This is a genomic window from Natrinema limicola JCM 13563 (genome assembly GCF_000337475.1).
GTDB classification, from domain to species: domain Archaea; phylum Halobacteriota; class Halobacteria; order Halobacteriales; family Natrialbaceae; genus Natrinema; species Natrinema limicola.
This window is the reverse complement of the sequence record NZ_AOIT01000029.1, coordinates 168,007-225,256: the sequence shown is the minus strand read 5'-3', so window position 1 is coordinate 225,256 and position 57,250 is coordinate 168,007. Positions and strand designations below refer to the sequence as shown.

Sequence of the window (57,250 nt, the reverse complement as noted above, 5' to 3'; positions counted from 1 at the left end):
TCGAGGTGTGCGCGGAAGTCCTCGATTTCGACGTCGTACTCCTGATCCTCGAAGCGGTCACGCACCGAGATGTTCCCGTCTTCTTCCTCGTTGTCGCCGACGATGATCTGGTAGGGCACGCGGTCGTCGTGGGCCGCGCGGATCTTGCGCTCTAAGGTCGAGTCGCGGTCGTCGACCTCGACGCGGAAGTCGTCGAACTCGTTTGCGACCTGGTAGGCGTAGCCGAGGTTCGCGTCGGAGATCGGCAGCACGCGGACCTGTTCGGGCGCGAGCCACAGCGGGAACCGGCCCTCGTAGTGCTCGATGAGCATCATGAAGAACCGCTCGTAGCTGCCATACAGCGCGCGGTGGATCATGACCGGCCGGTGTTCCTCGTTGTCCTCGCCGACGTAGTTCAGATCGAAGCGCTCGGGCATGTTGAAGTCCAGTTGCACCGTGGGGCCGTCCCACGAGCGGCCGATGGCGTCCTCGAACGCGAAGTCGATCTTCGGCCCGTAGAACGCGCCGTCGCCCTCCTCGATCTCGTACTCGTGGCCGTGGGCCTCGAGGACGCTCTCGAGTTGTTCCTCTGCCCGCTCCCAGATCTCGTCGCTTCCGACGGACTTCTCGGGGCGGGTCGCCAGCGCCATCTCGTACTCTAAGTCGAACGTCTCGAGGACGTCCGTGATCATCTCCATGATCTCCTCGACCTCCTGTTTGATCTGGTCGGGGCGGACGAAGAGGTGGCCGTCGTCGATCGTGAAGGCCCAGACCCGCGAGAGGCCCGAGAGTTCGCCGCGTTGCTCCTTGCGGTAGACTTTGCCGTTCTCGGCGTACCGAATCGGCAGGTCGCGGTAGCTCCAGGAGTGGTCCTGGAAGATGGCGGCGTGGCCGGGACAGTTCATCGGCTTCAGACCGAACTCGTCGTCGCCGACGTCAAAGATGAACATGTCATCCTGGTAGTTCTCATAGTGGCCCGACCGGTGCCAGAGATCCGTCTTGAAGACGTGGGGCGTCTCGACGTAGTCGTAGCCCGCCTCCTTGTTCAGCGTCTCGACGAAGTCCTCGAGTTCCTTCAGGACGGTCTTCCCGGCGGGGTGATACAGCGGCAGCCCGGGGCCGGTGACGTCCTGGATCGAGAACAGATCCATCTCGTTGCCGATCCGGCGGTGGTCGCGTTTTTCGGCCTCCTGCTTGCGCTGTAAGAAGTCCTCGAGGTCGCTCTCGTCCTCGAAGGCCGTCCCGTAGATGCGCGTCTGCATCGTGTTGTCCTCGTCGCCGCGCCAGTACGCGCCGGCAATCTCGAGGAGTTTCACCGCGCCGATCTCGCCCGTCGAGTCGACGTGTGGGCCGGCACAGAGGTCCTCCCACTCACCCTGGCTGTAGAACGAGACGTGGTCGTTCTCGTCGGCGAACTCCTCGAGTAACTCGAGTTTGTACGGTTCGTCGGCGAGGCGTTCTTCGGCCTCCTCGATCGAGACGTCCTCGCGTTCGATCTCGTAATCTTCCTCGATGATGTCCTCGATTTCGTCCTCGAGGACGGCAAGGTCCTCCTCGTCGACGTCGAGGTTGTCGAAGTCGTAGTAGAAGCCCTCGTCGGTCGGCGGGCCGATGGCCAGATCGACGTCGTCGTAGTGGCGCTCGACGGCCTGGGCGAGACAGTGCGATGCGGAGTGTCGCATCACGCGGAGATACTCGTCGGACTGGTCCGTGACGATCTCGAGTTCTGCGCCGTCATAGACCGGCTCTTCTTTGGCGACGAGGTCGCCGTCGAGCTTGCCGGCGACCGTGTCGCTACCGAGGCCGGGGCCGATCTCGTAGGCACAGTCCTCGACCGTCGCGTCGGCGTCGACCTCGAGTTCCGATCCGTCGGGCAGTACGACCGCTATTCCCTGCTGTGAATCTGATTCTGACATGGCTGTGGATGTGGTGAAAATCCCGGTGGCGTGTCCGCGCCGTCTCCCGCACACTGGTCGACCGGAGCCGACACAATACACGGTAGGTGGGAGTTAGAAACGGGCAAACGCCCCTGTAAAGCGGACACCTACCATCGTGGCTACGCGTAGTCTCGAGCGGGATAAAAGCATTGTGATGGGGCGGCACCGGCCGAACGGTTTTCGCCCTGGGTCGGCTACGTCACGTCGTGGGCTCCGATCCACCGGCGGACGACGATCCGCTCGAGGACCCGTTTGCGGATGATCCACTCGAAGATCCGTTCGGGGGCGATCCGTTCGAAGACCCGATCGGAGGCGAGGACAGTGGCGACGACGAGCTCGAGCGGACGTTCAGCGAGATTTCGCGATCGACGCTGCTCGCGTTCGTCGTCGTCGCGGTGCTCGTTCATGCCGGCCTCTTCGGCGCGAGCCTCGGCGTGATGCTGATCGGGTTCCGGGGCCAGTGGGTCGGCGGCAGCGCGCTCGCGATCGGCGGTGGGCTCGCGCTGGTCGTCGCTGTCGTGGTGTACCGCCGGTACAGTGCCCGCACGTGAGTCACGACGCGGTGACTCATACGGTTTGCTGTAACTGTTTACCGGAGGGACCGCAGGACGGCTCGCGGTCCCTCCGGAAATGACTTACAGCAGACCGTATCAGTCGTTAGTCCCGATCGGCCAGCAGCTCCTCAGCGGTGACGAGCGCCTCCATCTCGACGTCCGCGTCCTCGACGTTCTCGCGGCCGCCTTCCTGTCGGTCGACGACGACCAGCGCGCGCTCGACGGTCGCGCCGGCGTCCCGAAGGGCCTCGATCGCGTCGACGAGACTCGTCCCCGTCGTCACGATATCCTCGAGGACGACGACTTCCTCGCCCTCCTCGAGGCGACCCTCGACCAAGTTCGCGGTGCCGTAGTCCTTGCGCTGCTTGCGCGCGATGACGTAGGGAACGTCGGCCGCGACGCTCGTCGCGGCAGCAAGCGGGACCCCACCCAGCGCGACGCCGCCGAGTTTGTCGTCATCGGCGAGCCGCTCGGCGAAGGCCTCGGCGATCAACTCGAGACAGCCCGGATCGGTCTCGAAGAGGTACTTGTCGACGTAGTACTCGCTGGTGCCGCCGTGAGAGAGTTCGAATTCGCCGAACTGGACGGCGTCGGCCGCACGCAAGGCGTCGATGAGCGCTTGGTTCGTCATTACTCGAGAAGGCGGCCCGAACTGAAATAAGCGGTGTGAAACGGGACGCCGAACGCGCGCGTAGAATTCTACCAGGGTTCGTTCTTCAGCCCGAGCTTGTACGCGATCACGTTCGTCGTCACGTGGAGAATCGGCGTCAGGACGACGACGACGAGGATGACCTCGAGCGTAAACCACGTTTGGAACCACTCGGTCGCCAGCAGCGCAGTCAGTGGCAGGGAGACGACGACGAAATCCAGCTGGTCGAGCCCGGGAAACATCGCGCCGCGCTGGCGGCCGCTCCGGCGCTTGAGAAACGAGGCGAGGATGTCGCCGAGCATCGCGCCGCCAGCCAGACCGAGCGCCGCGAGGGGCTCGAACGCCGGAACGGCAAAGCCGAGAGCGTCGCTTGCGGTCGGCTCGATAACGGTTAGAACGGCCGCGAGTGCAACGCCTGCGAGGGTCCCCATCGCCGTCCCGCGCCACGTCTTCCCGTCGCCCAGCACGCGCCTGTCGCCCCACGTTCGACCGCCATCGATGGGCCGACCGCCGCCGGCCAACACCGCGGCGTTGTTGGGGACGTAGGCGGGCAACATCGCCCAGAACGCGATCACGATAGTCTCGAGTATTGCCATATCCGCCGGGACGAACCGACGTGTCTTAACCGCCGGTGGTTCGACGGGACGAGAGCCGGGTCGGGAAAGCGAACGATGTGACTGCTGCGTGCCCGTTTACGATGGCCGTCGTTACCCTGTAAACAGCATCTATTCCTATCGTACACGAAAAATCAGGAGGGTCGGATCGGCTACTCGATGGGACTTGGCTACCCGCCGGACTGGGGCGAGCACACCGCGAGCCTGCGCTCGGGCGACGACACGGTGCTCGAGGAGGACATGACGTTCCACCTGCTTCCGGGCATCTGGACCGACGAATTCGGCGTCGAGATCAGCGAGACGCTGGCCGAATTTCCGCGACAACTGTTTACGACGTAACGTCGTCAGTTATCACGCCCATGAGCACGACCACATCCGCGGACGAGGCGGAATCGGACGCGCGCGACTCGGCGCTGGTCACCGCGCGCCGGCAGTTAGAGCGCGCGGCGACCCACGTCGACGTCGATCCCGGCGTCGTCGAGCGGCTGAAACACCCCACACGGGTCCAGCAGGTGTCGGTGCCCTTGGAGCGCGAGGACGGTTCCGTCGAGGTGTTTACCGGCTATCGGGCCCAACACGACGACGTTCGCGGGCCCTACAAGGGCGGGCTTCGGTACCATCCGGAAGTGACCGCCGACGAGTGTATCGGTCTCTCGATGTGGATGACCTGGAAGTGTGCCGTGTTGGATCTCCCCTTCGGCGGCGGAAAAGGCGGCGTCGCCGTCGATCCTAAGTCGTTGAGCGACGACGAGACCGAACGGCTCACCCGCCGGTTTGCCGAGGAACTGCGCAATATGGTCGGGCCGACGAAGGACGTCCCGGCCCCGGATATGGGCACCGATGCCCAGACGATGGCCTGGTTCATGGACGCCTACTCGATGCAACAGGGCGAGACCATCCCCGGTGTCGTCACCGGCAAACCGCCGGTCATCGGCGGCTCCTACGGCCGCGAGGAAGCCCCCGGTCGGTCGACCGCGATCATCGCCCGTGAAGCCGTCGACCACTACGGCCGTGACCTCTCGAGCACCACCGTCGCCGTCCAGGGCTTCGGCAGTGTTGGGGCCAACGCAGCCCGTCTGCTCGAGGACTGGGGCGCAACTGTCGTTGCTGTCAGCGACGTCAACGGCGCGATCTACGACCCCGGCGGCCTCGAGACGCATGCGATCCCGACCCACGAGGAAGAACCCGAGGCGGTGCTCGAGCAGGACGTGCCGGAGACACTCACCAACGCCGAACTGCTCGAGCTCGACGTCGACGTGTTGATCCCCGCGGCCGTCGGCAACGTCATCACCGCTGACAACGCCGACGCTATCGCGGCCGACATCGTCGTCGAGGGTGCGAACGGCCCGACGACGTTCGCCGCCGACGCCATCTTAGAGGAACGCGACATCCCGGTGATTCCCGACATCCTCGCGAACGCGGGCGGCGTGACGGTGAGCTACTTCGAGTGGCTCCAGGATATCAACCGCCGCCAGTGGTCGCTCGAGCGCGTCAACAGGGAACTCGAGGAACACATGCTCGATGCCTGGACCGACGTCCGTGCGGAGGTCGAGGACGGCGGGCTGACGTGGCGCGATGCCGCGTACGTGGTGGCGCTGTCCCGCGTAGCTGAGGCAAAGGAGACCCGCGGGCTCTGGCCGTAGCCGGCCGCGACACTCGCCCCGCGCAGGTCCCTGTCACGAACTGTTAGAAAGGAAAGGGCTCATGTCCCACCGGAGGTATGATCGGATAATGGCGTCATGGAAACGAGTATTCGCGAGCGGGCTGATCCTCATCGGGCCGGTACTCGTTACGCTGTACGTCGTGTATCGGGCCTACGCGATCGTGGCGGGGATCACGCCGACGGCCGTAGTCGATGCACAGGCCCTACAGGGCGTCATCGACAACGAGCCGACTCGGTTGGCTATCGCTCACGTCCTTCGGCTTGCGATCTCGCTGACCGTCTTCGTGCTGGTGACGATCGGAATCGGCACCCTGACCCGGACGACGGTCGGTGACCTCTTCGCCCGCGGTGTCGACAGCGTCGCGAACCGCCTCCCGGGGCTCCGGGTCGTCTACAACGCGTCGAAGATCGCCGCCGAAACCACGATCGGCGAGGAACAGTCCCTCCAAGAACCCGTCAGAGTCGAGAGTTGGGACGGGAAGGAGCTACCAGCGTTCAAGACCGGACACACGACCAGCGACGGCCGAACGGTGCTTTTCATTCCGACGGCACCGAACATCTCTTCCGGATTCGTCGTCGAAGCCGAGGACGACCGCATCACTGAAACGGACGAGCGCGTCGACGAGGTGCTCGCGCGAGTCCTGAGCGGCGGGTTCGGTGAGTCGACACATCCACAACTGGCTACCCAGTCGGACCGATCCGAGATGACCGACGAGGAGTGATCGGCCACACCGACCTCAGCTCGAGTCGGGCCTCGGTCGGGAAATCGACCGTGTAAACGAACTTGTCGGCCTGCTCGTTGACGGCCTCGAGCACGTAGAGGTTCGAGTGACCGACGTCCAACACGCCGATCCCCGCGAAGAGGTCGATGTAGGTATTGCCGTCGGCGTCCCGAACCGTCACACCCGTACCTTCCTCGAAGGCGATCGGGATGTCTTCCGGAGAGGCGACTGTGCTACTGTCGATCTCCCGTTGTTTCTCGAGCAACGCCTGCGTCTGTGGACCCAGAACGGGGTCGACGGACGGGACGTCCGCGAAGTGGAGTTCGTCGATCGGTTGTCCTGTCGTCATAGGTGAGAAGGTGGAATGATGATAAATAGATTGTAAACAGGATTAATATGAGTTATATACACACATAGAAGTTACAAGGCTAAATCCTCGCCCTTCAGGGCGGGGAGGGTGTCAATGAGTACAGAGGCCGGCGCACCACCGAGTATTGAGGGCGGCGACACCGGAATCGGGAGCCGGATGACCGATACGGTCTGCTATCACTGTGTCCCGGCGCACTCGCGACACGTCATGCGAGTGCGCCGGAACCGACCGACAGGAGTCCGTATGAGTAGTGACCAGCGGAAAACGAGCGCAGACGAACCATCGACCGTCGTCCAACTCGAGCCGGCGGCCTATGCGCGCTCGGCGTCGCGAAACGCCTCGAGCATCGCATCGTCGATGCCGTCGCGTGAGAAGACGGTAACGATGTCGTCGGCCCGGATTTCGGTGTCACCGTGTGGCGTCAGGACGGTGTCGTCGCGTTCGATCGCGATCACGAGCGCGTCGTCGTCGAGGACGTCCTGCCCGACGGCGCGTTGGAGGGTCGTCCCGGCGATCGGTGCGCCGGGATCGACGGTTACCTCGGCGACTTCCGCATCGCCCGAGAGACTGACGAAATCGGTGATCGACTCACACCGGGCGCTCTCGTCGGCGCCGTAGGGTGCATACGGCTGCCAGACTTCGTTTTGGACGAGGACCTCGTCTTCGATCTCGACGCCGAGGTCCGACAGTGAACGGGAGATTCGCCGGAGATCGGCCGTGTCCTCGCCGACGGCCAGCACGTGGAGGTTTCGACGGCCGGTCATCAGTTCGCGGACGTTGATGACGCCGGAAATGGTTTGCGCTCGGCGAGCGATCACTTCCCGCTCGGAGACCGGCGCGTTACACATAAACAGGTTCGTCAACCGGCCGTCCGCGCGCTCGAAGTCGATAGTCGCATGGTAGCCAGTGAGAACGCCGTGGTCTTCCAGTCGTGCAATCCGGTTTCGAATCGTGCCGGGTGACACGTTCGTTTCTTCAGCGATCGTCGGTGCCGAGACGTTCCGTGCATCGTCCATCAGCGCATTGATGATCCGCCGATCGATCTCGTCGAGCCGATGCTCCATGTCTCATGGTCTCGAACCCCCCATCATACAGTGTTCCGATCTCGGCCGAACACAGGTAAGACATATGATTGTTTTTGCGGAACGTCAATATACTCTCACGATTATACGGATTCGACAATATAATCACGGGATTTATCATCGGTTCCGCTACAATCCCGACTCAATGACTGCTCGACATCGGGTACGCGGTCCACCGGCCCGGTCGGTAGCGAACGCGACCCGTCCGCCACGGTTGCCGACTAAGCGGGTGTGTCGACGGGGTGACGCCACATGAGCGCCGACGAGGAACTCGCGAAGGACCTCGGACTCCTCTCGGCGATCACGATCGGGATCGGGACGATGATCGGCGCGGGGATCTTCGTGCTTCCGGGGACGGCCGTGGCTCGAGCGGGGCCGCTCGCGGCCGCGACCTTCGTGATTGGCGGCGTGACCGCGCTGTTTACGGCCCTGTCGGCCTCTGAATTGGGGACGGCAATGCCAAAATCGGGTGGCGCGTACTTCTACGTCAATCGCGCGCTCGGGCCGCTGTTCGGGTCGATCAGCGGGTGGGCCAACTGGCTCGGACTGGCATTTGCCTCTGCGTTCTACATGTATGGCTTCGGCGAGTACGTCAACCAACTCGTCGGCGTGCCAGCGCTCGCGCTTGGCCCCATCACGATCTCGGCGGCCCAGACGATCGGCCTCGTCGGCGCAGCGCTGTTTATCGCCATCAACTACGTCGGTGCCAAGGAGACCGGCGGGCTCCAGATCGCCATTGTGTTGACGCTACTCGGTATTCTCGGCCTGTTCACCGTTGTCGGCCTGTTCAACGCCGAGCTCGAGTCGCTGCGACCGATCGCGCCCGAGGGAACGCCGGGTGAGGTGCTTCCGGTGACGGCTATCGTCTTCGTCTCCTATCTCGGCTTCGTCCAAATCACGTCCGTCGCCGAGGAGATCAAAGACCCCGGCCGGAACCTCCCGCTTGCAGTCATCGGCTCGGTCCTCATCGTCACGGTCGTCTACGCGCTGTTCCTCGTCGTCTTGCTGGCGGCAGTGCCGAACGAACTGGTGGCGAACAACGAAACCGCCGTCGTCGACGCCGCCGAGTTGCTGTTCGGTCAGTACAGCGTCTTCGGCATCGGGCTGGGCAGGCTCGGCTGGGGGCTGTTGTTGCTCGGGGGACTCTTGGCGACGGCCTCGAGCGCGAACGCGTCGATCCTCTCGTCGTCGCGGATCAACTTCGCGATGGGCCGCGAGAAGATCCTCTCGCCGTCGGTCAACGACATCCACGAACGCTTTGGCACGCCGTTTAAATCGATCCTGATCACGGGCGGACTCATCATCGGCTTTCTGTTGTTTGGCAACCTCAAGTTGCTGTCGACGGCTGGCTCGGTGTTGCACCTGATCGTCTATGGGCTGTTGAACATCGCGCTCATCGTCATGCGAGAGGCCGAACCTGCCGAGTACGATCCCGACTTCGAGGTGCCGCTGTATCCGTTCGTCCCGATCATCGGGGCGATTTCCTCGTTCGCGCTGATCGCGTACATCGAGCCGTTCGTCATCCTGCTGTCGGCGGCACTCGTCGTCTTCGCGGGCATCTGGTACCTGCTTTATGCTCGCCAGCGCGTCGAAAGCGCCGGCGTGTTCGTCAACTGGATCCTCGAGCGCTCCGAGGAGATGCCCGACGCTGCGGTGGCCGCGGCGGACTCGGTTCGACCCGACGCCGCCAGAGTTGCGGGCACGGACGGCGGTGACTTCCGCGTGATGGTGCCGCTTGCGAACCCTCGGACCGAGACCGAGCTCATCACGCTCGCCGGTGCCATCGCAAAACAACGAGCGGGGACGGTTCACGCGGTCCACATCGTGCAGGTGCCCGACCAGACGCCACTCGAGCGCGGTGCCGAGCAAACCGATCGAATCGACGCCGAGTCGCAGAAATTACTCGAGCAGGCGCGGGAAGACGCCGAGACGTTCGGTGCCGATGTCGAGACCCACACGGTGCTCTCACACCGCTCGTTCGAGGAGATCTTCGACGCCGCGCGCACCTTCGAGGCCGATCAGGTCGTCATGGGCTGGGGGCCGACCACCCACGGGCGCGCCGAGTCGCGTCTCGACGAGCTGACCCACGACCTTCCCTGTGACTTCCTGGTGCTCAAAGACCGTGGGTTCGATCCCGAACACATCCTGCTGCCGACCGCCGGCGGTCCCGATTCGGTCCTCGGCGCAGAGACCGTTCGCTTGCTCCGCACGGAGTTCGGCTCCCGCGTGACGCTGTTACACGCCGTCGGCGAGGACGAGTCCCGCGAGGAGGGCGAGCAGTTCCTCGAGGAGTGGGCCGCCGAGAACGGCCTGGCAGACGCCGACCTGCTCATCGACGACCGCGACGTCGAGACCGCGATCGCCGACGCGGCCACGGACGCGACGCTGCTGGTGATCGGCGCGACCGAGCGAGGGCTGCTCTCGCGACTTGTTCGCGGCTCGCTGGTGCTTGACGTCCTCGATGACGTCGAGTGTTCGGTGTTGCTCGCCGAACGGGCCCGCAAGCGGACGCTACGCGAGCGTCTGCTGGGGCTCAAAAAAGACGAGTAATCCCCGTTTCCCTTCTTTCTGTCTCTCGATGCAGACGCGACTAGCTGTGCGAGAAACTGAGGAACAATCTTACGCGTGGCGACCGCTGTACGTGATATGATCCCGCCGATCGCTGACCGGTTCGTCGCGGGTGAGTCTCCGGCAACAGCGCTCGAGCACGTCCGTCGACTGAACGAGCAGAACGTGAAGGGGATCGTCAACTTGCTGGGCGAGCACTACGAGGATCGCGACGCCGTCGCCGCCGACGTCGCAGAGTACCGCCACCTCGTCACCGACATCGCAGGGTCGGGACTCGAGGCCTGCATCTCGGTCAAACCCTCACAGCTGGGTCTGGATCTCGGCGAGGACGTCTTTCGGGCCGAACTGGCGACGATCGTCGACACGGCGGTCGAACACGGCGTTTTCGTCTGGATCGACATGGAAGATCATACGACGACCGACGCGACGCTTGAGGCCTTCGAGACCGTCGCTCGCGAGCACGGCGGTAGCGTCGGGGTCTGCATGCAGGCGAACCTCCGCCGCACGCGGGCGGACATCAAACGGCTCGCGGACGTCCCCGGCAAGGTCCGCTTCGTCAAGGGGGCCTACGATCCGCCAGCCGATGTCGCCTACACGGACAGCACACGGGTCGATCAGGAGTATCGAACCCTGCTCGAGTACGCGTTCGAACGCTACGACGGCGGCATCGCGGTGGGCAGTCACGATCCGGCGATGATCGAACACGCGAGGGCCCTCCACGACCGACATGGCACCGACTTCGAGATTCAAATGCTCATGGGCGTCCGCGAAGACGCCCAGTACGACCTGGCTGAGGAGTACGAGGTCTGGCAGTACGTCCCCTACGGCGACCGCTGGCTGTCGTACTTCTATCGGCGAGTCGCAGAACGGAAAGCGAACCTTCGGTTTGCGTTGCGGGCCGTTTTGAGCGGCTAATACTGCTGGACAGAACGACGTGAAGCCGGCCGCACGTATGCGGCCGTCACCTATGGGGACGGCCGCGAATTCGCGACTTGCTTCGTATTGACTGCTGTCCAGTGTATAAGGTGTCCGCGTTGGAGACGCGGTCCCAATCCTGCCGACGACGGCCCCGTATTTCGATTCGACGGTCGTACCGCCGCGAGAACAACAGATAGTATAAAGGCCAACGGGTTCAACGTCTGGGACATATGACGACGACGCTCGGAACGGCGAGCGCAGGGCCCGGCGAGATGGACACGGGCCGTCTCGAGGTCGGCGAGACCAGAGACGGGAGTCCGGTTGGACTGCCCGTTGCAGTGGTAAACGGTGCCACCTCTGGGAAGACACTCTACATGCAGGCGGCCAGCGACGGCGACGAACTCAACGGCGTCGGCGTCATCCAGCGCGTCGTGCCGCGACTGGATCCCGCCGAGCTTTCGGGGACGATCCTGATCGTCGGGATCGTCAACTACCACGCGTTTCAGGTCGCCGAACACCGCAACCCGATCGACGATACGAAAATGAACCGCGCCTACCCGGGCAACGAAAACGGCACCTCGAGCGAGCGGATCGCGGCCGCGACGTTCGATGCCGCAACCCGAGCGGATCTGATCCTCGACCTCCACCAGGGGTCGACCAGCCAGATGGTAGACGAGGTTCGCGTCCGCTGTGGGAAACGCCACCGCCTCCACGACCAGTGTCTCGAGCTGGCGAAAGCCTTCGGCTGTGGCTACGTCTTGGATCAGAAGGGACCGGACGGCCAGCTCGCCCGGACAGGCCCCGACGAGGGTATCCCGACCGTCGACCCCGAACTCGGTGGGGCCGTCGGCTGGGACGAAGAGAGCATTCGGAAGGGCGTCGAGGGCGTCTTCAACGTCCTCCGGTATTACGGCTTCCTCGAGGGGAACCAGCCACTCGAGACCCAGACCCGTGCCAGTGGCTTCGAACAGTACGGCGCGCCCGCAGGCGGGCTAGTCACGCTGGAAAAAGACCTCGGCGACCGGGTGAGTCCCGGCGAGACGATCTTTACGGTGACGACTCCCTTCGGCGAACCGAAAGCCGAAGTGACGGCCGACAGCGGCGGGATCTTCTGGCGTGCACGACGCCTCCCGCAGGTCGCGACCGGCGAGTACGTCTGCTCGGTCGGCACCGACATCGGCCAGTACTGAGATGGCCTCCGATCTGACCTGTCCTGACTGCGGGGCCGTCTACGCGGCCGGGCCGGACGAGCCGTGGCGCTGTGGCTGTGGCCACGCGCTGGAGCTTACCGAACGACCCCATCCGCAGGGTGAGCCGCTGCCGTTGCACAACCTCGACACCAGCGAGGGGCTGTGGACGTTCTTCGAGTTCCTCCCGATCGAACAGCACGTCACCTTCTACGAGGGGTTTACGCCGCTGGTCGATGCCCCCGACTGGGGCGCGCAGTTTAAACTCGAGTACGTGTTCCCGACCGGCTCGTTCAAAGATCGCGGCGCGACGACGACGCTCTCGCGGGCCGTCGAACTCGGCGTCGAGAAAGTCATCGAGGACTCCTCGGGCAACGCCGGCGCGTCGATCGCGACCTACGCGGCCCGCGCCGGCCTCGAGGCTGACATCTACGTTCCGGCCGACATCAACCAGTCGAAACTGATGGCGATCCAGCGGGCCGACGCCCGGCCAGTTCGCATCGAGGGGACCAGAGAAGACGTGACGGCGGCCTGTCTCGAGGCCGTCGAAGGCGACGCGAGCGACACCGAGGCCGATGGCGACGAGCGCGACGCCCCCTACCAGACCGGCGCGGGCTGGTACGCCAGCCACGCCTGGAACCCAGCCTTCTACGCCGGGACGATGACCTTCGCGTTCGAGGTGGCAGCCCAGCGAGACTGGACTGTCCCCGACGCCGTCGTTCTGCCGATCGGCCACGGGACACTCTTCCTGGGCGCGTACCGTGGCTTTTCGCTGCTCAACGAGGCTGGCATCGTCGACGGAATGCCCCGCCTGCTTGGCGCACAGGCCGCCGGCTACGCACCGATCGTCGCCGCCCTCGGCGGCGAGCCAACCGACGACGGTGACCGGGTGACCATCGCGGACGGCATCCAGATCACCGAACCCGCACGCGGCACCCAAATTCTCGAGGCCATCGAGGCGACCGACGGCGACGCGGTCGCACTCGGTGACGACCCGATCGAGAGCGCGCTGGATCGCCTCCACCGCAACGGGTTCTACGTCGAGCCGACCTGTGCGGTCGCGCCGGCGGCCCTCGAACAGTACCGCGAACGCGGCATCCTCGCCGAAGACGCTGACGTCGTCGTCCCGCTGACCGGCAGCGGATTGAAAACCCTATGATCCGTCAGTGCTGACGAGTTCATAGATGGTCAGCCGACCGCCGACGTTCTGTCCCGACTGTGGGAGCCGCCTCGAGTCGACAGTAGCCGACGACCGCGAGCGCATGCGCTGTCCGCGTTGTGAGGCGGTCGTCTGGCACAATCCCGTGCCGTGTGCCGGCGTCGCGGTCGTCGACCGCGACCGGCCCGACCCGGCCGTGCTCTGTGTCGAACGCGGGATTCCGCCGGGCGTCGGCGAGTGGACGATTCCGGGCGGTCACATCGAAACCGGCGAAGAACCGCCCGAAGCGGCCGCCCGCGAACTCGCAGAGGAGACCGGCGTCGTTGTCGATCCCGGCGACCTCGAGATCTTGGCCGCGTCGGCGATGCCGCCCCGATCTGGCAAGCACGTCGTAACGGTCCACTACGTGGCCGACTGGGCCGACGCCGACGGCGAACCGATCGCTGGCAGCGACGCGACGGACGCCCGGTTCTGGACGCCGGCTGACTTCGACGCCTCCGACGAGACCTTTCGGCCGGTCCATTACGAGCGGTTTCGGGAGGCCGCGGCGTTGCTCGACTAAAAAATGGTTCCGTCGACCACCTCGAGAGACTCGAGGCCGGTACGTGCATATGCGAATACACCGACTGAGTGTGGCTCACAAAACACTTATTGACACAGGCAAACATCTAGATGATGACACCTAATAGGCGAAATTTCATTAGTAGTTTCTCGCTTGCAGTACTCGGTCTGTCTGGGTGTTTAGGCGTAAATGCTGGTGGGACAACGGATATCACTATTTCAAATGAGGCATCAAATACAGTAACCGTACATATTCAGGTCACTCAACTCTCCAACGAGGAGCTGTTGCTTGACGAAACAGCCACTATTGATGTTGATACCACTGAGGAGTACGAGGAAGTTGTTAGTGGCTCCCAAGTCGAGGTAATCCTTAGTACAGAAGACGGCCTAGAGAACACGTATGAATGGTCTGATGGAGAGAGCGACGCAGAAGGACTTCACATCACCGTCAATGATGAATCGATAACGTTCTCATCATTCGTTGACTAGAGTATCCGTACTGACCGGTAACTACGTGTGCCAACGTTTTGCTCTGCGCTCCCTCGCTACCGCTCGGTCGCTCGGCAAAACGTTGATGAAAAGCACTCCTCCCTCCCCTACGGGTCGGTCGTCGGNTTTTGCTCTGCGCTCCCTCGCTACCGCTCGGTCGCTCGGCAAAACGTTGATGAAAAGCACTCCTCCCTCCCCTACGGGTCGGTCGTCGGCCCGCTCGCTCACTCCGCTCGCTCGCGGTCACAGCGGTAACACCTCCGCCTGTACTGAACGCGGGTTTTGTGGGCTGGCGTAGAACGAAGTGTGCACCACACCGGTTCGGCTCGTCGTCTCCGTTCGAGAGACGAAACCCGACATTCCTTTACTCGAGCCCTGAATACGGGCGGGTATGTTCCTCTCCCTACGCGCGGAGGTCGAGGACGCCCTCGAGGGGGCGCTTTCCGCACTCGACTTCCCGACGGACGATCTGGGTCTCGAAGAACCGCCGGACGACGTTGCGAGCGTCCTCGCCTCGAGCGTGGCGTTCCGGCTGGCCGGCGAGGCCGGTGCAGCGCCGCCGCAGGTCGCCGGCCAGATCGCCGACGAGATCGACGCTGATGACCTGACCTACGTGTCCGAGATCCAGACGCAGGGGCCGTATCTCAACTTCCTGCCGAGTGACGCGTATCTCGCCGAGACGCTCGCGGACGCGACCGACGACTCGTATGGCCACCTGCCGGACCGCGAGGAGTCAGTCGTCGTCGAGCACACGAGCGCGAACCCGACTGGGCCGGTCCACGTCGGCCGCGCACGGAACCCGATCATCGGCGATGCCGTCTCGAATCTGCTGGATTTCGCCGGCTACGACGTCGATCGTCACTACTACGTCAACGATGCCGGTCGGCAGATGGCCGTCTTCACCTGGGCCTACGAGACCTTCGACGAGGAGGACTTAGAGAGCGAGCCCGAACGCGACCGCATCGAGTACGACCTCGTCCGGTACTACCGCAAGGGTAACGCCTACCTCGAGAACGCGTCCGAAAGCGAGGTCGAGCAGGCTGAAGCCGAGATCGAGTCGATCATGCAGGGACTCGAGGCCGGCGACGAGGAGGCCTACGAGCGCGTCAGCGAGGTCGTCGATCAGGTTCTGGGCGGTATGACGGAGTGTCTCGCGCGCCTGCCCGCCGAATTCGACGAGTTCGTCAAGGAAACCCGGTTCATGCGCAACGGCGACACTGACGATCTCGTCGCCCGCCTGAAAGAACTCGACGAGTCCGTTTACGAGGAAGACGCCTGGCAGCTCGAACTCGACGACCACGGGATCGACAAGAACCTTGTCTTCCTGCGCTCGGACGGCACCTCGCTGTATGCCACCCGCGACCTGGCCCACCACGAGTGGAAGTTTGACAACTACGATCACGCAGTGACGGTCCTCGGCGAGGACCACAAACTGCAGGCGAACCAGCTCCGGACGACGCTCGAGTTACTGGGCAACGACACCGACCAGCTTCAGCAAGTCCTGTACTCCTATGTTAACCTCCCCGAAGGGAAAATGAGCACGCGACGGGGCACCGGCGTCGATCTCGACGACCTGCTCGACGAGGCGATCGACCGCGCCAGACAGGAGGTCGAAGACCGGCTCGACGATCGTATCCGCGACGACGACTTAGACGAGGACGACATCGAGCGCATCGCCCACCAGGTCGGGATCGGTGCGGTCCGCTATGATATCGTCTCCAAACAGCCGACGAAGGCGATCACCTTCGAGTGGGACCGCGCGCTCGATTTCGAGGCCCAGTCGGCCCCCTACGTCCAGTACGTCCACGCACGCTGCTGTGGCATCCTCGAGGAAGCGGGAATCGACCCCGAAACCGGCATGGACGCCGTCGAGACTGCCGTCGACGCCGACCGCCTCGAGACTGAAGCCGAACGGGACCTCCTCGAGACGATCGCGCGGTTCCCGGCGGTCGTCGACGAGGCAGCCGACGACTTAGAGCCCCACGGGATCGCGACCTACACCCGAGAGTTCGCCGACCGGTTCAATGGCTTCTACCGGGAGTGTCCGGTACTCGCCGACGACGTCGACCCCGACGTCCGCGAGGCGCGGCTGGCACTGGTTGCAGCCTCGAAACACGTGGTCGCGAACGCCCTCTCGATCCTGGGCGTGGCCGCACCGCGGTCGATGTAACCGCGGCGGGATCTCGCGGGGTTCGACGCCGTTGCTACGGCTGCTCGACGGTCTCGAGGACGCGATCGGTAAACGCCTCGCGGCTCATCGCCCCGGTGCTGTATTTGCGCACCCACTGCGTGTCGACGTAGAACGACAGTATCATAGTGCCGTCGTGTTTGAGCACCCAGGAGACCCTGTCGATGGCGTCCGCAAACGCCTCGGGATCGGTGACCGCATCGGACATGTCGCTGGCGATCGACTCGAGTTTGTCCCGCAGCGCGTCGGAATTGGTCGTTGTCGTTGTCGCGACAACGGTGAGTTCGTCGCCGTCCCGGCTGATGTCCGTGACCGAGATCATCCAACTGTCGATCGTCAGCTCGTCGTCGAGCCCCGGGACGTCGCCGTTGCTGTCGTCAGTCTTGTCTTTGTCGTCGTGCGTGCCGTCGGTCTTGTCCTTGTCTTTCTTGGTGCCGTCAGTGCCGGTGGCACCGTCACCGGTGTCGGCAGTGTCATCGTCAGCGGGTGGCTCGTCGTCGGTCCCATCCGAGTTCGAGCCGTTGCCGGTCTCGTCGCTCGAACAACCGGCGAGGACGGTCACGAGTGCAGCGCCACTGCCGAGGAGTATCTGTCGTCGCTCCATACGCGAGGGCATCGATACCCGACGTGATTAGTAATCAGCGCGTGAACGACGTCGGTACCGATCAGTCAGCTGGTGAGACGGTCGGCTCGAGGGTGGGCAGTGGCCACTGACCCTCGAGTCGCGGAGGACACGGAATACCCACGTGAGCGGTTACCAGTGGCGATGACGAGGGGGTAGGCGTCACCTACCGGCGGATAGCAACTCTGCTGGCGGCTTTCGCACTATCGGTTGTCTGTCGTCTCCGATCCACCCGAGATCGTCGTCTGTCCGTGCCGAGACAGCGCTGTGAGAGCACTCTCATACGGTCTGCTGTCCCGATGTCCCGGCGTATCCGCAGGACGGGTCGCGGAGACGCCGGAACTGACTGACAGGAGTCCGTATCAGGTGTCCGATTCGGCTTCCGTGATCGCGCTCGAGACCTCGTCGGGTGCTGCCTCCCGCCCGTCGTCACTGTCGTTCTCGTTCGACGCCGTGTCGCTCGAGACGGTCTCGACGACGGTCTGTGTGGCAGATTTCTCGCCGGCCGGTTCGCCACCATCGCTGGTGTCCGGGCCCAGAATCTCGACGCCGGTCAGCTCCGCCGCGAGCCGGCGGTAGGCGACCGACGCTGGGCCGTCGGGGTTGAAAACGACCAGCGGCGTGCCGGCATAGACGCTCTCGCGGGTCGCGGGATCTTCGGGGATCGTCCCGAGGAGCGGGACCTCGAGGCGGTCGGCGAGGTCGTCATGGGAGATGTCGCTCCCCGAACGGGTACGGGTTAGAACCAGGCCGGCGACGTCACCGCCGGAGCGCTCGGTCAGTTCGATCGTCTTTTTTGTGTCGTTGACGGCAGCGGGTTCGGGCGTCGAGACGAGAACGACGGCATCGGCTAGGCCCAGTGGCAAGACGGTCTCGTGACTGATGCCCGCTCCGACGTCGAGGAAGACGTAGTCGAACTGGTCTCGGAGGTCGTCGACGACCTCGCGCAGCCCCTCGGGCGACGTTTCGGCGTACTCGTCGAGGCTCGTGCCACTCGGGATGGCGACGATGTTATCCGCCAGTCGGTAGGTGGCGTCGTCGGTCGATGCAGCTCCGGCTAACACGTCGTGAAGGGTGGTCGAGTCGGGAGCGAGGCTGACGAACCCGGCGAGGTTCGCCATGCCGAGATCGGTGTCGACGATGGCGACGCGCTCGCCGGCCTCCGCGAGGGCCGTCCCGAGGTTCACCGTCGTCGTCGTTTTCCCGACGCCGCCCTTTCCGCTCGCGATGGCGTAGACCGTCTCATCAGACATACTCGGATACTGTTCGGTTCCTAGAACGGCACCACCTTAAATCGTGACCACACTTCCTCCGTCGGGTTATGCAGTCAACATGTCGGGAGCGATGGCAGCGAACGGCACTCCGTGTCAGTCGGCAGGTGTGTCAAAGGATTCTTACCCACAGCACTGTTTTATACGGCTAATGAGCCAGGAGGGCGAGCAGGAGCAATCCGACCGGAAGAAATACGAGTTCCGGAAGGTTCTCGAGGATCTCAAGGATTACGACGGCTCCGGAACGCAGCTCGTAACGATCTACGTTCCAGAGGACAGACAGATCAGTGACGTCGTCCAGCACGTCACGCAAGAACACAGCGAAGCGGCCAACATCAAGTCAAAGCAGACCCGGACGGCCGTCCAGGACGCGCTGACGAGCATCAAAGACCGTCTCAAGTATTACAAGAACCCGCCCGAGAACGGCATGGTGCTGTTTTCGGGTGCCGTCGACTCCGGCGGCGGCCGCACTGACATGGTCACCAAAGTGCTGGAGAGTCCACCCCAGCCCATCGAGTCCTTCCGGTATCACTGCGACTCCGAGTTTCTCACCGAACCGCTCGAGGAGATGCTCGCCGACAAAGGGCTGTACGGCCTCATCGTCCTCGACCGCCGCGAGGCCAACGTCGGCTGGCTGAAAGGCAAACGCATCGAACCGGTCAAGTCAGCCTCCTCGCTCGTCCCCGGCAAGCAGCGCAAAGGTGGCCAGTCTGCCCAGCGATTCGCCCGTCTGCGCCTCGAGGCCATCGACAACTTCTATCAGGAGGTCGCGGGGATGGCAAACGACCTGTTCGTCCCCAAGCGCCACGAACTCGACGGCATCCTCGTCGGTGGTCCCTCGCCGACCAAAGACGAGTTCTTAGACGGCGACTATCTCCACCACGAGATTCAAGACAACGTCATCGGGAAGTTCGACGTCGCCTACACCGACGAGTCCGGTCTGAAAGACCTCGTCGACAACGCCGAGGACGCCTTGGCCGACGCCGAGGTGATGAAGGACAAACAGCAGATGGAGGAGTTCTTCGAGGAACTCAACGCCGGCGACCTGGCGACCTACGGCTTCGAGCAGACCCGTCAAAACCTGATGATGGGTGCCGTCGACCGGCTGCTGATCAGCGAGGACCTCCGCAAGGACGTCGTCACCTACGAGTGTCCAGAGTGTGGCAACACCGACCGCGAGGTGCTCGATCGGCGCAAGTCGACGCCCGATCACACCTGTAGCGAGTGTGGTGCCGAGGTCGAGGCGACCGACGAGGACCGCGAGGACGCCATCGACCACCTCATCGAGATCGCCGAACAGCGCGGCACCGAGACGAAGTTCATCTCGACGGACTTCGAGAAGGGCGAACAGCTCTACAACGCCTTTGGCGGCTTCGCCGGCATTCTGCGGTACTCGACCGGCGTGTAAACGGCTCCTGCGTCCTCCGCTCTTTGTCAGTTGCGAGCGCTATCTTCGCGCCGAGAAACCCAACAGGATTAACATCCCGTCTGCAAACCATCGACCATGTCTCTCTCGAGCCGACGCGTCCTCGTCACGGGCGGTGCCGGATTCATCGGGTCGCACCTGACCGAGCGGCTGCTCGCCAACGGGGCGGATGTCACCATCGTCGACGATCTCTCGAACGGCAACCGCGATCGCATCCCGGACGACGCTGACTTCCTTGAGGCCGACCTCACCGAGCCCGATGCCCTCGAAGGACAACTCGAGGACATCGACCTCGTCTTCCACCTCGCGGCGTCGAAACACGTCGACACCGACCGGCCACACGGCCAGTTCGACGACAACACGCGGATGACCCGGAACATTTTGGAGGCGATGGCGGACGCCGACGTGACCGAAATCGCCTACACCTCCTCGTCGACAGTCTACGGCGAAGCGCCGCGGCCGACGCCGGAGGACTACGCGCCCCTCGAGCCGATCAGCGCCTACGGCGCGGGCAAACTGGCCGACGAGGGGCTGCTCTCGGCGCGGGCCCACAGCCACGACCTCACCGTCTGGAACTTCCGCTTTGCGAACGTCGTCGGCCCGCGCCTGCGCGGCGCGGTGATCCCCGACTTCATCGAGAAGCTGTCGGACGATCCCGAGACGCTGACGATCCTCGGCAACGGCCGCCAGGAGAAATCCTACCTGCACATCGAGGACTGTCTGGACGCGATGTGCCACGTCGTCGAACACGCCGACGGCGCGATGAACACCTACAACCTCGGCACGCGGACGACGACCTCGGTCGACCGGATCGCCGCGATCGTCGCCGACGAGCTGGGGCTCGAGCCCGAGTTCGAGTACACCGGCGGCGAACGCGGCTGGACCGGCGACGTCCCGAAGATGCGCCTCTCGATCGAGAAACTGGCCGCACTGGGCTGGGAGCCACGGCTCTCGAGCGACGAAGCGGTTCGCCAGTCGACGCGTGAACTCATTGACGAGCTTCGCTGAGACCGGCTGCTGTCACTGTGTCTCGCCGCACGACACGGCAGGTCATGGGGACACTATAGTAGCCACTGAAAGTCAATGCACACCCGATCGCACGACGGCTGTGCGATCGGTGTGTAAATCGTTTCAGTTGTTACTATAGCACTAACTGACCNCCACTGAAAGTCAATGCACACCCGATCGCACGACGGCTGTGCGATCGGTGTGTAAATCGTTTCAGTTGTTACTATAGCACTAACTGACCGGTGTTCGGATAAGCGCAGAAACCAGAACTGATTCGTTCGCAGAAACGCCCTCGAGAGCGGGGTTCGACGCCGTCCACGCGAGTTTTAGGTGGGCTTAAATATGCGGAGTCATGAGAGGGGTGTATGACCGACGGTGACGAGCAGTCCGATTCTAACAGCCGGGTCGCGTCAGCGCTGACCCGCCGCCGGCTGACGATCGCCGGGACGATACTCGTCGTAGCCGGGCTGGCCGTCGCCGTCCGTGAAATCGAGCTCCGGACCGTCGTCGCCGAGATTGCGAGTGCCGATCCAGTTGTCCTCGGGGCTGCAGTCGCCGTCTACGTCGCCTCGTGGCCGCTTCGTGGGCGACGATACAGTGACGTGCTTGCAGCGATGGAGCACCGCAGTGACACCGCCGTTGCGACGATCGCCGTCTTCGTCAGCCAGACGGCCAACCTCGCGATTCCGGCCCGTGCGGGTGACGCGGTGCGTGCGTACGTGATGAACCGCCAGCGGGAGGTGCCCTACGCCGCCGGGTTCGCCTCGCTGACCGTCGAGCGGCTGTTCGATCTGGCGACGATCGCGACGCTTGCGATGCTTGCGATGGCGTGGCTCGCGGTTGGCGGCGAAACCGGCCCGCTCGAGCTCCTCGCCGAGACCAGCGGCGCACGGACCGCCCTGCTGGCCGCGGCGGCCGTGAGCACCGCAACCGTCGGTGTCGGTGCCGTCATCGTCACGTCCGCGCGGGCGGACCACGGACTCGGCGCGTGGCTCCGCGCGCAGGGTCGGGACTGGCCGTGGCTCGAGGGTGCCCTCGAAGCTGCAGTCCAGTTCGCAGGCGACGTGCAAGTCGTCGCCCGCCAGCCACGAGCGCTGGCTACGATCGGGGCCGGAAGTCTGGTGGTGTGGTCGCTCGACGTGCTCACGGCGGTACTGGTACTTGGGGCGCTCGACAGCGGACTCTCGATCGGGGCGTTGCTTTCGGTCGGGACGCTGGCGGTTAGCGTCGGCAACCTCGCGAAGGTGTTGCCACTCTCACAGGGCGGCGTCGGACTCTACGAGGCGGCGTTTACGGCGCTCGTAGTCGGGTTGACGCCCGTCGGCGCGAGCGTCGCCTTGGCCGCTGCGATCGTCGATCACGCGCTGAAAAACGGCGTGACGCTGCTCGGCGGTGTGGGCGCGGGGGCCTGGCTCGGACTGTCGCTGTCGGACGCAACGACACAGCCGGAGGCGACACGAAAAACCGATAGTGTTTTAGGCGAGCCTAAAAAATAGGCGAGCAATGAGTCAGGACATCTGTGTTATCGTCCCGACGATTCGGGAATACGAGTGCATGCGCTCGTACTTTGAAAACGCCCGCGAGCACGGCTTCGACCTCTCGCGGCTCCACGTCGTGCTCGTCACCGAGGACTTCTGTGAGACCGACGCGATGGCGGCGATGCTCGAGGAGGAAGGCGTCTCCGGCGAGGTCTTCGACGGCACCCGGCGAGAGGAGTGGTACGAAGACCACGGCGTCGCCGAATACAGCCACGTCGTCCCGGCTGCGAGCCACGCCGAGACGAGTTTCGGCCTGCTCTACATGTGGGTCCACGACGAGTTCGACTACGGCTTCTTCATCGACGACGACACCCTGCCCCACGACGACGAGGACTTCTTCGGCACGCACATGGAGAACCTCGCCTTTGCGGGCGAACTCGAGGAAGTCTCCTCCGACGAGCAGTGGGTCAACGTCCTCTACCAGAACGCAGACGAGCACGGCCTCTATCCGCGTGGCTACCCCTACTCGGCGATGGACGAAACCGTCGAAACCGACACGGCTGAACTCGAGGGCGGCTCGGTCGTCGCCTCGCAGGGCCTATGGACCAACGTCCCCGACCTGGATGCCGTTCGCATCCTCATGGACGGCGATCTGGAGGGCCAGGCACAGACTCGCACCACAGCCGAGGACTTCGGCGACGATTTCGTCGCGGCGCGGAACAACTACCTCACCGTCTGCTCGATGAATCTCGCCTTCCGCCGTGAGGTGATTCCTGCGTTCTATCAGCTTCCGATGGACGACAACGAGTGGGACGTCGGCCGGTTCGACGACATCTGGTCGGGCGTCTTCCTCAAGCGCGCCTGTGACGTCCTCGGCAAACGGATTTACAACGGCACACCACTCTGTAAGCACAACAAGGCCCCGCGCAGCACCTTCGACGATCTCAACAACGAAGTGCCGGGCCTCGAGTTGAACGAACACCTCTGGCAGGTAATTGACGAGGCGGGCGCAGACGCCGACTCCTACGCCGACGTCTTCGAGGCAATGGCCCAGGAACTCGCCGACGGCGACTGGTCCGACTACAACAACGGTGCGTTCTTCAACTACGTCGGCGAATACATGCTCGAGTGGCTCGAGTGCCTGTCGGCGCTCCGGCCGGCAGCCGGGCTCGAGACCGACCGCACACACGTCGTCGCCGACGATTGAACCGTCAGCTATAAGGATTTAGGTCGGCCTAAATTCACCATGATGGACAATAGAGACGATAGTGGAAAACGCGTGGTTTCGCGCCGAAACGCGCTGCGAGCAGGGTCTGCATTCGGTGTCGCCTCACTTGCAGGCTGTTTGGGGCTGTTCGACAACGAACAGAGCGCCGAGATACCATCGCTGTCGGAGTTCCGGGGCTCGGGCACGTTGGTCGAAGGGCGTCCCGCACCGGGTGGGACGTCCATCGAGGAGCTTCCAGATCTCTCTGGAGACCTCGCCCTCTATATCGGCGGTGGCGAGGGTGGCATCTACTACGACTTCGTCGAGATGCTCCAGAACATCTATCCCGATTTCACTGTCCACTCAAGCTCTAACTCGTCGTCGTCGCTGGCCCAGACGATCGTCGAGGAGGTCGATGCTGGTGCGACCGAGGCAGACGTGTTCTGGTCGATCGACGCCAGCTCGCTCGGGTTCGTCGCGGACAACGACGCCTACGAACCGCTCTCCGATGCAGCGACCGGGCCAGTAGGCAACAGCCAGTTCGTTGGCGACGACAGCGCGTGGGCCGGCATCGCTGGGCGTGCACGCGCCGTCCCGTACAACACGAACGAGTTGAGCGCGTCGGACATTCCGTCGACCGTCCAGGAGTTCCCCGAGACCAGTGCCCTGCAGGGAACGATGGGCTGGGCACCGACCTACGGCGCGTTCAAATCGTTCGTGACGGCCATGCGGCTAATCGAGGGCGAAGATGCGGCCCGCCAGTGGCTCGTCGACATGCGAGAGGCCGGCACCGAGCGCTACGGGAACGAATTCGACGTCTCACAGTCGGTTGCCGACGAGGAGCTGACGGCCGGGTTCGCGAACCACTACTACGCGATGCGTGTGAAAAACGGACGACCGGACGCGCCCATCGATCTGGCCTTTACCGAAGGCGACGCCGGCGCGCTGATCAACGTCGCCGGTGCGATGAAGGTCAAGGGAACCCAGCGGGGAGAACTTGTCGACAACTTCGTCCGTCACCTGCTCTCCGCGGAGGCACAGGAGTTCTTCGCGACGGTCAGCTTTGCCTACCCGATGATCAGCGGCGTCAGTCCAGTCGGCGGGCTGCCGACGATCGACGAACTGAGTCCGCCGGACATCGACCTCGCGGAGCTCTCGAACCTGGAACCGACGCTTGACCTGATGGACGACGCAGGCGTCTCAGGATGACGATCCGCGGCTTGGTTGCACGGACTGTCGGGCGCGCAACGGGCGACGACAGCGGGGCAACCGACATCGGACTCACCCTGCTTGCTGCGGCCATCGCAGCCGTGCTGGTACTGCCGCTGCTCTGGCTGGCCGTCGACGCCGTCGGACTCGGCGATCAAGCGCTCGAGCTCGCCGTTGCCCCCCAGACGCTCGAGGTACTGGTGAGAAGCGTCGCCCTCGTCGCGATCGTCACCGGCGCGAGCGTCCTCGTCGGCGTTCCGCTCGCGGTGATAACGGTTCAGGGATCGATTCCGTTCCCCCGGTTTTGGACCGTCCTCGCGGCGCTGCCGCTTGCGGTGCCGAGCTATCTCGGTGCGTTCGCGTTCGTGTCGGCGTTCAGGCCGCAGGGCGAATTCGCCGATCTCCTCGCGCCGCTTGGCATCGAGTCGATCCCGTCAGTGTACGGGTTCGCTGGTGCAGCGTTCGTCCTGACGCTGTATACGTATCCGTACGTGTTTCTGACGACGCGCGCGTCGCTGCTGTCACTCGATGGCTCACTCGTAGAGGCGGCACGGACGCTCAACACCGGCCGCTGGACGGCGTTTCGCCGGGTCACTCTCCCACAGATCCTCCCGGGGATCACTGCCGGGGCATTACTCGTGGCACTGTACGCCTTTGCGGACTTCGGCACGCCCAATATCATGCGCGTCGAGGTGTTCACGCAGTTCATCTATGCCCGGTACAACGCCTTCGCCCGTGACTACGCGGCGTTGCTGTCGCTGCAGTTACTGACGGTGACAGCGATCGTCCTCGCACTCGAGTCACGGATCGGCGTCGACGAGTCGGGAGCGTACGAAAGCAGTGGCCATCGTGGGAGCGCCGACCTCGAGCTCGGGCGCTGGCGATACGTGGTGTTGCTGTTGCCGACCGTCATCGCGTTGCTGGCGATCGTCCTTCCGATCGCGCTCTTCGCGACGTGGCTAATGGGCGGTGGGCCGGGCTATCAGGGCGGTGGACTGACGTTCAGCTGGGAGTACGGCTTCAATTCGGCGTACGTCGCCGTGCTTGCTGCTGGCGTCTCGATCCTCGTGGCGCTGCCGATCGCACTCACATCGGCAACGTCGGATTCACGGCTGGCGGAGTTGGCCGACCGCGCGCCCTATATTGGCTATGCGACGCCCGGGATCGTACTGGCGATCGCGTTGCTCAGCTTTAGCCTCGATGTCCTGCCCGCGGTCTACAAGACGGTGCCGTTGCTGGTCTTTGCGTACGTCGTTCGCTTCATGCCCCAGGCGATCGGTTCGATCAAGACCTCGACGTTACAGGTCGATCAAGAACTCGTCGAAGCGTCTCGGACGCTGGGGCGGTCACGGTTGGGGACGTTCAGAAAGGTGACGCTGCCGCTAATCTTGCCGGGTGTGGCGGCAGGGGCCGCGCTCGTCTTTCTCACGACGATGAAGGAACTGCCCGCGACGCTGATGCTGCGCCCGCTTGGCTTCGAGACGCTCGTGACCTACATCTGGGAGATCGAGGAGGCCGGCCTGTACGGACGGGCAGCGGTTCCAGCGCTCGTCTTGGTCGCCATCTCCGGCCTGTCGATGGCCGTCATGCTCGCACAGGATGGCCGGTGATCTGACTGTGACCAGTGACCCATGAGACGACGAACGTGGCGGGCGGCGGTCGTCGCCGTTGCACTTGCCGGTGCCCTCGCGGTCTGGCTGCTCGCGACGCGAACGTTTCCGTATCACTCGCTCAATCACGACGAGGGTGTCTATCTCCAGCAGGCAGCGATGCTACTCGAGGGACAGTTGTTCATCCGCCCGCCCGTCGAGGAGAGTTTCCGCCCGTGGTTCTTCGTCGACGACGGCAACCGTCTCTATCCGAAGTATGCGCCCGTCCCTGCGGCCATCTTCGCACTCGGGAAACTCGCAGGCGGCTACCGACTCGCGCTCGCTGGCATCACTGCTGTGACACTTGCGCTCGTCGCCCTGATCGTCCGCGAGGTGTTCGACCGGCGGACCGGAATCGCGGCCGCCGCGATCATGCTCTGCTCGCCGCTGTTTGTGATCGAATCGGCCGTCTTCCTGCCGTACGCGCCGACGACGATGCTCAACCTGGCGTTTGCCTACGGCTACCTCCGGGCCGACCGGACAGGTGACTGGCGCGTTGCCGGGGCGGCCGGCGCGGCGGTCGGTCTGGCCTTTTTTGCACGGCCGTACACGGCGGTGCTGTTCGCGACGCCGTTTATCGTCCACGCGTGCTGGACACTCGCTCGGGAGCCACGAGTCGCCCTCCCCAGACAACTCGCAACGGCGGTGTTCGGACTAACAGGCGTCGGGCTTGCATTGGCCTACAACGCAACCGTAACCGGATCACCGCTGGTGTTTCCCTACGAGGCGTTCGCGCCGCTGGACGGGCTCGGCTTCGGGCAGCGCCGGATTCTCAACCACGAGATCGACTATACGATCGAGTTGGCGCTACGCGCGAACGCACGAGTGCTCGCGCAATTCGTCACCGACTGGATCGCGGGCGGTATTCTCGGCGCGGCAGTGGCCGCCGTCGGGGTCGGCGTCACCATCCGACGCGGGCTTTCGCCTCGCGAGGCCATCCTCGCCGGGCTGCTCGTCACCGTTCCCGTCGGCAACGTCTACTTCTGGGGCAACTTCAACATCCTCGGAGACCTCGAGCGCGCTGGCGATGGCCTGATCGCCACCCACGGCCCGTACTACCACTTCGATCTGCTGGTCCCGGTCGCGGCCTTTGGCGCCGTCGGCGCGCTGGCACTGGCCGCCGGGGCTCGCCGGCTGGCCGACCGAAAGCTGACACCCGAGGCCGCACGCGTAGCACTTGTCGCGGCGCTACTCGTAAGCACGCTCGCGATCGGCGGCGTAACGGCGACGACCTTCGACGAGAAACTCGATCGGAACGCGGCCGTGACCGACACCTACGAGGAGGTCTACGCGCCCCTCGAGGACGGCCCGTCCGAGCGATCGGTCGTCTTCCTCCCGACGCCGTACGGTGACTGGCTCGCCCATCCGTTCCAGGCGCTTCGCAACGATCCGGACATCGACGGTCAACGAGTGTACGCACTCGACGAACGGCCGTTCGCCGTCGTCGACGCATATCCCGACCGGTCGCTATACAGGCTTGCCTACCGCGGTGCCTGGGCACCGCATGCCGGCTCGCCACAGGCGGCCCGACTCCAGCGGGTCGACCACGTCGCCGGCTCCGCGGTCGAGTTGAACACCACAGTCGGCGTCCCGCCGACAGCCGAGGGGGTCACGATGACCGTCACGACTGACGACGACAGTGCCACCGACGTTGCCGAGAACGTCTCAGAAGAGACGCCCGTTCGACTGACCGTCACCGACGAGAGCGTGCGTATACACGGGGCACCCTGGGACAGCACCGAGCCGCTTCCCATCGACGACCGAGACGACATCGTCGTGACCGTGTTCGTCGATCAAGGACCTGGCAGCAGTTTCAGCTACCGACTCGAGCTGCCGGTTCGCACGGAGGGAGACACCGTCCGGGCACTAACACCCAGCGTCGAACGGTGCAGTTCAATCCGGGATTGTGGCGGCGAAGCGGCGTACATTCCCGATCAGTCCCTCGATGGCCTGTTCGTCCGGACTGAGCTCGCCGTTTCGGACGCGAACTGATACGGTTTGCTGTACCGATGTCCCGGTGCAACCGCAGGGCGGTCGCGGTCCCACCGGCACTGACTGACAGTAGACCGTATGAGAGGGTTCGATCGCCGGCTCAGCGGAGACGCGATGAGCTGTCCGCATCCCTCAAAAACGAAAGACGATCGTCGAGTGCTACTGTGTCGGCTCGTGAGGGAGCTCGCGGAGTCGTTCCTCGAGCGAGACTTTGACGATCGATCGCGCGATCTCGGCACCGCCTTTCAGCGGGTCCAGCTTCGTCTCGCCAGCACGCTCGCGGTAGGCAATGGGGTGTTCGCGAACGTCGTAGCCCCGCATCAGGGGGCGAATCAGCAGTTCGGCCGAAAGCCCGGTGTTTTCCGTCCACTCGATCGACTCGATGACGTCGCGTCGATAGGCGCGCATCCCGGTCGTCGTGTCGTGGACGCGGGCCCCCATCAGGAGGCTCGCGATCGCGGCGAAGGCATGGTTGCCAAAGCGGTTGAACGCCGGCATCGCCTCGGCACCGTGGTAGAGCCGGTCGCCGCTGACCACGTCGTAGCCCTGATTGATCAACTCGAGAAACTCCGGTAACTGCTCCATCGGATAGGTGTCGTCGCAGTCGGTGGTGACGACGATCGGCCGGTCCGGTTCCGTGATCGCCGCGTGGACAGCGACGCCGTATCCCTGGGGCTGTTGCTCGATCACCGTCGCGCCGTGCTCGCGGGCGATTTCGGGCGTTCGGTCGGACGAGCCGTCGACGCAGACGACCTCCGCCTTCCCGTCGGTGACCTCGTCGATGTCCGCGAGCACTGTGCCGATCGCTTCCTCTTCGTTGTACGTTCCCATGACGACGCTGACGTCGTCGAAGGTGTACTCGTCCTCGTGGCTGTCCGTCATCTCGGGCTGCTCCCCGGTACTCATTGGCGGTACTCGCCGCCGACCACATTTATAGTTTTAGGTTTGCCTAAAACAGAGGGGGCGAAAGCGACGGGCGCTACAGTCGCTCGAGTATGTGATCTGCGGCCTTCAGCGCCAGCGCCGCGATCGTCAGCGTCGGATTCATCGCGCCGCCGGTGGGGAAGACGCTACTCGAGGCGATCCAGCAGTTCTCGAGGTCGTGGGTTCGCAGATCGGGCCCGACGACGCTCTCCGTCGGGTCGTCACCCATCCGAGTCGTCCCCATATGATGATAGGCTGGTCCCGTATTCTCGCGGCCGACCTGCCAGGTGATCTCTGCGCCGAGTTCGTCGAGAATCCGTTCCTGAATCTCGTTGACGCGCTCGATAGTTCGTAGCGCTCGTTCACCCACGTTCCAGTGGACGTCCGGAACCGGATTGCCGTGGTCGTCGGTCGTCGACGCGTCGAGCCCGACGTAGCTGTTCTCGCGGGGGAGTTGTTCGACGAGGCCACCCATCCCGACGTGAGAACCATACTCCGACCGGAGCCGTGCGAGTAAGTCGTCGCCCCAGTCGTCGCCGGTCAGCGCCATTCCCACCGGGGAGGGGCCAGCGTAGTTGAAGAACTCGAGTTTGAACGGGGCGTACTCCGCATCGGCCTCGTCGTAGAACTGGTGGGACTCGCTCGTGAGAAAGCCGACGTGGTTCTGCCGAGTAGGCTCGTCGAGGACGCCGCCCGTGCCGGCAAACAGGTGATCCATGAAGAAGGTGCCGACGAGACCGCTCGAGTTAGCCAGCCCGTCGGGATAATGACTTGACTCGGAAAGCAAGAGCAGGCGTGGCGTCTCCACGCCGCCGCAGGCGATCACGAATGCGTCGGCTTCCTGCCGGTGTGCCTCGCCGTCGGGCGTCGCGTAGACGGCTGCCTCGATCGTATCGGGGCCGTGCTCGAGGCGCTGGACCGGCGCGCGGTCGATCACCGTCGCACCCTTTCGCTCAGCGCGCTTGACGTGGACAGTCGCGTCGTACTTCGCGCCCGACGGACAGACCGGCTGGCAGGTACCGTAGCCGACGCAGGCGTTGCGACCGTCGTAAGCCTCCGAGTTGCGGGCGTTTGGCACTGAGTGCATCGCGATCTCGAGGCCGTCGCAGGCCTCGGCGAACAGCGAGTCGCTGTAGGACGGCCGAAAGGCAGGCATCGGATGGGGTTCCTCGCGGGGCGGCGCGAACGGGTTGTCGTCGGCTCCCGCAACGCCGAGTTCTCGCTCCGCGGCGGCGTAGTACGGCCGCAGGTCCTCGTAGTCGATCGGCCAGTCGGTCCCGACGCCCCGGATGCTGGCCGAATTGAAATCGGCCTCGTGGAGCCGCATCACCATCCCCTGCCAGTGGAGCGTCGAGCCGCCGACGCCTCTCGCGCGAGCGTGGTTCAGCGGGTAGAACCGCTCCCCCGATGACTCGTAGGCGTCGCGCTCCGGATCGCTGTCCCAGATGGCCGGCCGGTCGTAGGCCGGCCGGATCCCCCGCTCCTGTCTGGCGAGTCTGTCGGCCGAGTCGAACCGCGGTCCGGCCTCGAGAATCACGACCTCGTGGCCGGCCTCAGCGAGGCGATCCGCGACGAGCCCGCCCGCGGGCCCCGCGCCGATCACGCAGACGTCGGCGTCCCCGACGGGAGTGCGGTCAGCGTCCGTATCGGTCGCCGGCACCGCCGACTCGGCGGGTGGTCGATCCCAACTCACGCGCTCGGCCCCCGCTGATAGCTCGCGAGCCCGCCGGGATGTCCCTGCGGGTTCTCGATGCCGACCAGTTCCCCGCCTGCCGGTGAGGCATACAGCGCCAGCAAGAGATCGTTGACGACGTAGTAGCGGACTCGTTCGCTCGTCGTTCCGGTTGGATCCTCATCGGCGGTGTCCACATCGATATTCCGAAGCACCTGCTCGCGATCCGTCACCGACAGCGCCGCAAACCGCTCGTCGTGCCAGAACATCGCGTTGTCATCCAGTTCTGTGACCGCCTCATCCAGTCCAGCAACGTGTGTCGGGTCCTCGAGTCGGCCCTCGAGGAACGTCTCGACGAACGTCGCCGTGCCGGAGACCTCGCTCGGGTAGATGACGTCGGCGGCCGCGACCAGCGTCTCACGGAGCCGATCGACGTCGACCGGCTCGGATCCGGGCGGGGCCACACAGCCCGACAGCGTCCCACCGACGCCGAGTGCAGCCAGCGCGGCAACCGCGTCTCGCCGGGTCAGCTTCATTGACGAGGATTAGGTGGGCCTAAACCATATATTCGTTGGAACGGAACGGTCGTCGCCGACGGAACGCGCCCCGTCGCGAACCGCGACGGCGTCGGTCAGACTGTCTCGATTGGCTCGATCAGCGACGGCTCGTCCGTTGCCGGGTCGTTCACTGCCGTCGACACCGGCTCGGCCCGCATCTCGGCGGCCGGATACGGCTCGAGCACGTCGTGGCCGGCCTCGCCCGTCAGCCACCGCTGCTCGGTCTCGGGCTCGAGAATTACCGCCATCCGATGATGGAGGTCCGCGACGAGGTCGTTCGGCTCCGCCGTCACGATGGTAAACGTCTCGAGCGGTCCGGTATCAGTCCCATCGTCGACGCCGCCACCGAAGGCGTCGAGGCCGGTCTGGGTCGTTTCCGGCTCCCAGCGCTCCCAGAGGCCGGCCATCGCGAACACCCGATCGTCTTCGAAGGTGACTCGGTAGGGCTGTTTCCCGTTCTCAGTCTCGACCCACTCGTAGAAGCCGTCCGCGGGAACGAGACACCGCCGTTGCTCGTAGGCACCTCGAAAACTCGGCTTCTCGGCAACCGACTCGGCCCGTGCGTTGATCAGCCCGCCGCTGTCGTCGTCGGCCCACGACGGTACCAGCCCCCACTCAAGGCGTCGAATCGTCTCCGGCTGCTCGTTCGTGATTACCGGCAGTTCCTGTCCAGGAGCCATATTGTAGCGCGGGCTGAAGCTCGACGCAGCCCCGTCCTCGCGAAACCGGGCGTCGAACCGCGCCTCGAGCTCGTCTTGCTCGACGACGAGCGTGTAGCGACCACACATAGCCAGTCCATCGGGCCGTGAGGCCAAAGCCCATCCGCTCGAGCCGCGTCGGCAAGGAGCGCACTGACACGTTAGGACACAGGCGGTATGCAGTCCCTACCGTCGTGAAACCGGACGGTACGGGCCCCGTTACGATAACCGATCACAATGCAGTCGTCATCGGGGTCATCATGGACAACCAATACGAAATGGTGGTGTGTCAAAGCGGCAAGCTGAAACTCAGAGATCCGGATGACCCCCACTGCTGGATCGCGACCGATTCCCCCGTGGAACTCGAGCAGTAATCCAGCGCCTCCTTCGCGTACCCCTACCCTTCGTCAGCGCGTTCGTCAACGACCGACAGTATCAGGCGGTCTCAGTGTCTGTAATGGTGACTGTGCTGTTTGCGGTCTGGGCCTCGTTGAGCGTCACCTCGACCGTGTACTCTCCCGGCTCGGCCGGGTTGTTCACCGACGGATACGTCGCGACGATCACGTCACCAGCCTCGAACGTGTACGTCGTGTCGAGTTCGATGGTCGCAGAGTAGTCGTTGTTGTTGACGCCGCTAACGTGTGTCTCGTTGAACTCCCGGTCGACCGTGCCGTCACCGTTCGTGTCGACGCCGAGCACGATCTCGTCGTGCTGGGCGCTGTCGACGGTGAAGTTCTCGCGCGGATACGTTACCGAGAGCGACTCGAACTCGCTTCCGGCGACCGACTCGTTGGCCTCGATTCGGACCGACTGATTGGTGTCGGTCGCGTTGGTGGTCAGGTCCTCGGACTCGAGCGTACTCCCGTTCTCGAGTTGGGTCTCGTCGTCCGGCGCGGGATCAGCCGTTTCACCGCCGAGTCCCGAACAGCCAGCAATCGATACGAGCAGCGCCAGCGTCACCGCGAGTAGTACTCGTCGCATCCGTGACGCGGTGGTGGAACCAGCCATGAAAGTCTTCTGGACTGCACTGTCGATCATCCCACACGCGACTCGAGGTGCGACGAACGCCCTCCGCTATTGTGAACGAGCAACAATCACGAAACCGCCAGGACAGGAATTTGAACCACGCGAAGACGGTCGATCTCACTTCGTTCGATCGCTACGTCTTCTCTCGTTCAAATCCAGTCGTTAGGTATCTGTCGCTCACGAAGTTGTTCGCGACAGAAACGCCAGGACAGGGATTTGAACCCTGAATCCCGAAAGGGAACACGCTTTCCAGGCGTGCGCCTTACCGTTCGGCCATCCTGGCTCACGCTATCCTAACCGCGTCCGTGGTTTAACCCTTACGAGATACGTTCACTTCGTCGTGCGGTTGGCCGCCCACGCAGCAAGCCGTGGCTCGAGCACGTACGCCCCACCAGCCACGGCGAGTCCGACCAGCAACGCCACCGCCAGCGCCTGCGTGATCGTCACGAGGGGGTCGACGAGCAGCGTGTAGCTCTGGACACCGACCAGCATCGACAGGCTGCCGACGAGTCCCCACAGCAGGGCCGACGTGACGCGCGCCTCGAGTCCGAACAACGCCGAGAGCGAATCGGTCACGGACCGGTCACCGCCTCACTCGAGGGAGGCAACGGCTTCGATCTCGACGCCGACGCCCTTCGGGAGCGCGCCGGCTTCGACGGCACTTCTGGCCGGCGGCTCGTCGTCGAAGTAGTTGGCGTAGGCCTCGTTCATCGCCTCGAAGTCGTCGATGTCCGCGAGGAACACGGTGACTTTGAGGATGTCCTCGGACGACGCACCGGCTTCGTCGAGAATGGCGTCGAGGTTGTAAAGCGCCTGTTCGGTCTGGGCCGCGATCGATTCGTCGTCGAGCAGTTCGCCGTCGGCTGTCAGGGGGATCTGGCCGGCGGTAAAGAGCAGTGAGCCGTTGCTGGTCGCCTGACTGTACGCACCGACTGCGGCGGGTGCGTCGTCGGTCTCGATGATGCGTTTCATATCCCACGTCTCGGTCGGCGCCGGCTTAAAACGGGGTGGAACGGGGACCGCAATCAGGCCAGCACGTCGACTTCGTAGCCCGCATCGCGGAGATCGGCGAGGAACGCATCGACGTGGTCGGGGCCGCGCATCTCGAGTTCGATCTCGACTTCGGTGTCGCTCATCTCGACCTCGCGGGAAGTGCGATCGTGGTGGATCGCGTAGATGTTCGCCCGGTGGGCGGTGAAGATATCCAGCAGATCCTCGAGCGCGCCCGGTCGATCCTTGAGGACGGTCTTGATCTTCAGATACCGGCCGGTCTCGACCAGCCCGCGAACGATGACGTTGGTAAGCGTGTTGAGGTCGATATTCCCACCGCAAAGGGCGGGGACGATGACTTCGTCTTCGTCGTAGTCGAACGTCTCGAAGAGGACGGCTGCAAGCGGGACCGCGCCCGCGCCCTCGACGAGAGTCTTCGAGCGCTCGAGCAGGTAGACCAGGGCGACGGCGATCTCGGGGTCGGAGACGGTGACGATCTCGTCGACGTACTCCTGAATGTGGGGAAAGGTCTGTTCGCCGATGCTGCGGGTCGCGATCCCGTCGGCGATCGTATCGACCGCGTCGATCGAGACGCGTTCGCCCTTCTCGAGTGAGGGCGCTGCACTCGAGGCACCGTCGGCCTGTACCCCGATGACACGTGTGTCCGGTTTCTGTTCTTTGATCGCGGTCGCAATCCCGCTGATCAGCCCGCCGCCGCCGATCGGGACGACGACCGTCTCGACGTCGGGGCAGTCCTCTATGATCTCGAGGCCGATCGTTCCCTGTCCGGCCATCACGTACTCGTCGTCGAAGGCGTGGACGTAGGTTCGGCCCTCCTCGCGTTCGATTTCGTGGGCGCGCTCGGCGGCCTCGTTGTAGTCCCGACCCGCGAGCACGACCTCGGCACCGTAGCTTTTGGTCGCTTTGACCTTCGAGATCGGCGCGTATTCGGGCATAACGATCTTCGAGTCGACGCCCGACCGCGTGGCCGCGAGCGCGACTCCCTGTGCGTGGTTGCCAGCGCTCGCGGTGACGACACCGGCGTCCTTTTGTTCCTCGGAGAGCGTCGCGATCCGGTTGGTCGCCCCACGGATCTTGAACGCCCCCGTTCGCTGGAAGTTCTCCAGTTTGAGATGAATCTCGGCACCGGTCATCGCCGAATAGGTGTGTGAATGTTCGAGGGGCGTCTGCCGGGAGGTCTCCCGGACCCGCTCGCGCGCCTCGAGAATATCCGCGAGTTCAAGCATACACCTGTCTACTCGGCGTGGGGTGTAAGGATTACTGTCGGAGAGCGGGGAGCCGTTCCGGGCCCACCGTCGTCCCCCAACAGGGATGTGCTACAGGACGTAGCACGACAGGGAATACAGGGAATGCACGGCGTGTGACGTGCGAATGGAGAAGGGGACCCAGAGTATATAAATCTCATGCACCCGCGGCGAAAGTGAAACCGCAAGCAAGCGGCGGGTTAGAGCGGACGTCAGACGAAGGACAGACACGCGTCATTCGGTCTATCGGACCACGACGACCCGCCGCGAAGCGACTCGTCGGACGCGGTCGCAAAACGGGCCATCCCCCGGCCACGTCACGTCGACATCGAGTCTCACCGGGTCGCCGACGTACACCCAGCAGCGATCGTCCTCGTCTTCCACGCCGCTTCCGGTTGACACCTCGACGCGCACGTAGAGCCCGCTGTCGACACCCTCGTATCGGTCGAGGCGCTCGAGGCCCGCGTCGTCGACCGCGAGCAGCCGTCCGTCGACGCTGCCCCCGGGTGCGAGCGTCGGATAGCGGCCGTCGACTCGATGACACCCCTCGAGGGTCGCGCGGCCGGCGAACTCGTACTGGCTGCTGTCACCAAAGACGGTCGCGACTTGCTCGGGATCGGTCAGCGTTCCGTAGACGAAGACGAACACATCGGGCCGTTTCAGCGCCAGCGTCTTGCTCGTACTGCTCCAGTCTCGGCACGCGGACTGTCATTCTATCGTGACTACACAAAGCACTTATACAACTGGTGTGCGCACGATGATATGAATCGCGAGTCCCTCCTGGCCATTGCGACACTCGTGGTCGTGACCGGGGCGGTCACGACCCTCGCGCTCACTGGAGCGGTGTCCGATCCCAGCGAGCCCGAGACGGCCGCTGATGTCGAGCACACCGGCCACGTATCGCTGGCCGAAATCACGATCAGCGCCGACGAGGTCACCGGCGGTACCGCCACCCTGGCCGTCGATACGTACCTCGAGCACCGTGGCGACCCCGTCACGAACGTCACCGTTGTCCATCGCGCGACCGACACGAAGACCGGTCTCGTCGAGGACACCACCGAACGGGACGTCGAGACGCTGACCGACGGCTCCGAAGTCGTCGTCACGGATACGGTGTCGGTCCCCCGCAAGAGCAGCTACGAGATCGAAACGTTCGTCTATCGAAACGGCACCCGTACCGAGTCGACCAGCCATACTGTCGACGGCGTCGACGCGCTGACGCCCGCGTACGCTGCCACCGATGTCGAGTTCCACCGCTTCGGCGGCGACGCTGGTGGGAGCCCTGCAGACATCCCCGCGATCGGCTACTCGATCGACTCGACGACCGCCGAGACGGCCACGCTGGACGTCAGTAGCTACCTCACGAACACTGGCGACAACGCCGAACGTGACCTCAAGCTCGAAGTGAACGCCCGCCAGGCAGAGTCAAACGTCATCGCAGACTCCGCGACCGTCGAGCTGTCAACGATCAAGCCCGGGAAAACCGCGTCGCCAACCGTCGGGCTCGAGGTCCCGCAGGGGTACGACTACTACCTCGATGCGATCCTCTGGCGGGACGGCACGATCGTCCGGACGAACCGCGCGGCTGCCAACCTCGGCCCCGGGTCGCTGTCCGTCAACGAAACAGCCAGTGAAACCGGGCTCGAAGTAAGCGACTTTGCCAGCAGTTCCAACGCCTACGACGAGGCAGCCGACAGCAGCACCGAAACTGACAGCGATGCCGCACGTGAGGACGCGAGTGCTGAATCGAGTGGAGACGGAACACCTGGGTTCGGGATCGCCGTCACCGCTGTTGCAGTCCTCGCCACGATCGCGCTTGCACGGAGGTTCCAATGACTGATACATCGACACAGCCGACGACCGACACTGACCAGACGACCGATCAACAGCCACACCAACGCGATGGCGCTCAGACGGCAGCCAAATCGAACGCCATCAGCGGATTCGATCCACGCTCCAACGAGATCCACCGCTATCTCGCCTGGGGCGCGCTCGCCGTCTGCTCGCTGGTGGCCGTGTTCGCCCTGTTTCAGTTTTACGGGAGCGTTACCAGCACCATCGAGCTCTGGGTCGATCCCAAGTTCCAGCCGCCGATCCGCGCCGCATTCAACCTCGCCGTCCTCCTGACGTCATTGATCGGCATCTCGCTGCTCGTTCGCGAGCTGAAGTGACCGGCTGCGAGCGGGAATCAAACCGTTCTGTCGTTCGTGTCGTTTGCAACGAGCGGCGGCGCTTACAGTCTGAGACGGTCAGAAACTGAAGACAAAAAACGCGACGGAAACGGCGTTACCGTTCCTCGATCGGAACGAACTCCTGGTCCTCCGGGCCGGTGTAGCGGGCGCGCGGACGGATGAGGCGGTTGTCCTCCTGGTACTCGAGGACGTGGGCGATCCAGCCGCCGGCGCGGCTCATCGCGAAGATGGGCGTGTACATGTCGATCGGGATGCCGAGCTGGTAGTAGACCGAGCCCGAGTAGAAGTCGACGTTCGGGGCGATGCCCTTCTCGGTGAGCCCCTTCTCCTCGGAGAGGTACTGTTCGATGGTGGTGGTGTACTTGTACCACTTGCTTTCGCCGTTGTTCGCGAGTTCCTCGCTGCGCTCTTGGAGGATCTTCGCGCGCGGGTCTTTGACGTTGTAGACGCGGTGGCCGAAGCCGGGGATGCGCCGTCCTTCTTCAGTGGCTTGCTCGACCCACTCGCGGTGGTCTAAGTCGCTCTCGTCGATTTCGATCAAGACCTCCATGACGTCCTGGTTCGCACCGCCGTGGAGCGGTCCGGAAAGGGCGCTGATGCCGCCGGTGACGGCGCTGTAGATGTCGGCCATCGTCGAGCCGATGACCATCGACGTAAACGTCGAGGCGTTCAGGCCGTGGTCGGCGTGCAGGATGAGCGCCTGATCGAACGTCTCGGCGGCGATGTCGCCGGGCACCTCGCCGGTCAGCATGTAGAGGAAGTTCGCCGCAAGCCCGAGGTCAGGGTGAGGATCAACCGGCTCCTCGCCGAGTCGGTAGCGCTCGAAGGCCGCGAGCGCGGTCGGGATCTTGGCCGTGATGCGACGACCCTTCCGGAGCGTCGCCTCGAGGTCGTCTGGGTCGGCGTCTGTTTCGGGTTCAGTGGCCGAGAACATCGAGACTGCAGTTCGCAGCGCCGCCATCGGCTCTTCGTCGGCCGCAGCGAGTCGCTCCATCGTCGCGAGGACGTCCTCACTGACCTCGCGTTCTTCCATGAGCGCGTCCGCGAACGGCTCGAGTTCGTCTTCGGTCGGGAGATGACCGTTCCAGAGCAAGTACAGAACTTCCTCGTAGCTCGCGCCGCGCGCGAGGTCCTCGATCGTGTAGCCGCGATAGATCAGCCGGCCCGCATCGCCGTCGATCGAGCTGAGTCCCGATTCAGCGACTAACACACCCTCGAGCCCTTTCTTGAGGTCGTCAGACATACTCAGGGATTTCGGACCCTAATGGAAAAGTATTATCGTTTGGTCGGTGTCGGATGATAGCACGCCAAATCGCTGGCTGGCATCACCTTTTCACTCGAGAGTAAAGTACGTTTCCGAATTGTAGTGGACAAACAGTCAGTTATGCGACGCTGTTGACCGGCACTGATAGACAATCGGTCACATCCTGTGAGATTCACCCAGCGATGGCTACGACCCGAGTTCGGTCAGCGAGTCCACGGGACGAGCAGTCAGCAATCGCGTGTGCGCGTCGCTGTCCGATCCGCTGGCTCGAGGAGGTCGTCGGTCGAGGAGCGGTCCACAGCGTCACACCGCTCGACCGGTGAATGGCCCGTCTCGACGAAATGGTCGATCATCGCGCGGCTAAGTGCAGCCGCGTCGTCCCCCTTGGTCCGATACTGCCACTCACACTCACCACAGTACGCGCTCGGCACGTGTTCCCCATCGAACGGTGGATAAATCAACGGTTGGGTTCATACGGCGGCGACTTATGATCCCTGCCGAGCGGCCACGTTCAGGTTACACCATTAACTACAGCGTCGGTGTACGGTGCGTGATGGCCGACGCTGACGCGGACAGCCGCCCGAACATCTTGCTCGTCCTGACTGACCAGGAGCGATACGACGCTAGCGCACCCGGCGATCCACAGGTCAAAACGCCGGGAAGTGACCGGCTCTCTGACAAGGGCGTTCGCTTCGAGCAGGCGTTCACACCGATCAGCATCTGCTCGAGTGCCCGCGCGTCGCTGCTGACCGGGCGGTTCCCACACCGTCACGGCATGCTGAACAACTGCCACGAACCGGACGCGCTCCAGCCGAACCTGCCGACCGACTTCCCGACGTTTTCGGAGGAACTCGCCAATACCGGCTACAATCTCAGTTACATCGGGAAATGGCACGTAGGTCGCGACCAGACGCCGGAGGACTTCGGATTTTCGTATCTCGGCGGCAGTGACAGACACCACGACGATATTGACGCGGCGTTCCGTGAGTATCGCAAGGAACGCGGCGTCCCCCTCGGCGAACCCTCCCTCGAGGATCAAATCTACACCGGTGAGGATCCACGAGACGCCAGCGAGGGGACGCTCGTCGCCGCCACAGCACCGATCGATGTCGAGGATACCCGGGCCTGGTTTACCGCCCAATGGACCATCGAGAGGATCAAAGAATACGCCAACGGAAGTCGAGACACGCCGTTCTTCCACCGGACTGATTTTTACGGCCCCCATCATCCCTATGTCGTCCCAGAACCCTACGCCTCGCTGTACGATCCAGACGACATCGAGCGACCCGACAGCTACGCCGAGACGTACGACGGCAAGCCCCGTGTCCACGAGAACTACCTCGCCTACCGCGGCGTCGACGGCTTCGATTGGGACCTGTGGGCGGAGGCGATCGCGAAGTACTGGGGCTTTATGACGCTCATCGAGCGGCAACTCGAGCGGATTCTTGACGCGCTCGACACCTATGGGATGACCGGCGACACGGTCGTCGTTCACGCGGCGGATCACGGTGATTTCGTCGGGCATCACCGCCAGTTCAACAAGGGCCCGATAATGTACGACGACACCTACCGGATTCCGCTTCAGATCCGCGGACCCGGGTTCAAGACTCAGTCGTCCTGTGAGTCGCCGGTTTACTTACACGATCTCGCGGCGACGTTCCTCGAAATTGGCGGCGTCGACATCCCAGATACGTTCGATTCGCGGAGTCTTGTGCCGTTTCTCGATCCCGACCTAGAAAACCCTGCAGAAATTGATATAACTAACGGGAGGTACGGGAAATCGGACTACTGGCCCCGATCGATCTTCGGCCAGTACCACGGCGACGAGTTCGGCCTCTACAGCCAGCGGATGGTCCGCACGGCCCAGTACAAGTACGTCTACAACGGCCCCGACATCGATGAGCTATACGATCTCGAGGCCGACCCTTCCGAGTTACAGAATTTGATCGACCATCCCGAATACGATGCTGTACGACGGGAGATGAGACAACGACTTGTTAAATGGATGGACAGAACAGAAGATCCAAACCGTATGTGGGTGACAGACGCGCTCGAGGACGCGTCGTAACGGAAGCGTACGTTTACGGTCTCGAAGCGGGTACCCTCGTTTATGATCGCGGACAGCAACGTGGTGGGGGATCGCCGATGACCGAGCACAGTGCAGACGAGTCACCGGCCGACCTTCGCGAGGAAGCCGCCGAACACGAGAAACTGGCCGACGCCCTCGAGGATCTCCTCGAAGAGCTCCGCGACGGGGAGCTCAAGGGATCGCGACTCGAGGGGCTGTTCGACGAGGCCAGCTCGAGCAATCCGAACATCTGGAACATCGTCACCGCCTTCATCGACGTCGAGGACGGTGAGGCGGTCGTCACGGACGAGTCGAAGCTGGCACAGGGAAGCTGGGCCCCCGAAATCGTCGAAGGCTGTGATACGATGATCACGCTCGATATCGAGTACGGGATGATGCCCGACGAGTTCAAATACATCGCCGGGAAGAAGCTCAGCCAGCGGATCGAAGAGTTCCGCGAGCAAGCCGCTGAGGCGCGGAACAAGGCCGACGAACTCGAGGCCGACGCGGATAACTGAGCGAGGTCAGTCGACGACGAGCCGTTCGCGCTCGAATCGGCCGTCGGCGTCTGCGCCGTCACGATCGGTACTTGCCCGCCAGCGCCACGAGCCGATCTTGTGGGGCTCGAGCGAGACGATCACGTACGACCGGTCGGGCCACGTTGCCAGTGCGGCGTCGGTATCGCTCGGACGGGCCGGGCCATGGGGATGGGAGTGATAGAAGCCGACGATTTCTTCGCCGCGAGCCTCGAGGCGGTCGAAGATCGCCAACTGTTGTTCGGGGTCGATCTCGTAGCGCGTTCGCGGGTTCTCGGCGACGTTGTCTGCGGGGTACTGCGAGCGGACGCGACTCGTCCCCTCGGGCTCGTGCGTGCCGCCGAGGACGCCACAGATCTCTTCGGGGCTGCCCTCGCGAGCGCGCTCAAAGATTGCCTCGCGGATAGCGGTCGGCAGGACGATCACGAACCCGAGCCAGTAGCTGAGGTGTCCGAAACCGACTCGAGTCCGGCGAGGTCGTCGAACGGAACCGCGATATCAGAATCGGGGCCGTCGAATCGCTCGGGCTGGACGATCGCCGCGAGCGCCTCGAGCGTGTCCACCAGCCGCGGGCCGGGACGATTGAGATAGTGGTCGCCGTCTATCGCCCAGACGCGGTTCTCCCTCACTGCCGTGAGCGCGTCCCATCCGTCGCGGTCGGTGAGGTCCGTCCTGTTGCGTGCGATCTGCTCGAGGCCGAAGCCACAGGGTGCGACGATCACGATTTCGGGATCGTAGTCACGGATTTCTTCCCACTCGCGCGGTCGTGAACGCGCGCCGACGTCGGCCAGCCCGTACGCACCACCGGCCCAGTCGACGAGTTCGGCCGTCCAGTGGCCCGCGATCATCACGGGATCGGTCCAGTCGAAAATCGCCACCCGCGGGCGGTCGACCGCGTCGATGTCGGCCGTTCGCTTGCGGATGGCATCGATGCGGGACTCGAGTTCGGCGCGGACCTCGCGAGCGCGCGCTTCGCGGTCGACCGCACGACCGATCCGCTCGATGTCGTCAAGCACGTCGCCGACGCTGTGTGGGTCGGTCGGCACGACCTCGGGATCGGCCGCAATCCGGTCGACGGCGTCGGCGACGACGGTCTCGTCAACCGCACAGACGTCACACATTCCCTGCGTGACGATCACGTCCGGGTCGAGATCGGCGAGCGTCTCGACGTCAATCTCGTAGACGCCGTCCTCGGTCTCGGCGACCTCGAGGACCTGGCGGTCGATCTCGGCGCTCGAGGCCGACTCGTCGGCATTGATCCGCGACCGAGTGACGGCAGGGGCTGTCGCGGCACGCGGTGGGTAGTCGCACTCGTGGGAAACGCCGACCGGCTCGAGTCCCAGCGCAGCCACCATCTCGGTCGCTGACGGGAGCGTCGTGACGATTTGCATGGCTCCTCGTAGGGAGCGAGAAACCAAAAGCGGCCCCGTCGGCTAGCTGGCCTCGCGGGCGCTCGCGAACGCGGACGCGTTCGAACGATATATTATCGCCGTCCGCCCTGAAAACGGTATGGCAGTTCTCTTACAGCTGCTCGGTGCGAACCCCCTCGGCGGACTGGTACTTGCGATCATCGTTCCGGTCGTCGTCGTCGCGTTCGGCACGTACGTCGGCGTGTTGATGGCGCTGCAGTCCTTTTTCGACGCCTCGTCGTGGCAGGAGGCGATGCGAACCGGCGACACCGAGGAGTAGGGACTTGGTGGTCGATCGGCGTTGATACGGACTCCTGTCAGTCAGTGCCGGTGGGACCGCAACCCGCACTGCGGTTGCACCGGGACATCGGGACAGCAGACCGTATGAGTGTCGGAGTGCTACCGTGACGTGGTCCCCGACTGCGGTCGACACTACACGTCCGCGAGTGCCGCCTCGAGTTCCCGAACCCCATCCTTTGCCGTCCGATCGGGATTCGCCAGCACGCGAACCGGCTGCTCGCCGAGGGGGACGAAGCCCAGATCGAGCCGGTCGGCGGTTTCACGCAGGCCGAGGCCGGCGTCGGCGTCGCCCGCGATGACCTTTCGGGCAGGACTCTCGTGGGCTCGCAGTCCGAGATCGTAGCCGTCGATCGCGTCTGTCAGTTCGCGTCTAGTCGTTCCCCGGTCGTCCGCGAGGTCGGCGATCGCCGCGTCGAGACTCGAGCGTAGCCCCGAGTCGGTCGTCCGATTGACGAAGCGTCGGTCCCGGTCGACCAAGTCTGCGAGTCCTTCGATCTCGTCGGGATTACCGGTACGGACGACCAGCCCCCACTCGCGCTCCCAGCGGCCGAGTTCGACCGTCTCGACGTCAGCCTCGAGCGGCCCCGCGACCACGGCCACGTCGGGAACGCCTTCGCGGAGTCGTCGCAGGCCCGGCCGGGTACCGACCGAAAGATAGCGTGGATTTTCGAGACCGTCGAGCAGTCGCGACACGGTCGGGTCGTCCTCCCCGACGGCGAAGAGGGTCGGCGGTCGGACGTCCGGCGAGAACAGCGTGGCGGTGACAGGCTCGCCTTGCTCGAGGTAGTCGGTTTCAGGGCCGACTTCCACGACGCCGTCGGCGTCGGCGAGGCTGGTCGTCGCGCCGCTGCCCTTGTCGACGGGATAGACGAGCGTTTCACCGTCGCCATCGGTGACCAAGCCGACGGGCATGAGTCGATGCCGGCCTTCCTCGTAGCGTTCCTGTCGAGCCAGCCGGCCGGCGACGGTCGCCGACGCGGGTTCGGGGAGTCCGGCGGCCTCGCGGATCGCCGGCGCGACAAAGGTGCGAAAGACCATCATCGCGGAGACGGGATAGCCCGGAAGGCCGACATAGGCTGAATCGTCTAGCCGCCCGATCAGCATCGGTTTGCCGGGCTTGACGCTCACACCGTGGAGCAGCAACTCACCTTGCTCTTCGATGACACGGTAGATGACGTCGACCGCGCTCGCGCTGGTCGACCCCGAGGAGAGGACGAGATCACACTCGTCGGCAGCCTCGCGGAGAATCCGCTCCATCTCGTCCTGCTCGTCGCCAGCGTGGGGATAGAGGACGGCCTCGCCACCCGCATCTTCGACACCTGCGGCGATCGTGTAGCTGTTGACGTCGTAGATCTCCCCGCGCTCGCTCGCGAGGTCCGCGCCCGGCCGCACGAGTTCGTCGCCGGTCGAGACGATGCCGACACGCGGCTTGGCTCGGACTGGTACCTCGTCGATCCCCAGCGCCGATAGCAGGCCGATATCTCGAGGCGTAATCTGCGTTCCAGGACCGAGCGCACGCTCGCCTGCGGCGACGTCTGCGCCGGCAAACATGACGTTGTCACCCGGGGCGACTGCAGTGCGGACCAGGACCTCGTCGCCGTCCGACTCCATGTCGGTAGGAGTTTCACCGCTCGCTCGTTCCGTCGACGGTCCGTCGACGCGATCCGTACGTTCGACGGGGACCATCGCATCGGCACCGTCAGGCATCACCGCGCCCGTCGAGATTTCGACTGCTTGCCCCTCCTCGAGTGTGATATCCGGCTCCTCGCCGGCATGAACCTCGCCGACGACCGCAAGCCGGGCGGGATCGGCCTCGTCAGCACCGAACGTATCCCGCGCCCGAAGGGCGTAACCGTCGAGGCTCGCCCGGTCGAACCCCGGGACGTCGAGTTCAGCGTCGAGTCGCGCCACCAGCACCCGACCCCGCGCCTCCGCGAGCGGGACGCGTTCGATGCCAGCCTCGAGCGCCAGCGAGTCGATCGCCTCGCGTGCCTCCGCGGGCGTGGCGAGATCGCGAAATTCCTTGCGGTTCATAACGGCCTTTCGGGAGCCGAGGCTAAAAACGTCGGTCGAATACGCCGGTTCGACACGATATGGCAGCCCCTCGGGTCGATCGGCATCGTCGATAAACGTTCGTGTTATAATACCGCCATCACATGGTGGTTTGTCCCGAAACGAGGCGATATATGAAGGGTTTTAGCGTCTGGTCACGAACGATTCATCGTGGCTTTTCGCTCGAGTGACGTTCCAAACCCCGTCCGGTGGCTGCTGCTCGTGGTCGGCTACCTGCTCGCACGGGTCGGCGTGATCGACGCGCGACGCGCCGAGCGGACGACCGACCTCGCCTGGCCCCGCATCGTCACAGGAATCGCGCGAATGTCCAAATCCGCGGCGGATGTCGCGATGGTCGGGATCGCGCTCGGGCCGGCGGCGATCGCCGGCGTCGGGCTGGCGACCCCCTACTGGGGGCTTGCCTTTGCGGTTGGCGGCGGGGTCGCCGGCGCGACCATTAGTCTGGTCTCCCAGCGATACAGCGGTGGGACCGCTGCGGGCCTTTCGCGGGCGGTGACGACGAGCGGTGTCATCGTCGCCATGAGCTTACTGCCGCTCGCTGCCGTTTACGGGATGGGAGCTGAGCGACTGATCGCACTCGTCGGCGACGACGCCGCCGCGATCGCCTTCGGCGCGGACTACCTCCGCGTCGTCGCCGTCGGCGTCCCGGTGGCAGGGCTGAACCTCATCGGCAGTCGGACACTCGTCGGTGCCGACGACGCGTGGACGCCCATGGTCCTTCGAGCGGGCGGCGCAGTCGTCAACGTGGCACTCAACGCGGTGTTGCTCTTCGTCCTCGAAGTGGGCGTCGTCGGCGCGGCGATCGGCACCGTCGTCGCGAACGCGCTCGTCCTGGCGGCGTTCGGCATCGGCTTCACGGTCGGCCGGTTGCCGCTGGTCGGCGCGTTCCCCGTGACGATCAGTATCGCGTGGCCGTTCGTGACGGGCGACGAGATCCGCGACGTGCTCACCATCGGGATGCCGCTGGTGTTTACTAACGTCGCCCGGCGGGCCGCCCAGTTCCCGATGCTCGCGATCGTCGCGCTCTTTGGCCCGAACGTCCTCGCCGCCTACGTCGTCGCCCGGCGCGTCCGAGACCTGATGGATACGCCCGGCTGGGGCTTTTCGCTGGCCTCGAGCAGTCTAGTCGGCCAGGAACTGGGCACCGGTGACGAAGGGGACGCCGACGCCTACGGCCGCGAAGTGCTCTGGTTCGGCACTAGCGTCTACCTCGTCAGCGGGGCGCTCGTCCTCGTCTTCGCTGAACAGGTCGGTCGCCTGTTCGTGTCCGATCCATCGATCCTGCCGCTCGTGACTGCGTTCATCGCCGTCGCCTGTGTCAGCGTCGTCTTCCGCGGTGTCAGCGGCGGCGCGACCGGGCCGCTTCGCGCCAGCGGCGACACCCGCTGGCCGTTCTACGGGCAGGTACTCGGGCTGTATGGCTTCGCGCTTCCCGTCGCTCTCGTTGGTGCCGTCTCGATCCCGGTTCCGTTCCTCGAGGCCGTGACGCCGCTCGGAATCGGCGCGCTGTATGCCGCGTTGATCCTCGAGACGTTCGTGCCCGCTGCGGTCACGTACTACCGGTTCGCGACCGGCCACTGGAAGGCCATCAGCCGTGCGTATCGGCCCGACTCGTCGGCGAGCGACTAACTGAGACGGTCTGCTGTCACTGTGTCTCAATGCACCTGTGACCTGTCATGCGGGTGCACCGATACTGGCTGACAGGAGTCCGTATAAATTGCTGTCTCGGGCGGAACGGTTACAATCCCGCTGCTGGTTGCACGTGGTATGTCACGACTTGCCGACACCGATCGCGAGCGCATCGCCGCCCTCTTCGAGCGCCATCTCGAGGTCGGGCTTCACCACGGGGCACAGCTGGCCGTCTTCGTCGACGGCGACCTCGTGATCGACCTCGCGGGTGGCACGACGGGACCCGACGGCAACGCGGAGACCCGGGAGACGCGCCACGTGCTGTTCTCGTGTACGAAACCCTACGCCGCGGTGACGCTGCACTCGCTGGTCGAGGAGGGCGCACTCGCGTATGACGATCGCGTGGTCGACTACTGGCCGGAATTCGCCGACGCAGGCACCGACAAGGCCGACATCACCGTTCGGCAGGTGCTCAGCCACACGGCGGGACTGCAAAAGAGCAAACTCGACGATCGGCCGACCGTCTGGAGCGACTGGGAGACCGTTATCGAGACGCTCGAGGAACAGGACCCGCTCTCGCCACCGGGCGAGCAACCGGCCTATCACGCGTTGACCTTCGGCTGGCTGGTCGGCGAACTCGTCCGCCGCGTCTCCGGCACGCCGATTGAGGAAGCCGCCGCCGAACGCGTCTTCGAGCCGCTGGGCATGGAGCACACTGGCATCGGCCTCCGTGAGGACGAGGACGACGACGTGGCGACGGTGGTCGGCTTCGACCCGTTCGACCGCTGTCGGGACCCCGGCGAGGGACTCGGCGACAACGCCGCGGTCGCAGCCCCGTTCAACGCCGAACAGGTCCACCGGGCGGTGGTTCCCGCAGCCACCGGGATCGGCACCGCGCGGGACATGGCCCGCTTTTATGCCTGTCTGGCCAACGACGGCGAACTCGAAGGGACCCGCCTCCTCGAGTCCGAGACCGTCGACCGGATGACCCGGCTCGAGGCCGAAACGGCGTCCGACGGGACGCTCGACCGCGAGGCGCGGTTCGCGCTCGGCTTCTGGAAGGGCGGGACGGCGGTTGCACCCTACGGCACGCTCTCCCCCGAGCACGTCTTCGGCCACGCCGGCCTCGGGAGCAGCGTCGGCTGGGCTGACCCCGAGGAGAACGTCGGCTTCGCGTACGTCACCAACGGGGTCCGCGACGGCACCTACGAACACGTCGCCCGCGTGAACGCGCTGGCCGACGCCGTTCGACTCGCACTGCGGTGAGTTACTCTTTTGGCGAGATCTTCCCGGCGAAGGTCTGGAACAGGATCTCGTCGTCGGGGATATAGAACGTGTCCGTCGCGAACTCGTAGACGTTCTCCGGCGACTCGGCGTGCCAGACGATGTAGGCGAACTCGTCCTCGACGGTCTCCTGGTCGACGTCGATCGTCGCCCCCTCCTGAGAGAACTCCGCGAAGAGGTTCTCGAAGAGCCCCTCGATCTCATCGAGGCCGCGGAACGTCCCCATGTTCGTCACGATCACCGACTCGTCGGTGTAGTCGACCATGGTTTCCTCGAGATCCTGCTCGCCGAAGGCCGTCAGGTGGTGGTCGAGTACGTCGTCAGTCGTCGTCATTTGGAATTCCTCAATGAGAATTGGCAACACATATCGATATGAAGGTTGTGGACGCACAGCCCGCTCTCGAGGATCGTTACGGATTGACTTCCCAGTTCTCGACGGCCACCGTCTCACCGGCCGGAATCCCCTCGCGGTCGTCGTCGACGACGACCCAGCCGTCGGCCAGCGCGACGCTCGAGAGTACGCCCGAGCCGCTCGCCCGGGTCGGGATCGCCGTGTACGCGGGTTCGTCCCGGTCCAGGTCGTCCTCGTCGCGGGCCTCGAGGCGTACCCGTGCGAACGTCCGTGTACCGGGTTCGCTCGGGATCTTGCGCTCGAGTCGAGCCTGTGTCGTCGGGTGGGGGTCGGGTTCTGTGCCCTCGAGCCAGCGCAGCGTCGGCCGAAGGAACTGGACGGCGTTGACGATGCAGGCAACTGGATAGCCGGGCAATGCGAGCACGGGAGTATCCTCGACGATCCCCAGACAGACCGGATGACCGGGTTTGAGTCCGACGCCGTGGACCAGCACCTCACCCAGGTCGTCGATCACTTCCGGCAGCAAGTCACGCTCACCGACCGAGGAGCCGCCGGTCGTGACGACCACGTCCTTGGTGAGGTCGCGCTGGATGGCCACGCGCAGCGACTCGGGATCGTCGGTGACCACATCGCGGTACGTGGCGCGAGCGCCCCACCGCTGGGCCAGCCGTGAGACCGTGAGTCCGTTGGTCTCAACGACCTCGCCGGGATCGGGATCGGCCTCGACCAGTTCCTCGCCGGTTGGAATGACGCCCACCGTCGGTTGCTGTGCGACCGCAACCTGCCAGTAGCCCGCCGACCGCAGCAGGCCCAGATCGGACGGGCGGAGCCGATGGCCCGCCTCGTAGAGCTGTTGCCCCTCCTCGATGTCCTCGCCGACCGGCGCGACGTTTTCGCCCTCCGCGAGGGCGTCTTCGACCTCGAGGTCACCGATCGATTCGCGTTCGGTGACGCGTTCGATCATGACGACGGCGTCGGCTCCCTCGGGGAGGGCGCTGCCGGTATGGACCCGTGCGGCCGTTCCCGGTTCGATGCGATCTGCGGTGGCGTGTTCCTCGTCGGCCGCGTCGGGTTCGATGAGTTCCAACACCTCCGGGGAACGTTCGCTGGCCCCGAAGGTGTCCGCGGCCCGGACGGCGTAGCCGTCCATCGCTGCCCGCCGATAGTGGGGGACGTTTCGGGCGGCTGTAACGGGCGCAGCGAGGACGCGGCCGTCTGCACGCGCAACGTCGACGGTCTCGGTCCCACAGGGGACATCGGCGTCCCCACGATCTGCGACAGCCGCTCTGAGAATCCGGCGCGCCTCGGCGACCGGCGTCCGCACCTTGAACCCGGCTTCCGTGCGCTCGCGGTCCGCTCCTTCCATACGGTGACTCGAGTCGCGGGACGCCAAAAGCGTGGGGGCCCGTGGAGGGGAAATCGCCGCGACCGCGGGGTTTTTCGTATCGGCGTTCGAACCTGTATCCATGTCAGCGCTCCGCGACGCGTTGCGGGACCTCTCCGAGGACGTCTTCTTCGATCTACTCGAGAGCGAAGACGCCTATCTGCTCGTACTCGACGTCCCTGGAGTCACCGCCGAGTCGCTCGACCTCGCGATCGAGGATGGTCGCATCTCCATCGATGCCACCCGGGAAAAGGAGCCCAGCGACGACTACCAGTACATCGAGGAGAACCGCTCGCTCTTTCTCGATATCGACCTCCCGCTGCCCGACGACGCCTCCGAAGCCAACGCCGAGGCGACGGTCGATCGAGGCGTCCTCGAGTTGGTCCTGCCAAAACGAGGTGCCATCGACGAGACGACGATCGAGATCGTCGACGAGGACACCTAACACGGGGTGAGTGAGACTGGCCTCCCTTCGCGCATACAAGCGCTTCGTCATCGTCGCGTGGCAGTTCCTGCCCCTGTTGCTCGCCTACGCCCGTGACCGGCGGCGCTTTCTCCTGTTTGGCCGCCCCCGGCAGGTCGACCACGAGACCCACAGCCGCCGGGCCAAGCGGTTGCTCGACTCGCTGTTGACGCTGGGGCCGACGTTTATCAAACTCGGGCAGTTGCTGTCGACCCGTCCCGACATCCTCCCGCCGGCGTACATCGACACCCTCGCGTCGCTGCAAGACGCCGTGCCGCCGGCCCCCTGGCCCGAGGCAAAAGAGGTGCTCGAGGACGAACTCGGCCCCGTCGACGAGCGCTTTGCGGAGTTCGACACCGAGCCGATCAGCGGCGCGAGTCTGGGACAGGTCTATCGGGCGCGACTCGATCCCGAGACCGAGCGGACGCGGGCCGAACCGAGCGACGGGATCAGTCGCGAGGTCGCCGTGAAGATCCGCCGCCCGAACATCGAATCGCTCGTCAACGCCGATCTACGGGTCATCAAGTGGTCACTGCCCATCCTGCTGTATTTCGTCGGCGAAGCGCGCGCGTTCTCACTCGAGAACCTGGCCGACGAGTTCTCGAAGACGATCCGCGAGGAGATGGACTACGAGCGTGAAGCCGAGATGCTGACCGAGATCCGCTCGAACTTCGCCGACGACGATCGGTTTCGCATTCCCGACGTCATCGAGAGCCACTCCGACTCGCGCGTGCTCACGATGGAGTACATTGGTGGGACGAAGATCAACGACCTCGAGGAACTCGAGCGCAAAGGGATCGACCGAACCCGAATTGCAGAGAACTTAGAGCGGTCGTACCTCCAGATGATCATCGATGATGGGGTCTTCCACGCCGATCCCCACCCCGGAAACCTCGCGGTGACTGACGAGGGACGGATCGTCTTCTATGACTTCGGGATGTCGGGACGGGTCGATTCGTTCATTCAGGACAAGATCGTCGACTTCTACGTCGCCGTTGCCAATCAGGACATCGACGGCATCCTCGACGCGCTGGTCGAGATCGGGACGCTGTCGCCCGACGCCGACCGCGGCGTGATGTCCGAGGTGATGGAAATCGCCATCCAGGACGCCCGTGGTGAGGACGTCGAACAGTACCGGGTCAACCAGATCGTCGGCCAGATCGAGGACTCGATCTACGAGTTCCCCTTCCGGCTTCCCAAAAACCTCGCGCTCGTCCTCCGGGTCGCGACCGTCGTCGAAGGCGTCTGTGTCACCCTCGATGAGGACTTCGACTTCATCGCGACGGCAACTGACTTCCTGACCGAAGAAGGGTATCGCGAGGAAACCATCCGAAACTACATCGACGAGACGGGCCAACAGCTCCGCCGCAGCGGCGAGTCGCTGACTCGACTCGCACCCAAGACCGAGCGCGCACTCGACCGACTCGACCGCGACGACCTCTACCTCCGCATCGGCGTCGAGGACTCAGACAAGGTCTTCGAGAAGCTCGCCAAACGTCTGATCTACGGCATGCTGTTGACGATGTCGCTGTTCTCGATGGGTGTCCTCTACGCGCTCGAGGCACCCCTCGGGTCGATCGTCGCAGCGGCCTTCTCGGTAGTCGTGCTGATCCAGCTCTATCGGTCGTTTCGCTCGCCGAAATCGATCGGCGCACGACCACAGTTTACGCGCCAAAACCTCCGCCAGCGCCGCGGCGAGGAGTGACGGCGGCCAACCTTCTTTCCGCGCTGGGTCGAAAACGGCCCATGGACTACGATCGGATCGCCGACCTGTCGCTGACGATCGAGTCGGTCGCAAGCGAGCGCCACGAGCGCGAGACCTCGAGCGACTTTACCCGCGTGACGACCGAATTCGCGCTTTCGGGACCGACACCGAACGGCGACGGGACGGTTACGGGACGTGGCGAGGACGTCACCTACGAAACCGAAGACCACGACCGGCTGGCAGAGACCGGCCTGCCGGGACTCACCGGCGAGTACACGTTCGGGTCGTTTTCCGACCAGCTCGCGACGCTGGATCTCTTTCCTGGCGGTGCGCCTGACCGTGAGGTCTTTCGTAACTACCGGCGATGGGGCATCGAGAGTGCGGCACTCGATCTCGCCCTGCGACAGGCCGAGACGAACCTCGCGACCGTCCTCGAGCGATCACGTGAGCCGGTACGGTTCGTCGCGAGCACCCGCCTCGGCGAATCGCCGACGACTGACCGACTCGAGGTCCTGCGTGAGCAGGTTCCCGACCTCGAATTCAAGCTCGATCCGACGCCCGAGTGGGACGCCGACCTCGTCGCGGCGATCGACGAGACGGTCGGCACTGACGCGGTCCGTATCCTCGATCTGAAAGGCCAGTACGAAGGCACCGAGGTCGACGTCCCGGCCGATCCCGAACTATATGAACTCGTTCTCGAGGAATTCCCAAACGCCATCATCGAGGATCCAGCGCTGACCGGCGAGACGCGGCCGCTGTTCGAGGACGCAGGCGTTCGGTCACGCGTCTCCTGGGACGCCCCGATTCACGGGCTCGAAGACATCGAGGCCCTGCCATGGGAGCCCGACTGGCTGAACGTCAAACCGTCGCGTTTTGGCTCGCTCGCGTCGCTGCTCGAGACGATCACGTACTGCAACGAGCGTGGGATTCGGCTGTACGGCGGCGGCCAGTTCGAACTCGGCGTCGGTCGTGGACAGATTCAGACGCTGGCATCGGTGTTCTATCCGGATGGCCCTAACGACGTTGCTCCGCGGGCCTACAACGAGCCCGCGGTCGGTGATGGGTTGCCGGCGAGTCCGCTCACGGCACCGACCGATCCCACTGGCTTCGGCAGTCACGCCAACCGGTGACACACTCGTATCACCCTCAGCGGGCGCTCTCGTTGGAACTCGGGTGTGAGCCGGCGGATACCTGCACCTGTCGGCTGAGTGATCTGCTTGGCCACCAATACTTTATGTAACGGTGATAAGATTGAGAAGTCCGGGGTGGACTGGATGGATATGAGTGCTGTGGTCCAGCCTGGATGTGAGTTTTTCCCCGGACGTTCCACGGGTTTCGAGTCCGCTGTAAAATAGCTGGGGGTTCGTTGCTCGCCAAACGGCGTGTTCGCTGTGGGCTCGAGACGGCCGGATCCGACCTCGCAGTGACGGAGATAGTCCTGTTAGCACACCGAACAGGCTCGAGCGGCCATTCCAAACGGTTTATGCCCGTCGGTTGATTACGCCGGGACATGGCGAAACAGCAGACCGAAGTTCGCGATCTCCAGGAAGGCAGCTACGTGATGATCGACGATACGCCGTGTAAGATCAACGCCTACTCGACGGCCAAACCAGGCAAACACGGTAGCGCCAAGGCTCGCGTCGAGGCCGAAGGCGTCTTCGACGGCAAGAAGCGCTCGCTCTCCCAGCCCGTCGACGCGAAGATCTGGGTCCCGATCATCGAGCGCAAAAACGGGCAGGTCGTCTCGGTAGACGGCGACGACATGCAGGTCATGGACTTAGAAACCTACGAGACGATCACGATGCGTGTCCCCGAGGACATCGACGTCTCTCCCGACGAGAACATCGAGTACCTCGAGATGGAAGACCAGCGAAAGATCGTCTAATGTTTCCCGGGGCGACTGACGAACGCGAGGGGATCGACGCGGCGGCTGATGCCGACCGTGGAGACGCGAACTTCGTGGTCGTCGGTGCGCCCCTGGACGCCACGACGACCTTTCAACCGGGGACCCGATTCGGGCCCCAGCGAATCCGCACTTTTGCCGAACCGTTCGACGATTACGACCACCGGACGGACCAGCACTTCTCCGAGCTGGGCGTCGTCGACCACGGTGATGTCCGCGCGTGGGATGACATGCAGGAGTATCTCGACTACCTGACGAGCACGCTACGCGAGGCCGTCTGGAACGACGCCGTCCCCCTGCTCCTTGGGGGTGAGCACACCGTCTCGCTCGCGGGCGCACGCGCGGTCGAACCTGACGTGTTCGTCTGCCTCGACGCCCACCTCGACCTCTATGGTGCCTACGACGGTAACCCGCTCTCTCATGCTGCCGTTACCCGACGGATTCTCGAGGACGTCGACAGCGTCGAGGAGGCGATCATCCTCGGGGCGCGCACCGGCAGCGAAGCCGAGTGGGAACGCGCAGGGGCAGACGACGTGACTGTCGTCCCGCCAGAGGACGTCGCAGGCTGGACTCCCGGCAACCGACTCACCGATCGCGAGGTCTATCTGAGCCTCGATATCGACGCCGCCGATCCTGGCTTCGCGCCGGGCACCGGAACGACCGAACCGTTCGGCCTCGAGCCACGGGAACTCCGCGATGTCGTCCGTACGGTCGCGCCCCACGCTGACGGCTTCGACGCCGTCGAGGTCAACGACCGCGACGACGGGCAGGCGGCCGCACTGGCCGCCAAACTCGTCCGGGAGTTCGTCTTTTCGCACGCCGACGGCGTCGACGCGTAGTCATCGACCACGCGAGAGCGCACGTTTTTCCCACTCCACCCGAACTCCCGAGTATGCTCGAGACGACGCTGTGTTTCCCGCTCCAGGACGGTAGTCCCGAAACGGGTCGCGAAGTGCTCCTCATCGAGAAACGCCGCGGCCTCGGCGAAGGCTGGTACAACGGCCCCGGCGGCAAGTGCGAACCCGGCGAGACGCCGCGGGAGTGTGCCGTCCGCGAAACACAAGAAGAGGTCGGCCTCGAGGTCCACGACCTCGAGAAGGCTGGCGAACTCACCTTTCTGCTCGACGGCGACACACACTCGGTCTGTCACGTCTTTCGCACACGGTCGTTTACCGGCGAGCCGACCGCGTCCGACGAGGCCCACCCGGAATGGGTTCCCGTCGAGGACGTGCCATACGATCGGATGTGGGACGACGATCACCTGTGGCTCCCCGGCGTGCTCGAGGGCCAGACGGTCGTCGGTGAGTTCCGATTCGAGGGCGGCGAGCCCCTCGATGAGGCCGAGTTCGTCGGGCACGACCTCGAGTGGGACCGCTCGTTTTGATCGCTCGAGCGGCTTGGGGTGTCGAATTAGGGTTTCAAGACGACTTTGCCCGAACTCTTCCGGTCCTCGATGTACTGGTGGGCGTCGGCGGCGTCGTCGAGCGCGAACGACTCGCCAAGCACGACCTCGAGCTCGCCGCTTGCGAGTCCCTCGGTGAGGTCGGGCACTGCCTGCATGACACGGCTCGGGTCGTGGGCCGCGGCCTGTCCGAGGTGGAACCCTTTGACGGTCTTGTTCTCAAAGAGCAGCCGGCGGTTACTGACTTCGGCGGGGACGCCGCTGGCGACGCCGTAGGTGACCATCCGGCCGAAGTGGGCCATCGCGTCGAGGCTGCGTTCGAAGACGTCGTCGCCGACGCTCTCTAAGACGAGGTCGACGCCCTCACCGTCGGTTTCCGCCTCGATGACCTCGCGGAAGTCAGTCTCGGTGTAGTTGATCGGGTGATCGCAGCCCAGCTCGGCCGCGAGCTCGAGTTTCTCCTGGGAGCTTGCAGTGCCGAAAACCTCCGCGCCGGCGTTCGACGCCAGCTGAACCGCAGCCGTCCCGACCCCGCCCGCGGCGGCCTGGATCAGCACTGACTCGCCTTCCTCGAGCCCGCCCCACGCGAACAGACAGCTGTGGGCGGTGAGAAACTGGATCGGGAAGCCGGCGGCTTCCTCGAGGCTCATCGCCTCCGGAACCGGAAAGAGCATCTCGGTGGTCGCGACGACGGACTCGGCGTAACCGCCGGTTTCGACCATCGCGACGACGCGGTCACCCTCCGAGACGTCCTCGACGCCGTCACCGACTGCGTCGACCCGGCCTGCGGCTTCCATTCCCGGGCGGTAGGGCGGCTCGGGACCGCCGGGATAGTGGCCGCGACGCTGCATGATATCCGCGAAGTTGATCCCCGCCGCTTCGACGGCGATGCGGACCTCGCCCGGTCCCGGGTCCGGTTGCTCGGTGTCGATAACCTCGAGTCGATCGCTGTCGCCGTATTCGGGTACCTCGATCGCCTTCATACTACACCTGCGGGCGACAGGCGGATAAATCTCTGAGAACCGGCGGAAACGACCGGGCAGTTGTGGGAGTCGATCTCGTCACGACGGCCCAGTGTGTCATCCGAGCGGATCCTCGCGTTCGCCGTGATGTAGCCGGACGTGGTGTCATCGGATACGAACCGAGACGCTATAGCTGGTCGATGACCTCGTCGGCGAACGTCGACAGCGCCGCCGCTCGGTCCTCGTTCTGAATGCCGATAATGGCGTGATCGAGACTCAGTTCCTCGAGCCGACCGAAGTAGTCGCGGAACCACTCGACGCCAGCCCGGAAGCCCAGATGCAGCGGTTCGGGCTCGGCCGTTCGGTCGTCGGCCAACTCGACGCGAACCGCGATCGCGAACGGTTTCTCGCCGGCGCGGTCGCGCCAGTCGTGGAGGTAGCTCTCGAGCGTCCGCTCGGGCAGGTGATAGAATAGCCACCCGTCGCCGTGCTCGGCGATCCACTCCTTGGACTGGCGGGCGTGGCCGGTCGGGAGCAGCGGAATCGTCTCCGTCGTCGGTTCCGGCACGACGTCGAGGTCGCCCTCGAGGGTTCCCCACTGGCCCTCGAGATCGGGAAAGTCCTCGCGCCAGACCGTCCGGATGGCGTCGACGGACTCGCGAAACAGCTGCCCGCGGTCGTCGGGATCGA

General features: G+C 64.4%; 54 protein-coding genes, 1 tRNA gene and 2 pseudogenes (2 of these 57 running past the window's edge). 31 read left to right on the top strand and 26 right to left on the bottom strand.

Annotation, left to right across the window (positions count from 1 at the left end; all coding sequences use genetic code 11):
• Positions 1-1,895, bottom strand: partial view of a threonine--tRNA ligase gene (thrS, locus tag C476_RS07180; RefSeq protein ID WP_008011366.1) — the 5' portion only. The gene continues 49 nt to the left of window position 1, outside the view; 1,895 of the gene's 1,944 nt are visible here — the first part of the coding sequence; its start codon is at positions 1,893-1,895; the stop codon falls past the left edge of the window.
• 227 nt (positions 1,896-2,122) lie between these two features.
• Between thrS and C476_RS07175 the strand changes: the two genes are divergently transcribed.
• Positions 2,123-2,467 (top strand): DUF7322 domain-containing protein, encoded by a 345-nt coding sequence (locus C476_RS07175; protein WP_008011364.1) that lies wholly within the window; start codon positions 2,123-2,125, stop codon positions 2,465-2,467.
• Between the two features lie 106 nt (positions 2,468-2,573).
• On the opposite strand, the gene pyrE is transcribed toward C476_RS07175, so the two are convergent.
• Positions 2,574-3,101, bottom strand: coding sequence for an orotate phosphoribosyltransferase (gene pyrE, locus C476_RS07170; RefSeq protein ID WP_008011361.1), 528 nt, complete (start codon positions 3,099-3,101; stop codon positions 2,574-2,576).
• Between the two features lie 68 nt (positions 3,102-3,169).
• On the bottom strand, positions 3,170-3,715 hold the full coding sequence (locus tag C476_RS07165) for a CDP-2,3-bis-(O-geranylgeranyl)-sn-glycerol synthase (protein WP_008011360.1): 546 nt from the start codon (positions 3,713-3,715) through the stop codon (positions 3,170-3,172).
• Positions 3,716-3,856: 141 nt separating this feature from the next.
• On the opposite strand from C476_RS07165, the pseudogene C476_RS07160 reads away from it, so the two are divergent.
• The 3 genes and pseudogenes from C476_RS07160 to C476_RS07150 all read left to right on the top strand — a co-directional run.
• Positions 3,857-4,072: pseudogene (locus C476_RS07160) on the top strand (M24 family metallopeptidase); the annotation flags it as partial.
• 20 nt (positions 4,073-4,092) lie between these two features.
• The gene (gene gdhB / locus C476_RS07155; RefSeq protein ID WP_008011356.1) at positions 4,093-5,376 is read left to right on the top strand and encodes a glutamate dehydrogenase GdhB; all 1,284 of its coding nucleotides are present in this window, start codon (positions 4,093-4,095) and stop codon (positions 5,374-5,376) included.
• Positions 5,377-5,464: 88 nt separating this feature from the next.
• Entirely contained in the window at positions 5,465-6,118 is a 654-nt protein-coding gene (locus C476_RS07150) for a DUF502 domain-containing protein (protein WP_008011354.1), read from the top strand.
• Here the strand turns inward: C476_RS07150 and C476_RS07145 are convergent.
• Together C476_RS07145 and C476_RS07140 are read right to left on the bottom strand one after the other, a co-directional pair.
• Positions 6,081-6,467: pseudogene (locus tag C476_RS07145) on the bottom strand (aminotransferase class III-fold pyridoxal phosphate-dependent enzyme); the annotation flags it as partial. The gene C476_RS07150 and the pseudogene C476_RS07145 overlap by 38 nt on opposite strands.
• Positions 6,468-6,799: 332 nt before the next feature.
• Positions 6,800-7,552, bottom strand: a complete 753-nt coding sequence (locus C476_RS07140) for an Lrp/AsnC family transcriptional regulator (protein ID WP_008011349.1) — start codon at positions 7,550-7,552, stop codon at positions 6,800-6,802.
• A gap of 270 nt (positions 7,553-7,822) precedes the next feature.
• Here C476_RS07140 and C476_RS07135 point away from each other — a divergent pair, with 270 nt between their 5' ends.
• The 7 genes from C476_RS07135 (at position 7,823) to argS (ending at position 16,622) form a co-directional block, all read left to right on the top strand.
• Positions 7,823-10,120, top strand: a complete 2,298-nt coding sequence (locus C476_RS07135; RefSeq protein WP_008011347.1) for an amino acid permease — start codon at positions 7,823-7,825, stop codon at positions 10,118-10,120.
• A 96-nt stretch (positions 10,121-10,216) separates the two neighbouring features.
• Complete coding sequence (locus tag C476_RS07130; protein WP_008011345.1) at positions 10,217-11,053, top strand: proline dehydrogenase family protein; 837 nt, start codon at positions 10,217-10,219, stop codon at positions 11,051-11,053.
• Positions 11,054-11,286: 233 nt separating this feature from the next.
• Positions 11,287-12,246, top strand: coding sequence for a succinylglutamate desuccinylase/aspartoacylase family protein (locus tag C476_RS07125; RefSeq protein ID WP_008011343.1), 960 nt, complete (start codon positions 11,287-11,289; stop codon positions 12,244-12,246).
• 1 nt (position 12,247) lies between these two features.
• Positions 12,248-13,402, top strand: coding sequence for a threonine synthase (locus C476_RS07120; protein ID WP_008011341.1), 1,155 nt, complete (start codon positions 12,248-12,250; stop codon positions 13,400-13,402).
• Between the two features lie 25 nt (positions 13,403-13,427).
• Complete coding sequence (locus C476_RS07115) at positions 13,428-13,964, top strand: NUDIX domain-containing protein (protein WP_008011340.1); 537 nt, start codon at positions 13,428-13,430, stop codon at positions 13,962-13,964.
• Positions 13,965-14,077: 113 nt separating this feature from the next.
• On the top strand, positions 14,078-14,452 hold the full coding sequence (locus C476_RS17745; RefSeq protein ID WP_008011339.1) for a hypothetical protein: 375 nt from the start codon (positions 14,078-14,080) through the stop codon (positions 14,450-14,452).
• A 391-nt stretch (positions 14,453-14,843) separates the two neighbouring features.
• Entirely contained in the window at positions 14,844-16,622 is a 1,779-nt protein-coding gene (gene argS / locus C476_RS07110; protein WP_008011337.1) for an arginine--tRNA ligase, read from the top strand.
• A 34-nt stretch (positions 16,623-16,656) separates the two neighbouring features.
• Here argS and C476_RS07105 read toward each other — a convergent pair whose 3' ends face one another.
• Positions 16,657-17,244, bottom strand: a complete 588-nt coding sequence (locus C476_RS07105; protein WP_008011336.1) for a hypothetical protein — start codon at positions 17,242-17,244, stop codon at positions 16,657-16,659.
• 380 nt (positions 17,245-17,624) lie between these two features.
• Positions 17,625-18,515, bottom strand: coding sequence for a cell division ATPase MinD (minD, locus tag C476_RS07100; protein ID WP_008011334.1), 891 nt, complete (start codon positions 18,513-18,515; stop codon positions 17,625-17,627).
• A gap of 169 nt (positions 18,516-18,684) precedes the next feature.
• On the opposite strand from minD, the gene prf1 reads away from it, so the two are divergent.
• The 7 genes from prf1 to C476_RS07065 all read left to right on the top strand — a co-directional run bounded on the left by prf1 (position 18,685) and on the right by C476_RS07065 (position 28,502).
• The gene (gene prf1, locus C476_RS07095) at positions 18,685-19,941 is read left to right on the top strand and encodes a peptide chain release factor aRF-1 (RefSeq protein ID WP_008011332.1); all 1,257 of its coding nucleotides are present in this window, start codon (positions 18,685-18,687) and stop codon (positions 19,939-19,941) included.
• Positions 19,942-20,037: 96 nt separating this feature from the next.
• Entirely contained in the window at positions 20,038-20,967 is a 930-nt protein-coding gene (locus C476_RS07090) for an NAD-dependent epimerase/dehydratase family protein (protein ID WP_008011330.1), read from the top strand.
• Positions 20,968-21,332: 365 nt separating this feature from the next.
• The gene (locus C476_RS07085) at positions 21,333-22,463 is read left to right on the top strand and encodes a lysylphosphatidylglycerol synthase transmembrane domain-containing protein (protein WP_008011328.1); all 1,131 of its coding nucleotides are present in this window, start codon (positions 21,333-21,335) and stop codon (positions 22,461-22,463) included.
• Positions 22,464-22,470: 7 nt separating this feature from the next.
• Positions 22,471-23,652 carry an alpha-1,4-glucan-protein synthase gene (locus C476_RS07080; protein ID WP_008011326.1) on the top strand — a complete coding sequence of 394 codons (1,182 nt, stop codon included), beginning with the start codon at positions 22,471-22,473 and terminating at the stop codon, positions 23,650-23,652.
• 39 nt (positions 23,653-23,691) lie between these two features.
• On the top strand, positions 23,692-24,861 hold the full coding sequence (locus tag C476_RS07075; protein ID WP_049911636.1) for an extracellular solute-binding protein: 1,170 nt from the start codon (positions 23,692-23,694) through the stop codon (positions 24,859-24,861).
• The gene (locus C476_RS07070; RefSeq protein ID WP_008011323.1) at positions 24,858-26,471 is read left to right on the top strand and encodes an ABC transporter permease; all 1,614 of its coding nucleotides are present in this window, start codon (positions 24,858-24,860) and stop codon (positions 26,469-26,471) included. The genes C476_RS07075 and C476_RS07070 overlap by 4 nt, the downstream gene beginning before the upstream one ends.
• A gap of 21 nt (positions 26,472-26,492) precedes the next feature.
• On the top strand, positions 26,493-28,502 hold the full coding sequence (locus C476_RS07065) for an ArnT family glycosyltransferase (RefSeq protein WP_008011321.1): 2,010 nt from the start codon (positions 26,493-26,495) through the stop codon (positions 28,500-28,502).
• A 159-nt stretch (positions 28,503-28,661) separates the two neighbouring features.
• Here C476_RS07065 and C476_RS07060 read toward each other — a convergent pair whose 3' ends face one another.
• The 10 genes from C476_RS07060 to C476_RS07010 form a co-directional block, all read right to left on the bottom strand.
• Positions 28,662-29,408 carry a dolichyl-phosphate hexose transferase gene (locus tag C476_RS07060; RefSeq protein ID WP_008011319.1) on the bottom strand — a complete coding sequence of 249 codons (747 nt, stop codon included), beginning with the start codon at positions 29,406-29,408 and terminating at the stop codon, positions 28,662-28,664.
• 73 nt (positions 29,409-29,481) lie between these two features.
• The gene (locus C476_RS07055; protein WP_049911635.1) at positions 29,482-31,119 is read right to left on the bottom strand and encodes a GMC family oxidoreductase; all 1,638 of its coding nucleotides are present in this window, start codon (positions 31,117-31,119) and stop codon (positions 29,482-29,484) included.
• A complete protein-coding gene (locus tag C476_RS07050; RefSeq protein ID WP_008011315.1) occupies positions 31,116-31,634 on the bottom strand; it encodes a gluconate 2-dehydrogenase subunit 3 family protein in 519 nt (172 codons plus the stop codon). The genes C476_RS07055 and C476_RS07050 overlap by 4 nt, the downstream gene beginning before the upstream one ends.
• Before the next feature lie 95 nt (positions 31,635-31,729).
• Positions 31,730-32,443, bottom strand: a complete 714-nt coding sequence (locus C476_RS07045; RefSeq protein WP_008011313.1) for an SOS response-associated peptidase — start codon at positions 32,441-32,443, stop codon at positions 31,730-31,732.
• A gap of 345 nt (positions 32,444-32,788) precedes the next feature.
• Positions 32,789-33,334: a hypothetical protein gene (locus C476_RS07035; RefSeq protein WP_152418186.1), complete on the bottom strand. Its 546-nt coding sequence runs from the start codon at positions 33,332-33,334 to the stop codon at positions 32,789-32,791.
• Between the two features lie 246 nt (positions 33,335-33,580).
• A tRNA-Ser gene (locus tag C476_RS07030) sits at positions 33,581-33,662 on the bottom strand.
• Positions 33,663-33,709: 47 nt separating this feature from the next.
• Complete coding sequence (locus C476_RS07025; protein WP_008011307.1) at positions 33,710-33,955, bottom strand: hypothetical protein; 246 nt, start codon at positions 33,953-33,955, stop codon at positions 33,710-33,712.
• 15 nt (positions 33,956-33,970) lie between these two features.
• The gene (locus C476_RS07020) at positions 33,971-34,351 is read right to left on the bottom strand and encodes a Rid family detoxifying hydrolase (protein ID WP_008011306.1); all 381 of its coding nucleotides are present in this window, start codon (positions 34,349-34,351) and stop codon (positions 33,971-33,973) included.
• A 53-nt stretch (positions 34,352-34,404) separates the two neighbouring features.
• Positions 34,405-35,616 (bottom strand): threonine ammonia-lyase, encoded by a 1,212-nt coding sequence (gene ilvA / locus C476_RS07015; protein ID WP_008011305.1) that lies wholly within the window; start codon positions 35,614-35,616, stop codon positions 34,405-34,407.
• A gap of 261 nt (positions 35,617-35,877) precedes the next feature.
• Positions 35,878-36,282: a gamma-glutamylcyclotransferase family protein gene (locus C476_RS07010; RefSeq protein WP_008011304.1), complete on the bottom strand. Its 405-nt coding sequence runs from the start codon at positions 36,280-36,282 to the stop codon at positions 35,878-35,880.
• 114 nt (positions 36,283-36,396) lie between these two features.
• Here C476_RS07010 and C476_RS07005 point away from each other — a divergent pair, with 114 nt between their 5' ends.
• On the top strand, positions 36,397-37,470 hold the full coding sequence (locus C476_RS07005) for a DUF7490 domain-containing protein (RefSeq protein ID WP_008011303.1): 1,074 nt from the start codon (positions 36,397-36,399) through the stop codon (positions 37,468-37,470).
• Positions 37,467-37,805, top strand: a complete 339-nt coding sequence (locus C476_RS07000) for a hypothetical protein (RefSeq protein WP_008011302.1) — start codon at positions 37,467-37,469, stop codon at positions 37,803-37,805. Before C476_RS07005 ends, C476_RS07000 begins: the two co-directional genes overlap by 4 nt.
• A gap of 115 nt (positions 37,806-37,920) precedes the next feature.
• Here C476_RS07000 and citZ read toward each other — a convergent pair whose 3' ends face one another.
• Together citZ and C476_RS06990 are read right to left on the bottom strand one after the other, a co-directional pair.
• Positions 37,921-39,069 carry a citrate synthase gene (citZ, locus tag C476_RS06995; protein ID WP_008011301.1) on the bottom strand — a complete coding sequence of 383 codons (1,149 nt, stop codon included), beginning with the start codon at positions 39,067-39,069 and terminating at the stop codon, positions 37,921-37,923.
• Positions 39,070-39,317: 248 nt separating this feature from the next.
• On the bottom strand, positions 39,318-39,521 hold the full coding sequence (locus tag C476_RS06990) for a hypothetical protein (protein ID WP_008011300.1): 204 nt from the start codon (positions 39,519-39,521) through the stop codon (positions 39,318-39,320).
• 122 nt (positions 39,522-39,643) lie between these two features.
• On the opposite strand from C476_RS06990, the gene C476_RS06985 reads away from it, so the two are divergent.
• Both C476_RS06985 and C476_RS06980 read left to right on the top strand, forming a co-directional pair.
• Positions 39,644-41,158, top strand: a complete 1,515-nt coding sequence (locus C476_RS06985; protein ID WP_008011299.1) for a sulfatase-like hydrolase/transferase — start codon at positions 39,644-39,646, stop codon at positions 41,156-41,158.
• Between the two features lie 77 nt (positions 41,159-41,235).
• Positions 41,236-41,676: a hypothetical protein gene (locus C476_RS06980; protein WP_008011298.1), complete on the top strand. Its 441-nt coding sequence runs from the start codon at positions 41,236-41,238 to the stop codon at positions 41,674-41,676.
• Positions 41,677-41,682: 6 nt separating this feature from the next.
• Here C476_RS06980 and C476_RS06975 read toward each other — a convergent pair whose 3' ends face one another.
• Both C476_RS06975 and C476_RS06970 read right to left on the bottom strand, forming a co-directional pair.
• Entirely contained in the window at positions 41,683-42,120 is a 438-nt protein-coding gene (locus C476_RS06975; RefSeq protein ID WP_008011297.1) for a desampylase, read from the bottom strand.
• Entirely contained in the window at positions 42,117-43,085 is a 969-nt protein-coding gene (locus C476_RS06970; protein WP_008011296.1) for a cobalamin-binding protein, read from the bottom strand. The genes C476_RS06975 and C476_RS06970 overlap by 4 nt, the downstream gene beginning before the upstream one ends.
• 118 nt (positions 43,086-43,203) lie before the next feature.
• Between C476_RS06970 and C476_RS06965 the strand changes: the two genes are divergently transcribed.
• Positions 43,204-43,383 carry a hypothetical protein gene (locus C476_RS06965; RefSeq protein WP_049911633.1) on the top strand — a complete coding sequence of 60 codons (180 nt, stop codon included), beginning with the start codon at positions 43,204-43,206 and terminating at the stop codon, positions 43,381-43,383.
• A gap of 152 nt (positions 43,384-43,535) precedes the next feature.
• Here the strand turns inward: C476_RS06965 and C476_RS06960 are convergent, their stop codons facing one another.
• The gene (locus C476_RS06960; RefSeq protein ID WP_008011295.1) at positions 43,536-45,437 is read right to left on the bottom strand and encodes a molybdopterin biosynthesis protein; all 1,902 of its coding nucleotides are present in this window, start codon (positions 45,435-45,437) and stop codon (positions 43,536-43,538) included.
• A 189-nt stretch (positions 45,438-45,626) separates the two neighbouring features.
• Here C476_RS06960 and C476_RS06955 point away from each other — a divergent pair, with 189 nt between their 5' ends.
• Positions 45,627-47,105 carry an MATE family efflux transporter gene (locus tag C476_RS06955; protein WP_008011293.1) on the top strand — a complete coding sequence of 493 codons (1,479 nt, stop codon included), beginning with the start codon at positions 45,627-45,629 and terminating at the stop codon, positions 47,103-47,105.
• A 138-nt stretch (positions 47,106-47,243) separates the two neighbouring features.
• Positions 47,244-48,371, top strand: coding sequence for an EstA family serine hydrolase (locus C476_RS06950; protein ID WP_008011291.1), 1,128 nt, complete (start codon positions 47,244-47,246; stop codon positions 48,369-48,371).
• Position 48,372: 1 nt separating this feature from the next.
• Here C476_RS06950 and C476_RS06945 read toward each other — a convergent pair whose 3' ends face one another.
• Complete coding sequence (locus C476_RS06945; protein ID WP_008011289.1) at positions 48,373-48,723, bottom strand: nuclear transport factor 2 family protein; 351 nt, start codon at positions 48,721-48,723, stop codon at positions 48,373-48,375.
• Between the two features lie 76 nt (positions 48,724-48,799).
• Positions 48,800-50,107 carry a molybdopterin molybdotransferase MoeA gene (locus tag C476_RS06940; protein WP_008011287.1) on the bottom strand — a complete coding sequence of 436 codons (1,308 nt, stop codon included), beginning with the start codon at positions 50,105-50,107 and terminating at the stop codon, positions 48,800-48,802.
• Between the two features lie 100 nt (positions 50,108-50,207).
• Between C476_RS06940 and C476_RS06935 the strand changes: the two genes are divergently transcribed.
• From C476_RS06935 to C476_RS06910, 6 genes are all read left to right on the top strand, one after another.
• On the top strand, positions 50,208-50,570 hold the full coding sequence (locus tag C476_RS06935) for an Hsp20/alpha crystallin family protein (protein ID WP_008011285.1): 363 nt from the start codon (positions 50,208-50,210) through the stop codon (positions 50,568-50,570).
• Positions 50,571-50,646: 76 nt separating this feature from the next.
• The gene (locus tag C476_RS06930) at positions 50,647-52,293 is read left to right on the top strand and encodes an ABC1 kinase family protein (protein WP_049911643.1); all 1,647 of its coding nucleotides are present in this window, start codon (positions 50,647-50,649) and stop codon (positions 52,291-52,293) included.
• Positions 52,294-52,334: 41 nt separating this feature from the next.
• The gene (locus C476_RS06925) at positions 52,335-53,423 is read left to right on the top strand and encodes an enolase-like domain-containing protein (RefSeq protein ID WP_008011279.1); all 1,089 of its coding nucleotides are present in this window, start codon (positions 52,335-52,337) and stop codon (positions 53,421-53,423) included.
• A 380-nt stretch (positions 53,424-53,803) separates the two neighbouring features.
• Positions 53,804-54,178 (top strand): translation initiation factor IF-5A, encoded by a 375-nt coding sequence (locus C476_RS06920; RefSeq protein ID WP_008011277.1) that lies wholly within the window; start codon positions 53,804-53,806, stop codon positions 54,176-54,178.
• On the top strand, positions 54,178-55,035 hold the full coding sequence (speB, locus tag C476_RS06915) for an agmatinase (protein ID WP_008011276.1): 858 nt from the start codon (positions 54,178-54,180) through the stop codon (positions 55,033-55,035). Before C476_RS06920 ends, speB begins: the two co-directional genes overlap by 1 nt.
• Before the next feature lie 53 nt (positions 55,036-55,088).
• Positions 55,089-55,580 (top strand): 8-oxo-dGTP diphosphatase, encoded by a 492-nt coding sequence (locus C476_RS06910; RefSeq protein WP_008011273.1) that lies wholly within the window; start codon positions 55,089-55,091, stop codon positions 55,578-55,580.
• 26 nt (positions 55,581-55,606) lie between these two features.
• On the opposite strand, the gene C476_RS06905 is transcribed toward C476_RS06910, so the two are convergent.
• Both C476_RS06905 and C476_RS06900 read right to left on the bottom strand, forming a co-directional pair.
• On the bottom strand, positions 55,607-56,581 hold the full coding sequence (locus tag C476_RS06905) for a quinone oxidoreductase family protein (protein ID WP_008011272.1): 975 nt from the start codon (positions 56,579-56,581) through the stop codon (positions 55,607-55,609).
• 166 nt (positions 56,582-56,747) lie between these two features.
• Positions 56,748-57,250, bottom strand: the 3' portion of a protein-coding gene (locus C476_RS06900; protein WP_008011270.1) for an LLM class oxidoreductase. Its footprint extends 421 nt past the window's final position; the window shows 503 of its 924 coding nt (coding positions 422-924); its start codon lies off the right edge, out of view; it ends in the stop codon at positions 56,748-56,750.

Coding starts and splice junctions, on each gene's coding strand:
- C476_RS17745 (WP_008011339.1), top strand. CDS start 14,078: ATGACACCTAATAGGCGAAATTTCATTAGTAGTTTCTCGCTTGCAGTA.
- speB (WP_008011276.1), top strand. CDS start 54,178: ATGTTTCCCGGGGCGACTGACGAACGCGAGGGGATCGACGCGGCGGCT.
- minD (WP_008011334.1), bottom strand. CDS start 18,515: ATGTCTGATGAGACGGTCTACGCCATCGCGAGCGGAAAGGGCGGCGTC.
- C476_RS06940 (WP_008011287.1), bottom strand. CDS start 50,107: ATGGAAGGAGCGGACCGCGAGCGCACGGAAGCCGGGTTCAAGGTGCGG.
- C476_RS07045 (WP_008011313.1), bottom strand. CDS start 32,443: ATGTGTGGTCGCTACACGCTCGTCGTCGAGCAAGACGAGCTCGAGGCG.
- C476_RS06965 (WP_049911633.1), top strand. CDS start 43,204: ATGGCAGTTCTCTTACAGCTGCTCGGTGCGAACCCCCTCGGCGGACTG.
- C476_RS07125 (WP_008011343.1), top strand. CDS start 11,287: ATGACGACGACGCTCGGAACGGCGAGCGCAGGGCCCGGCGAGATGGAC.
- C476_RS07035 (WP_152418186.1), bottom strand. CDS start 33,334: ATGCGACGAGTACTACTCGCGGTGACGCTGGCGCTGCTCGTATCGATT.
- C476_RS06935 (WP_008011285.1), top strand. CDS start 50,208: ATGTCAGCGCTCCGCGACGCGTTGCGGGACCTCTCCGAGGACGTCTTC.
- C476_RS06905 (WP_008011272.1), bottom strand. CDS start 56,581: ATGAAGGCGATCGAGGTACCCGAATACGGCGACAGCGATCGACTCGAG.
- C476_RS07075 (WP_049911636.1), top strand. CDS start 23,692: ATGATGGACAATAGAGACGATAGTGGAAAACGCGTGGTTTCGCGCCGA.
- C476_RS06950 (WP_008011291.1), top strand. CDS start 47,244: ATGTCACGACTTGCCGACACCGATCGCGAGCGCATCGCCGCCCTCTTC.
- argS (WP_008011337.1), top strand. CDS start 14,844: ATGTTCCTCTCCCTACGCGCGGAGGTCGAGGACGCCCTCGAGGGGGCG.
- pyrE (WP_008011361.1), bottom strand. CDS start 3,101: ATGACGAACCAAGCGCTCATCGACGCCTTGCGTGCGGCCGACGCCGTC.
- C476_RS06925 (WP_008011279.1), top strand. CDS start 52,335: ATGGACTACGATCGGATCGCCGACCTGTCGCTGACGATCGAGTCGGTC.
- C476_RS07105 (WP_008011336.1), bottom strand. CDS start 17,244: ATGGAGCGACGACAGATACTCCTCGGCAGTGGCGCTGCACTCGTGACC.
- gdhB (WP_008011356.1), top strand. CDS start 4,093: ATGAGCACGACCACATCCGCGGACGAGGCGGAATCGGACGCGCGCGAC.
- C476_RS06970 (WP_008011296.1), bottom strand. CDS start 43,085: ATGCAAATCGTCACGACGCTCCCGTCAGCGACCGAGATGGTGGCTGCG.
- C476_RS07060 (WP_008011319.1), bottom strand. CDS start 29,408: ATGAGTACCGGGGAGCAGCCCGAGATGACGGACAGCCACGAGGACGAG.
- C476_RS07130 (WP_008011345.1), top strand. CDS start 10,217: ATGATCCCGCCGATCGCTGACCGGTTCGTCGCGGGTGAGTCTCCGGCA.
- C476_RS07140 (WP_008011349.1), bottom strand. CDS start 7,552: ATGGAGCATCGGCTCGACGAGATCGATCGGCGGATCATCAATGCGCTG.
- C476_RS07005 (WP_008011303.1), top strand. CDS start 36,397: ATGAATCGCGAGTCCCTCCTGGCCATTGCGACACTCGTGGTCGTGACC.
- C476_RS07090 (WP_008011330.1), top strand. CDS start 20,038: ATGTCTCTCTCGAGCCGACGCGTCCTCGTCACGGGCGGTGCCGGATTC.
- C476_RS06910 (WP_008011273.1), top strand. CDS start 55,089: ATGCTCGAGACGACGCTGTGTTTCCCGCTCCAGGACGGTAGTCCCGAA.
- C476_RS07020 (WP_008011306.1), bottom strand. CDS start 34,351: ATGAAACGCATCATCGAGACCGACGACGCACCCGCCGCAGTCGGTGCG.
- C476_RS07120 (WP_008011341.1), top strand. CDS start 12,248: ATGGCCTCCGATCTGACCTGTCCTGACTGCGGGGCCGTCTACGCGGCC.
- citZ (WP_008011301.1), bottom strand. CDS start 39,069: ATGTCTGACGACCTCAAGAAAGGGCTCGAGGGTGTGTTAGTCGCTGAA.
- C476_RS07165 (WP_008011360.1), bottom strand. CDS start 3,715: ATGGCAATACTCGAGACTATCGTGATCGCGTTCTGGGCGATGTTGCCC.
- C476_RS07150 (WP_008011354.1), top strand. CDS start 5,465: ATGGCGTCATGGAAACGAGTATTCGCGAGCGGGCTGATCCTCATCGGG.
- C476_RS07115 (WP_008011340.1), top strand. CDS start 13,428: ATGGTCAGCCGACCGCCGACGTTCTGTCCCGACTGTGGGAGCCGCCTC.
- C476_RS07050 (WP_008011315.1), bottom strand. CDS start 31,634: ATGAAGCTGACCCGGCGAGACGCGGTTGCCGCGCTGGCTGCACTCGGC.
- C476_RS06980 (WP_008011298.1), top strand. CDS start 41,236: ATGACCGAGCACAGTGCAGACGAGTCACCGGCCGACCTTCGCGAGGAA.
- C476_RS07065 (WP_008011321.1), top strand. CDS start 26,493: ATGAGACGACGAACGTGGCGGGCGGCGGTCGTCGCCGTTGCACTTGCC.
- C476_RS07000 (WP_008011302.1), top strand. CDS start 37,467: ATGACTGATACATCGACACAGCCGACGACCGACACTGACCAGACGACC.
- C476_RS07135 (WP_008011347.1), top strand. CDS start 7,823: ATGAGCGCCGACGAGGAACTCGCGAAGGACCTCGGACTCCTCTCGGCG.
- C476_RS06985 (WP_008011299.1), top strand. CDS start 39,644: ATGGCCGACGCTGACGCGGACAGCCGCCCGAACATCTTGCTCGTCCTG.
- C476_RS06920 (WP_008011277.1), top strand. CDS start 53,804: ATGGCGAAACAGCAGACCGAAGTTCGCGATCTCCAGGAAGGCAGCTAC.
- C476_RS07085 (WP_008011328.1), top strand. CDS start 21,333: ATGACCGACGGTGACGAGCAGTCCGATTCTAACAGCCGGGTCGCGTCA.
- C476_RS06945 (WP_008011289.1), bottom strand. CDS start 48,723: ATGACGACGACTGACGACGTACTCGACCACCACCTGACGGCCTTCGGC.
- ilvA (WP_008011305.1), bottom strand. CDS start 35,616: ATGCTTGAACTCGCGGATATTCTCGAGGCGCGCGAGCGGGTCCGGGAG.
- C476_RS07080 (WP_008011326.1), top strand. CDS start 22,471: ATGAGTCAGGACATCTGTGTTATCGTCCCGACGATTCGGGAATACGAG.
- C476_RS07070 (WP_008011323.1), top strand. CDS start 24,858: ATGACGATCCGCGGCTTGGTTGCACGGACTGTCGGGCGCGCAACGGGC.
- prf1 (WP_008011332.1), top strand. CDS start 18,685: ATGAGCCAGGAGGGCGAGCAGGAGCAATCCGACCGGAAGAAATACGAG.
- C476_RS06960 (WP_008011295.1), bottom strand. CDS start 45,437: ATGAACCGCAAGGAATTTCGCGATCTCGCCACGCCCGCGGAGGCACGC.